The organism is Luteimicrobium sp. DT211, assembly GCF_049844995.1.
GTDB lineage: Bacteria > Actinomycetota > Actinomycetes > Actinomycetales > Cellulomonadaceae > Luteimicrobium.
The window spans coordinates 166,200-220,891 of sequence record NZ_JBNCMC010000003.1 but is presented as its reverse complement, the minus strand read 5'-3'; the positions used below and the strand labels follow the sequence as shown (position 1 = coordinate 220,891).

Annotated in this window: 53 protein-coding genes, 1 tRNA gene and 2 pseudogenes (1 of these 56 only partly in view); 26 read left to right on the top strand and 30 right to left on the bottom strand. The window is 73.3% G+C overall.

The genetic code is table 11. From position 1 onward, the window contains the following. On the bottom strand, positions 1 to 371 hold the 5' end (the start) of the coding sequence (locus ACLQ14_RS08845) for a LysR family substrate-binding domain-containing protein (protein ID WP_425812036.1). The gene continues 472 nt to the left of window position 1, outside the view; only the first 371 of its 843 coding nucleotides appear in the window; the start codon lies at positions 369 to 371; its stop codon lies off the left edge, out of view. Between the two features lie 102 nt (positions 372 to 473). Here ACLQ14_RS08845 and ACLQ14_RS08840 point away from each other — a divergent pair, with 102 nt between their 5' ends. Continuing rightward, entirely contained in the window at positions 474 to 866 is a 393-nt protein-coding gene (locus ACLQ14_RS08840; protein WP_425812034.1) for a DUF5997 family protein, read from the top strand. A gap of 115 nt (positions 867 to 981) precedes the next feature. Here the strand turns inward: ACLQ14_RS08840 and ACLQ14_RS08835 are convergent. Then, a pseudogene (locus ACLQ14_RS08835) lies at positions 982 to 1,221 on the bottom strand (SelT/SelW/SelH family protein); the annotation flags it as partial. A 77-nt stretch (positions 1,222 to 1,298) separates the two neighbouring features. Continuing rightward, complete coding sequence (locus ACLQ14_RS08830) at positions 1,299 to 2,555, bottom strand: aminotransferase class I/II-fold pyridoxal phosphate-dependent enzyme (RefSeq protein ID WP_425812032.1); 1,257 nt, start codon at positions 2,553 to 2,555, stop codon at positions 1,299 to 1,301. Between the two features lie 95 nt (positions 2,556 to 2,650). Between ACLQ14_RS08830 and ACLQ14_RS08825 the strand changes: the two genes are divergently transcribed. Further along, positions 2,651 to 3,385 carry a hypothetical protein gene (locus ACLQ14_RS08825; protein ID WP_425812030.1) on the top strand — a complete coding sequence of 245 codons (735 nt, stop codon included), beginning with the start codon at positions 2,651 to 2,653 and terminating at the stop codon, positions 3,383 to 3,385. Here ACLQ14_RS08825 and ACLQ14_RS08820 read toward each other — a convergent pair. Then, positions 3,348 to 4,754 (bottom strand): cystathionine beta-synthase, encoded by a 1,407-nt coding sequence (locus ACLQ14_RS08820; RefSeq protein WP_425812028.1) that lies wholly within the window; start codon positions 4,752 to 4,754, stop codon positions 3,348 to 3,350. The two genes, ACLQ14_RS08825 and ACLQ14_RS08820, sit on opposite strands and share 38 nt — an antisense overlap. Positions 4,755 to 4,941: 187 nt before the next feature. Between ACLQ14_RS08820 and ACLQ14_RS08815 the strand changes: the two genes are divergently transcribed. The 5 genes from ACLQ14_RS08815 to ACLQ14_RS08795 all read left to right on the top strand — a co-directional run bounded on the left by ACLQ14_RS08815 (position 4,942) and on the right by ACLQ14_RS08795 (position 10,471). Next, positions 4,942 to 6,990: a glycoside hydrolase family 15 protein gene (locus ACLQ14_RS08815; protein ID WP_425812026.1), complete on the top strand. Its 2,049-nt coding sequence runs from the start codon at positions 4,942 to 4,944 to the stop codon at positions 6,988 to 6,990. Between the two features lie 130 nt (positions 6,991 to 7,120). After that, a complete protein-coding gene (locus tag ACLQ14_RS08810; protein WP_425812024.1) occupies positions 7,121 to 7,765 on the top strand; it encodes a TetR/AcrR family transcriptional regulator in 645 nt (214 codons plus the stop codon). A 9-nt stretch (positions 7,766 to 7,774) separates the two neighbouring features. Then, positions 7,775 to 8,218 carry a VOC family protein gene (locus tag ACLQ14_RS08805; RefSeq protein ID WP_425812022.1) on the top strand — a complete coding sequence of 148 codons (444 nt, stop codon included), beginning with the start codon at positions 7,775 to 7,777 and terminating at the stop codon, positions 8,216 to 8,218. 31 nt (positions 8,219 to 8,249) lie between these two features. Continuing rightward, complete coding sequence (locus ACLQ14_RS08800; protein WP_425812020.1) at positions 8,250 to 9,536, top strand: class I SAM-dependent methyltransferase; 1,287 nt, start codon at positions 8,250 to 8,252, stop codon at positions 9,534 to 9,536. Continuing rightward, entirely contained in the window at positions 9,533 to 10,471 is a 939-nt protein-coding gene (locus ACLQ14_RS08795) for an MBL fold metallo-hydrolase (RefSeq protein ID WP_425812018.1), read from the top strand. The genes ACLQ14_RS08800 and ACLQ14_RS08795 overlap by 4 nt, the downstream gene beginning before the upstream one ends. A 75-nt stretch (positions 10,472 to 10,546) precedes the next feature. Here ACLQ14_RS08795 and ACLQ14_RS08790 read toward each other — a convergent pair whose 3' ends face one another. Next, positions 10,547 to 10,966: an FKBP-type peptidyl-prolyl cis-trans isomerase gene (locus ACLQ14_RS08790; RefSeq protein ID WP_425812016.1), complete on the bottom strand. Its 420-nt coding sequence runs from the start codon at positions 10,964 to 10,966 to the stop codon at positions 10,547 to 10,549. Positions 10,967 to 11,103: 137 nt separating this feature from the next. Here ACLQ14_RS08790 and ACLQ14_RS08785 point away from each other — a divergent pair, with 137 nt between their 5' ends. The 5 genes from ACLQ14_RS08785 (at position 11,104) to ACLQ14_RS08765 (ending at position 15,008) form a co-directional block, all read left to right on the top strand. Beyond that, a complete protein-coding gene (locus ACLQ14_RS08785; RefSeq protein ID WP_425812014.1) occupies positions 11,104 to 11,397 on the top strand; it encodes a DUF1330 domain-containing protein in 294 nt (97 codons plus the stop codon). A 116-nt stretch (positions 11,398 to 11,513) separates the two neighbouring features. Then, positions 11,514 to 12,962 (top strand): ferredoxin reductase family protein, encoded by a 1,449-nt coding sequence (locus ACLQ14_RS08780; RefSeq protein WP_425812012.1) that lies wholly within the window; start codon positions 11,514 to 11,516, stop codon positions 12,960 to 12,962. Positions 12,963 to 12,990: 28 nt separating this feature from the next. Then, entirely contained in the window at positions 12,991 to 13,488 is a 498-nt protein-coding gene (locus ACLQ14_RS08775) for an FMN-binding protein (RefSeq protein WP_425812010.1), read from the top strand. A 2-nt stretch (positions 13,489 to 13,490) separates the two neighbouring features. Continuing rightward, positions 13,491 to 14,288 (top strand): FAD:protein FMN transferase, encoded by a 798-nt coding sequence (locus ACLQ14_RS08770; RefSeq protein WP_425812008.1) that lies wholly within the window; start codon positions 13,491 to 13,493, stop codon positions 14,286 to 14,288. Between the two features lie 81 nt (positions 14,289 to 14,369). Beyond that, positions 14,370 to 15,008 carry a dihydrofolate reductase family protein gene (locus ACLQ14_RS08765; RefSeq protein WP_425812006.1) on the top strand — a complete coding sequence of 213 codons (639 nt, stop codon included), beginning with the start codon at positions 14,370 to 14,372 and terminating at the stop codon, positions 15,006 to 15,008. A gap of 66 nt (positions 15,009 to 15,074) precedes the next feature. Here ACLQ14_RS08765 and ACLQ14_RS08760 read toward each other — a convergent pair whose 3' ends face one another. Further along, on the bottom strand, positions 15,075 to 15,887 hold the full coding sequence (locus tag ACLQ14_RS08760; RefSeq protein WP_425812004.1) for a Bax inhibitor-1/YccA family protein: 813 nt from the start codon (positions 15,885 to 15,887) through the stop codon (positions 15,075 to 15,077). 245 nt (positions 15,888 to 16,132) lie between these two features. Between ACLQ14_RS08760 and ACLQ14_RS08755 the strand changes: the two genes are divergently transcribed. Further along, positions 16,133 to 17,113 (top strand): ABC transporter ATP-binding protein, encoded by a 981-nt coding sequence (locus ACLQ14_RS08755; protein ID WP_425812002.1) that lies wholly within the window; start codon positions 16,133 to 16,135, stop codon positions 17,111 to 17,113. Further along, on the top strand, positions 17,110 to 17,937 hold the full coding sequence (locus ACLQ14_RS08750; protein WP_425812000.1) for an ABC transporter permease subunit: 828 nt from the start codon (positions 17,110 to 17,112) through the stop codon (positions 17,935 to 17,937). Before ACLQ14_RS08755 ends, ACLQ14_RS08750 begins: the two co-directional genes overlap by 4 nt. A 460-nt stretch (positions 17,938 to 18,397) precedes the next feature. Here ACLQ14_RS08750 and ACLQ14_RS08745 read toward each other — a convergent pair whose 3' ends face one another. Beyond that, positions 18,398 to 19,630, bottom strand: coding sequence for an MFS transporter (locus ACLQ14_RS08745; RefSeq protein ID WP_425811998.1), 1,233 nt, complete (start codon positions 19,628 to 19,630; stop codon positions 18,398 to 18,400). 60 nt (positions 19,631 to 19,690) lie between these two features. On the opposite strand from ACLQ14_RS08745, the gene ACLQ14_RS08740 reads away from it, so the two are divergent. Further along, positions 19,691 to 20,221, top strand: coding sequence for a MarR family winged helix-turn-helix transcriptional regulator (locus ACLQ14_RS08740; protein ID WP_425811996.1), 531 nt, complete (start codon positions 19,691 to 19,693; stop codon positions 20,219 to 20,221). Positions 20,222 to 20,224: 3 nt separating this feature from the next. On the opposite strand, the pseudogene ACLQ14_RS08735 reads toward ACLQ14_RS08740, so the two are convergent. From ACLQ14_RS08735 to ACLQ14_RS08725, 3 genes and pseudogenes are all read right to left on the bottom strand, one after another. After that, positions 20,225 to 21,007: pseudogene (locus ACLQ14_RS08735) on the bottom strand (alpha/beta hydrolase); the annotation flags it as partial. A 27-nt stretch (positions 21,008 to 21,034) separates the two neighbouring features. After that, the gene (locus tag ACLQ14_RS08730; protein WP_425811994.1) at positions 21,035 to 21,265 is read right to left on the bottom strand and encodes a hypothetical protein; all 231 of its coding nucleotides are present in this window, start codon (positions 21,263 to 21,265) and stop codon (positions 21,035 to 21,037) included. A gap of 40 nt (positions 21,266 to 21,305) precedes the next feature. Further along, positions 21,306 to 22,187, bottom strand: coding sequence for an SDR family oxidoreductase (locus ACLQ14_RS08725; protein WP_425811992.1), 882 nt, complete (start codon positions 22,185 to 22,187; stop codon positions 21,306 to 21,308). Positions 22,188 to 22,306: 119 nt separating this feature from the next. On the opposite strand from ACLQ14_RS08725, the gene ACLQ14_RS08720 reads away from it, so the two are divergent. Both ACLQ14_RS08720 and ACLQ14_RS08715 read left to right on the top strand, forming a co-directional pair. Beyond that, on the top strand, positions 22,307 to 22,879 hold the full coding sequence (locus ACLQ14_RS08720) for a TetR/AcrR family transcriptional regulator (RefSeq protein ID WP_425811990.1): 573 nt from the start codon (positions 22,307 to 22,309) through the stop codon (positions 22,877 to 22,879). Between the two features lie 45 nt (positions 22,880 to 22,924). Then, entirely contained in the window at positions 22,925 to 23,374 is a 450-nt protein-coding gene (locus ACLQ14_RS08715; protein WP_425811988.1) for a YdeI/OmpD-associated family protein, read from the top strand. A 79-nt stretch (positions 23,375 to 23,453) separates the two neighbouring features. On the opposite strand, the gene msrA is transcribed toward ACLQ14_RS08715, so the two are convergent. The 3 genes from msrA to ACLQ14_RS08700 all read right to left on the bottom strand — a co-directional run bounded on the left by msrA (position 23,454) and on the right by ACLQ14_RS08700 (position 25,540). Next, positions 23,454 to 24,008, bottom strand: coding sequence for a peptide-methionine (S)-S-oxide reductase MsrA (gene msrA / locus ACLQ14_RS08710; protein WP_425811986.1), 555 nt, complete (start codon positions 24,006 to 24,008; stop codon positions 23,454 to 23,456). Next, positions 24,005 to 24,484, bottom strand: coding sequence for a peptide-methionine (R)-S-oxide reductase MsrB (gene msrB / locus ACLQ14_RS08705; RefSeq protein ID WP_425811984.1), 480 nt, complete (start codon positions 24,482 to 24,484; stop codon positions 24,005 to 24,007). The genes msrA and msrB overlap by 4 nt, the downstream gene beginning before the upstream one ends. A 111-nt stretch (positions 24,485 to 24,595) precedes the next feature. Then, positions 24,596 to 25,540 (bottom strand): NAD-dependent epimerase/dehydratase family protein, encoded by a 945-nt coding sequence (locus ACLQ14_RS08700; protein WP_425811982.1) that lies wholly within the window; start codon positions 25,538 to 25,540, stop codon positions 24,596 to 24,598. Positions 25,541 to 25,610: 70 nt separating this feature from the next. On the opposite strand from ACLQ14_RS08700, the gene ACLQ14_RS08695 reads away from it, so the two are divergent. Further along, the gene (locus ACLQ14_RS08695) at positions 25,611 to 26,048 is read left to right on the top strand and encodes a MarR family winged helix-turn-helix transcriptional regulator (protein ID WP_425811980.1); all 438 of its coding nucleotides are present in this window, start codon (positions 25,611 to 25,613) and stop codon (positions 26,046 to 26,048) included. Positions 26,049 to 26,103: 55 nt separating this feature from the next. Here ACLQ14_RS08695 and ACLQ14_RS08690 read toward each other — a convergent pair whose 3' ends face one another. Continuing rightward, a complete protein-coding gene (locus tag ACLQ14_RS08690) occupies positions 26,104 to 27,018 on the bottom strand; it encodes a TetR family transcriptional regulator (protein ID WP_425811978.1) in 915 nt (304 codons plus the stop codon). A gap of 90 nt (positions 27,019 to 27,108) precedes the next feature. Between ACLQ14_RS08690 and ACLQ14_RS08685 the strand changes: the two genes are divergently transcribed. The 4 genes from ACLQ14_RS08685 (at position 27,109) to ACLQ14_RS08670 (ending at position 30,323) form a co-directional block, all read left to right on the top strand. Then, positions 27,109 to 28,017, top strand: coding sequence for an SDR family oxidoreductase (locus ACLQ14_RS08685; RefSeq protein WP_425811976.1), 909 nt, complete (start codon positions 27,109 to 27,111; stop codon positions 28,015 to 28,017). A 96-nt stretch (positions 28,018 to 28,113) separates the two neighbouring features. Then, the gene (locus ACLQ14_RS08680; RefSeq protein WP_425811974.1) at positions 28,114 to 28,722 is read left to right on the top strand and encodes a dihydrofolate reductase family protein; all 609 of its coding nucleotides are present in this window, start codon (positions 28,114 to 28,116) and stop codon (positions 28,720 to 28,722) included. Between the two features lie 51 nt (positions 28,723 to 28,773). Beyond that, a complete protein-coding gene (locus ACLQ14_RS08675; RefSeq protein WP_425811972.1) occupies positions 28,774 to 29,097 on the top strand; it encodes a YciI family protein in 324 nt (107 codons plus the stop codon). Beyond that, positions 29,094 to 30,323: an RNA polymerase sigma factor gene (locus ACLQ14_RS08670; protein ID WP_425811970.1), complete on the top strand. Its 1,230-nt coding sequence runs from the start codon at positions 29,094 to 29,096 to the stop codon at positions 30,321 to 30,323. Before ACLQ14_RS08675 ends, ACLQ14_RS08670 begins: the two co-directional genes overlap by 4 nt. Positions 30,324 to 30,328: 5 nt before the next feature. On the opposite strand, the gene ACLQ14_RS08665 is transcribed toward ACLQ14_RS08670, so the two are convergent. Together ACLQ14_RS08665 and ACLQ14_RS08660 are read right to left on the bottom strand one after the other, a co-directional pair. Further along, positions 30,329 to 30,886: a helix-turn-helix domain-containing protein gene (locus ACLQ14_RS08665; protein ID WP_425811968.1), complete on the bottom strand. Its 558-nt coding sequence runs from the start codon at positions 30,884 to 30,886 to the stop codon at positions 30,329 to 30,331. A 49-nt stretch (positions 30,887 to 30,935) separates the two neighbouring features. After that, positions 30,936 to 31,844, bottom strand: coding sequence for a LysR family transcriptional regulator (locus ACLQ14_RS08660; protein ID WP_425811966.1), 909 nt, complete (start codon positions 31,842 to 31,844; stop codon positions 30,936 to 30,938). 161 nt (positions 31,845 to 32,005) lie between these two features. On the opposite strand from ACLQ14_RS08660, the gene ACLQ14_RS08655 reads away from it, so the two are divergent. The 3 genes from ACLQ14_RS08655 (at position 32,006) to ACLQ14_RS08645 (ending at position 34,389) form a co-directional block, all read left to right on the top strand. Next, positions 32,006 to 32,740 carry an SDR family NAD(P)-dependent oxidoreductase gene (locus tag ACLQ14_RS08655; RefSeq protein WP_425811964.1) on the top strand — a complete coding sequence of 245 codons (735 nt, stop codon included), beginning with the start codon at positions 32,006 to 32,008 and terminating at the stop codon, positions 32,738 to 32,740. Positions 32,741 to 32,789: 49 nt separating this feature from the next. Next, entirely contained in the window at positions 32,790 to 33,413 is a 624-nt protein-coding gene (locus ACLQ14_RS08650) for an NADPH-dependent F420 reductase (RefSeq protein WP_425811962.1), read from the top strand. A gap of 142 nt (positions 33,414 to 33,555) precedes the next feature. Next, entirely contained in the window at positions 33,556 to 34,389 is an 834-nt protein-coding gene (locus ACLQ14_RS08645) for a CPBP family intramembrane glutamic endopeptidase (protein ID WP_425811960.1), read from the top strand. Positions 34,390 to 34,394: 5 nt separating this feature from the next. Here the strand turns inward: ACLQ14_RS08645 and ACLQ14_RS08640 are convergent. The 11 genes from ACLQ14_RS08640 to ACLQ14_RS08590 all read right to left on the bottom strand — a co-directional run bounded on the left by ACLQ14_RS08640 (position 34,395) and on the right by ACLQ14_RS08590 (position 48,333). After that, a tRNA-Leu gene (locus ACLQ14_RS08640) sits at positions 34,395 to 34,468 on the bottom strand. Positions 34,469 to 34,610: 142 nt separating this feature from the next. Then, positions 34,611 to 36,044: an NAD(P)/FAD-dependent oxidoreductase gene (locus tag ACLQ14_RS08635; protein WP_425811958.1), complete on the bottom strand. Its 1,434-nt coding sequence runs from the start codon at positions 36,042 to 36,044 to the stop codon at positions 34,611 to 34,613. Between the two features lie 126 nt (positions 36,045 to 36,170). Beyond that, the gene (locus ACLQ14_RS08630) at positions 36,171 to 37,532 is read right to left on the bottom strand and encodes a hypothetical protein (protein ID WP_425811956.1); all 1,362 of its coding nucleotides are present in this window, start codon (positions 37,530 to 37,532) and stop codon (positions 36,171 to 36,173) included. Continuing rightward, complete coding sequence (locus ACLQ14_RS08625) at positions 37,529 to 37,864, bottom strand: PadR family transcriptional regulator (RefSeq protein WP_425811954.1); 336 nt, start codon at positions 37,862 to 37,864, stop codon at positions 37,529 to 37,531. The genes ACLQ14_RS08630 and ACLQ14_RS08625 overlap by 4 nt, the downstream gene beginning before the upstream one ends. A 105-nt stretch (positions 37,865 to 37,969) precedes the next feature. Further along, entirely contained in the window at positions 37,970 to 39,043 is a 1,074-nt protein-coding gene (locus tag ACLQ14_RS08620) for a fatty acid desaturase family protein (RefSeq protein WP_425811952.1), read from the bottom strand. 76 nt (positions 39,044 to 39,119) lie between these two features. Next, positions 39,120 to 40,073, bottom strand: coding sequence for an exopolyphosphatase (locus tag ACLQ14_RS08615; protein WP_425811950.1), 954 nt, complete (start codon positions 40,071 to 40,073; stop codon positions 39,120 to 39,122). A 49-nt stretch (positions 40,074 to 40,122) separates the two neighbouring features. Then, positions 40,123 to 40,641: a DUF501 domain-containing protein gene (locus ACLQ14_RS08610; RefSeq protein ID WP_425811948.1), complete on the bottom strand. Its 519-nt coding sequence runs from the start codon at positions 40,639 to 40,641 to the stop codon at positions 40,123 to 40,125. Between the two features lie 39 nt (positions 40,642 to 40,680). Beyond that, positions 40,681 to 41,367: an FtsB family cell division protein gene (locus ACLQ14_RS08605; protein WP_425811946.1), complete on the bottom strand. Its 687-nt coding sequence runs from the start codon at positions 41,365 to 41,367 to the stop codon at positions 40,681 to 40,683. A 279-nt stretch (positions 41,368 to 41,646) separates the two neighbouring features. Continuing rightward, on the bottom strand, positions 41,647 to 42,930 hold the full coding sequence (gene eno, locus ACLQ14_RS08600; RefSeq protein ID WP_425811944.1) for a phosphopyruvate hydratase: 1,284 nt from the start codon (positions 42,928 to 42,930) through the stop codon (positions 41,647 to 41,649). A gap of 107 nt (positions 42,931 to 43,037) precedes the next feature. Then, a complete protein-coding gene (locus tag ACLQ14_RS08595) occupies positions 43,038 to 44,636 on the bottom strand; it encodes a hypothetical protein (RefSeq protein WP_425811941.1) in 1,599 nt (532 codons plus the stop codon). Between the two features lie 211 nt (positions 44,637 to 44,847). Then, positions 44,848 to 48,333 carry a glycoside hydrolase family 3 C-terminal domain-containing protein gene (locus ACLQ14_RS08590; protein ID WP_425811939.1) on the bottom strand — a complete coding sequence of 1,162 codons (3,486 nt, stop codon included), beginning with the start codon at positions 48,331 to 48,333 and terminating at the stop codon, positions 44,848 to 44,850. A gap of 241 nt (positions 48,334 to 48,574) precedes the next feature. Between ACLQ14_RS08590 and ACLQ14_RS08585 the strand changes: the two genes are divergently transcribed. Then, positions 48,575 to 49,102, top strand: coding sequence for a hypothetical protein (locus tag ACLQ14_RS08585; RefSeq protein WP_425811937.1), 528 nt, complete (start codon positions 48,575 to 48,577; stop codon positions 49,100 to 49,102). A 7-nt stretch (positions 49,103 to 49,109) separates the two neighbouring features. Here the strand turns inward: ACLQ14_RS08585 and ACLQ14_RS08580 are convergent, their stop codons facing one another. The 3 genes from ACLQ14_RS08580 to ACLQ14_RS08570 form a co-directional block, all read right to left on the bottom strand. Beyond that, complete coding sequence (locus ACLQ14_RS08580; protein WP_425811935.1) at positions 49,110 to 49,790, bottom strand: phosphatase PAP2 family protein; 681 nt, start codon at positions 49,788 to 49,790, stop codon at positions 49,110 to 49,112. A gap of 71 nt (positions 49,791 to 49,861) precedes the next feature. Continuing rightward, positions 49,862 to 53,533 carry a transcription-repair coupling factor gene (mfd, locus tag ACLQ14_RS08575; RefSeq protein ID WP_425811933.1) on the bottom strand — a complete coding sequence of 1,224 codons (3,672 nt, stop codon included), beginning with the start codon at positions 53,531 to 53,533 and terminating at the stop codon, positions 49,862 to 49,864. 142 nt (positions 53,534 to 53,675) lie between these two features. Beyond that, positions 53,676 to 54,566: a glycosyltransferase family 2 protein gene (locus ACLQ14_RS08570; RefSeq protein WP_425811931.1), complete on the bottom strand. Its 891-nt coding sequence runs from the start codon at positions 54,564 to 54,566 to the stop codon at positions 53,676 to 53,678. Positions 54,567 to 54,692: the final 126 nt, after the last annotated feature.

Sequence of the window (54,692 nt, the reverse complement as noted above, 5' to 3'; positions counted from 1 at the left end):
TCGGCGAGCGCGACGTGCTCGGACTCCTCGAGCGCCGCGAGCAGGTGCTCCTTCGGCACGACGACGACCGCCGCCTCCTCGTACAGCGCGATCACGTGGAGGCCGTCGCGCTCCGCGGGCAGGCGGATCAGGGCGGCGTCGACGGCGCCGCCGCGCAGCAGGTCGGCGGCGTCCCCCGCGGGGACGGGGACGAGGTCGAGGGGAAGGTCGGGCCGGCGCTCGGCCCAGGTCCGCGCCCACTTGCCGGGCGTCGCGCCCGGGACGTAGCCGAGGCGGAACGTCAGTCCCGGCCCGTCGGCGGGGCCGGCTTTCTCGGGGCCGTCGTCGGCGGGGCTGCCGTCCTGCGCCGTCACGTCGTCCGTCTCGTCCACGTGACCAGGCTAGCGACCGGCGCGACGCGAACCGCATGCTCGGCGCACCGAGACCTCCGGCACACCACCACCCGACGCGCCCGGACCGCCTACGCTGAGCCCATGAGCTCCAGCCCCGCCGCGCGCCCGTCGCCCCACCGCATGAAGCCCGCGACCGCGGCCAAGAAGCTGGGGATCTACCTGCCCGCGGCGCCCGAGGAGTTCCGGGACGGCGCGGTCACCCGCGACGAGCTCGCCGAGCTCGAGAAGAACCCGCCCGCGTGGCTCGAGGCGCTGCGCCGCGAGGGCCCGCACCCGCGGCCCGTCGTCGCCGGCCGGCTCGGGGTGTCGATCGCCGGCCTCACGCGCGCCGGGATCACCGAGCCGCTCACCACGGCCGAGATCGACGAGCTGCGCGCCGACCCGCCGCTCTGGCTCGAGGCCGAGCGGGAGACCCACCGCAAGGTCCTCGAGGAGGAGGAGCGGATCGCGGCGCGCCAGCGCGGCGAGAGCTGACCTTTCCCGCCCGACGACGTCCCACCGGCCAGGCGTCCGGCCCGCCCTCCGCTCGGCGAGCCGCGCGGTCGGTGTGACCCAGCGCGAGATCGGGTGCCACGACGTCGCGCAGCCTGGCCTTGAGCTGCGGCAGCTCGGGGAACGCGCCCTCCACCGCCCGGTCCCAGAGCACGCGCTCGGCCGCGCCGTCGTGGGGCGCCGGACCGGACCCGCCGGGGCGCACGGTGACGCGAAAGACCCCGCCCGTCCCCGGGACGAGCGCGACCTCGCCGAGCCGCGTGCCGAACGTCGTGAGCAGCTCCTGCGCGACCCACGACGCGCGCAGCATCCACCGGCACTGCGTGCAGTACTCCACGGCGACGCTCGGCAACGTGTCAGAACCTCGTGAGCCTCGAGCCGCACCAGGTTCTGACACGTCCGGGGACGGGCCGGTCACGCGAGAGCCTGGTCGAGGTCGGCCAGGAGGTCGGCGGCGTCCTCGATGCCGACCGACACGCGCACCAGGTCGGCGGGGACCTCGAGCGCGGACCCCGCGACGGACGCGTGGGTCATGCGGCCGGGATGCTCGATGAGGGACTCGACGCCGCCCAGGGACTCGGCGAGCGTGAACACGCGGGTCCGGTCGACGACGTCGAGCGCCGCGGTCTCGGAGCCCACCCGGAACGACAGCATCCCGCCGAACCCGCGCATCTGCTGCGCGGCGAGCGCGTGGCCGGGGTGCGACGCGAGGCCCGGGTAGAGGACCTCGGTGACGCGCGGGTGCTCGTCGAGGAACGCAGCGACCGCGGCGGCGTTCGCGCAGTGCCGGTCCATCCGCACGGCGAGCGTCTTGAGGCCGCGGAGCGTGAGCCACGCGTCGAACGGCCCCGCGACGGCGCCCGACGCGTTCTGGTGGAACCGGACGGCGTCGGCGAGGGAGGTGCCACCGTCGGGGGCGGGGCGGCCGCCGGGGAGCGCGACCGGCTCCGGCGTGCCGTCCGCGCCGGCGAGGGAGACCCGCGGACCCACGACGAGCGCTCCCCCGACGACGTCGCTGTGCCCGCCCACGTACTTGGTCGTCGAGTGCACGACGACGTCCGCACCCAGCGCCAGCGGCGTCTGCAGGTAGGGCGTGGCGAACGTGTTGTCGACGACGAGCAGCGCGTCGGCGGCGTGCGCGATCTCCGCGAGAGCTGCGATGTCGCTGATCCCGAGGAGCGGGTTGGTCGGGGTCTCGACCCAGATCGCCCGCGTCCGGCCGGGCACGACGGCGGCGCGGACCGCGTCGAGGTCGGCGAGGTCGGCGGCCGTGTGCTCGACCCCCCACGCGCCGAACACCCGCGCGACCAGGCGGTACGTGCCGCCGTAGGCGTCGTCGGGGATGACGACGTGGTCGCCGGGGCGCAGCGCCGCACGCAGCAGCGCGTCCTCGGCCGCGAGGCCCGACGCGAAGGCGAAGCCCGCGGTGCCGCCCTCCGCGGCCGCGAGCGCCGTCTCGAGCGCGGTGCGGGTCGGGTTCGCGGAGCGCGAGTACTCGTAGCCGCCGCGCAGCCCGCCGACGCCGTCCTGCTTGAAGGTCGACGTCGCGTAGATGGGCGGGACGACCGCGCCCGTCGCGGCGTCGGGGTCCTGGCCCGCATGGATGGCGCGGGTCGCGAAGCCCGCACCGGACCAGTCGTGGTGTGCGCCGGGGCTCGTCTCGGGGGTCATCCGTCCAGGCTATCGACGCCGGGACCGCCGTGGGCGGTCCACGTCGCCCCGGTCTGCTCTTGCCAATCTCGGCTATGCCCATTAGCTTTTTGGCTATGAGCACTCACCAGACCACCCCCGTCACCGCGGCCGGCGACCTTCCGGCACCCTCCGGGCCTGCGCCCGCCACGACCCGCGCCGCCCGTCCCCGCCGCCGCGCCGCGGCCGCCGCGCTCGGCACGCTCGGGGCGCTCGTCCTCCTGTTCCCCGCGCTCCGGCCGTGGCCCGACGAGTCCGTCGCGACCCCGGAGCTGGCCCGGGCGATGGCCTCGGACCGGTGGATCGTCGCGCACCTGTGCGGCGCCGCCGCGATCGCGCTCTGGCCGTTCGCCGCGGCCCTCGTCGCCCGTCTGCTGCCCGACCGCCGGGCCACCCGTGCCGCGGTCGTCACCGGCGGTGCCGGTGCCGCGCTCGTCCTGCCCTACTTCGGCGCCGAGATCTTCGCGATCCACGAGCTCGCCGGACGCGCCGCGACCACCTGGGACCCCACGTTCCTCGACACGATCGAGGACATCCGGCTCCAGCCGGTCGCCGCGACGATGTTCGGTTCGGGGCTGGTCCTGCTCGCGACGTCCGGCGTGCTGCTCGCGGTCGCGTGGTGGCGCGCCGCGACCGGCGGCCGCCGGTGGGCCGCCGTCCCGCTCGCGGCGGCCCTCGTCCTCTTCCTCCCCCAGTTCTTCGCCGGCGAGCCGGCCCGGGTCGCGCACGGCGTCGTCGCCGCGCTGGCGGCCTGGCTGCTCGCGGCGGCCGTCGTCAGGAGCCCAGGAACCCCAGCAGGTCGTGGCGCGTGAGGACCCCGGCGGGCTTGCCGTCGTCGACGACCATCACCGCGTCGTCGTGCTCGAGCGCGGCCCGCAGCGACTCGACGCTCTCGCCGCTGCCCACGATCGGGAGCGGGGGGCCCATGTGGGTCTCGACGCGCTCCGCGAGCGAGGCGTGGCCGGCGAAGACGACGTCCAGCAGGTCCCGCTCGGTCACCGCGCCGGCGACCTCGCCGAGCACGACCGGCGGCTCCACGGAGACGACGGGCATCTGCGAGACGCCGTACTCGCGCAGGATGTCGATGGCGTCGCGGACGGTCTCGTGCGGGTGCGTGTGGACGAGCGCGGGGAGCTCGCCGCTCTTGCCCCGCAGCACGTCCGCGACGGTCACGCCCGTCGCGGCGGGCAGGAACCCGTACGACCGCATCCACGCGTCGTCGAACACCTTGGACAGGTAGCCGCGGCCGCCGTCGGGCAGGAGCACGACGATCACGGCGCGCCTCGCCGCCTCGGGGTCCTCGCGCTGGAGCCGCTCGGCCACGCGCAGCGCCGCGACCACCGCCATGCCCGACGACCCGCCGACCAGCAGCGCCTCCTCGTGCGCGAGGCGCCGCGTCATCTCGAACGACTCGGCGTCCGTCACCGCGACCACCTCGTGCGGCACGTCCGGGTCGTAGGCGGACGGCCAGAAGTCCTCCCCCACGCCCTCGACCAGGTACGGGCGCCCCGTCCCGCCGGAGTAGACCGAGCCCTCCGGGTCGGCGCCGACGATCCGCACGACCCCGCCGTCGGCCTCGGGACGCGGGACCGAGACCTCACGCAGGTACCGGCCGGTGCCCGTGATGGTGCCGCCCGTGCCCACGCCGGCCACGAAGTGCGTGACCCGGCCGTCCGTGTCGGCCCAGATCTCCGGGCCGGTCGACGCGAAGTGCGACGCCGGGCCGTTCGGGTTCGAGTACTGGTCGGGCTTCCATGCGCCGGGGATCTCCCGCACCAGCCGGTCCGACACGGAGTAGTAGGAGTCCGGGGAGTCGGGGGCGACCGACGTCGGCGTCACGACGACCTCCGCGCCGTACGCGCGCAGCACGTCGCGCTTGTCCTGCGAGACCTTGTCCGGGCAGACGAACACGCAGCGGTACCCCTTGCGCTGCGCGACCAGCGCCAGCCCGACGCCCGTGTTCCCGCTGGTCGGCTCCACGATCGTGCCGCCGGGCCGCAGCTCGCCCGACGCCTCCGCCGCCTCGATCATCCGCAGCGCGATCCGGTCCTTGACCGATCCGCCGGGGTTCACGTACTCGACCTTCGCGAGGATCGTCGCGTCGAGCCCCTCCGCCAGGCGCGTCAGCCGGACGAGGGGGGTGTTCCCGACCAGCTCGGACACGTGCTCCACGTAGCGCATGGTGCCCACGCTAGGCCCAGCCTCCCCGTGCGGGCATGCGTTCTGTCGTTTCGACACCGCCGCGCCCGGCAGAACGGATGCCCACAGCGGCGAGCGGGCGGCCCACGACGTGACGGCCCTGTCACGGTGAGGTGAACACGCCGCCCGGAACTGGCGCCGGGGACCCACGAAGGCGCAGGCTGGCGACATGAGCTCCACGTCCGACGCCGCGCCCACGACCCACCTGGACTCCCTGGGCACGACGACCACCGCCCCCGACGACGGCGCCCCGCACCTGCCCGCCAACGTCCCGTCCCACGGCCTGCACCTCGAGGCCAGCGACGAGCCGTACCGCCCCGTGCGCGACGGGCGCAGCCCGTTCCCGTCGATCGCCGACTACGCGTTCCTGTCCGACTGCGAGTCCAACGCCCTCGTCGCGCCGAGCGGCGCCGTCGAGTGGATGTGCGTGCCCCGTCCCGACGCGCCGAGCATCTTCTCCTCGATCCTCGACCGCGGCACCGGGTCCTTCCGCGTCGGACCGTACGGGGTCAGCGTCCCCGTCGCGCGGCGCTACCTGCCCGGCACCCTCGTCCTCGAGACCACCTGGCAGACGACGACCGGCTGGCTCGTCGTCCGCGACGCCATGGTCATGGGGCCGTGGCACAACGTCGACGAACGGTCGCAGACGCACCGGCGCACCCCCACCGACCACGACGCGGAGCACATGCTGCTCCGCACCGTCATCTGCGTCAACGGCACGGTCGAGCTCGACGTCGTGTGCGAGCCCATGCCCGACTACGGGCGGCGTGCTTGCCAGTGGGAGTACGAGGGCGACGGCTACAACCGGCTCGTGGCCCGCCGCGGCGACGGACCCAACCCCGACCTGCGGGTCACGAGCAGCCTCCGCCTCGGCGTCGAGGACCGCCGCGTCCAGGCGCGCACCCGCCTGCGCGCGGGCGAGCACGCGTACGTCGCGCTGTCGTGGTCGCCGCTCCCGGCGCCGTCGGACTGGGAGGAGGCGCTGCGCGCCATGCAGCGGACCGAGCGCTACTGGCGCGAGTGGCTCACCCAGGGCGTCTTCCCCGACCACCCGTGGCGCTCCTACCTGCAGCAGTCCGCCCTCACCCTCAAGGGACTCACCTACGCCCCGACGGGCGCGCTGCTGGCCGCCGCGACGACGTCGCTGCCCGAGACGCCCGGCGGGGAACGCAACTGGGACTACCGGTACGCGTGGATCCGCGACTCCACGTTCGCGCTCTGGGGCCTGTACACCCTGGGGTTCGACCGGGAGGCGAACGACTTCTTCGCGTTCGTGCACGACGTGTGCCGCGACGACAAGCCGCTGCAGGTGATGTACGGCGTCGGGGGCGAGCACCGGCTCGACGAGCGCGAGCTCGACCACCTGCACGGCTACGAGGGCGCGCGCCCCGTGCGCGTCGGGAACGACGCCTACCTGCAGACCCAGCACGACGTCTGGGGCGCCGTCCTCGACTCCGTGTACCTGCACGCGAAGTCGCGCGAGCAGCTGCCCGAGTCCCTCTGGCCCGTCCTCAAGCAGCAGGTCGAGGAGGCCGCGAAGCACTGGCACGAGAAGGACCGCGGCATCTGGGAGGTGCGTGGAGCGCCCCAGCACTTCACGTCGTCGAAGCTGTTCTGCTGGGTCGCGATGGACCGCGGCGCACGCCTCGCCGAGCTGTACGACGAGCACGACTTCGCGTCGCAGTGGTCGAAGATCGCCGACGAGATCCACGCCGACATCTGCGCCCACGGCATCGACGAGCGCGGCGTCTTCACGCAGCACTACGGGACGACGGCGCTCGACGCGTCCCTCCTCCTCATGCCGCTCCTGCGGTTCCTGCCCGCCGACGACGAGCGCGTCCGCAACACCGTCCTCGCGATCGCCGACGAGCTCACCGAGGACGGACTCGTCCTGCGGTACCGCACCGACGAGACCGACGACGGCCTCGCCGGCGAGGAGGGCACGTTCACCATCTGCTCGTTCTGGCTGGTGTCGGCGCTCGTCGAGATCGGCGAGGTCGACCGCGCGCGGGCGCTGTGCGAGCGGCTCCTGTCGTTCGCGAGCCCCCTCGGCCTGTACGCCGAGGAGATCGACACCCGCAACGGCCGGCACCTCGGCAACTTCCCGCAGGCGTTCACGCACCTCGCGCTGATCAACGCGGTCATGCACGTCGTCCGCGTGGAGGAGGCCGCCACCTCGCCGTCCGGGTTCGCCGCGGCGCACCGCTCCGCGAGCTGACCCGAGCCTCCTCGCCCGCGGCGACGCTGCCGAGCGACCGGGTTGCGCACCATGGCTAAGCGGCATAGCTTATTGGCTATGTTCTTCACCGTGCGCCGTACCGCCGCCACCGACCCCGACGGGAGCGCCCGTGCCTAGGGCCGGGCTCTCCCGGGACGCCGTCGTCGGGCACGCCCTCGCGCTCGTCGACGACGCCGGCCCGACCGGGTTCGCCGACCTGACCCTCGCCCGCGTGGCCGCGCGGGCGGGCGTCGCGACCCCCAGCCTGTACAAGCACGTCGGGTCGCTCGAGGACCTGCGCCGCGGGGTCGCGCTCGTCGCCGTGCGGGAGCTCGGGCGGGCGGCCGCGGCTGCGACGGTCGGCCGGAGCGGGCCCGACGCGCTCCGGTCCCTCGCGCGGGCCATCCGGGGGTACGCGCTCGAGCACCCGGGACGCTACGCCGCGACACAGGTCGCGCCGGACCCGTCGTCCGCGGACGACCTCGAGCTCTCCGCCGCGGGCGCGGACGTCGTCGGGATCGTCGCCGCGACGCTGCGCGGGTTCGACCTCGAGGAGGCTCGCACCGTCGACGTCGTGCGCGCGGTCCGCTCCGCGGTGCACGGGTTCGTGGCGCTCGAGCTGGGCGGCGGCTTCGGCCTGCCCGATGACGTCGGCGGGAGCTACGACGTGCTCGTCGAGCTGCTGGTCGACGGGGTGACCGGGCTGGTCGGGGGCGACGACCGGTCCGCAGCAGCGGACGGCCCGGGGGCGACGGCCGGGCGACCGGGAGCCTAGGCTCGACGGATGGACCAACCCGCCGCCTGGGGCGTCACGGTCGACTGCGCCGACCCCCGCGCCCTCGCCGCCTTCTGGGCGCTCGCGCTCGGCTACCGGGAGCCGCCCGTGCCGGCCGGCTCCGCGACCTGGGACGCGTGGTTCGAGGCCCAGGGCGTCCCGGAGGACGAGCGGGACGGCGCGGCGTACCTCACCGACCCCTCGGGCCGTCTGCCGAGCCTGTCGCTACTCCGGGTCCCCGAGCCGAAGACCACGAAGAACCGTCTCCACCTCGATCTCAAGGTCTCGGGCGGACGCGACGCGCCGCAGGAGCGGCGCGAGGACGCGATCCGCTCGAAGGTCGCCGAGCTGTGCGGCGCCGGCGCGCGCGTCCTCGAAGAGCACGACGGCCCGCGTGGGCTCGACCACGTCGTGCTCGCGGACCCGGAGGGCAACGAGCTCTGCGTGGTCTGACGGGGGCGCCGAGACGGGAGAGACTGGCCGGGTGCCCCCGTCCGATCCCCCGCCCCTGCCCGACACCCTGACCGACGCGCTCGCGCGCCTGCGCCGCTGGCCCGACGTGGAGGGTCCCGATCTGCTCGCCGCCGACGGCGCCGACCGCCTGGTGCTCGAGGAGCTCGCCGCCCTCCTCTCCGGTCCCGACGGCGCGGCACTCGCCGCGCCGGGAGCGGTGACCGTCCTGGACGATCCCTACGGCGCCCTGACGCTCGGGGCCCTCAGCCTCGGCGTGCGCGCCCCGCGGGTCTGGCAGGACTCCGTCGTGGCAGAGCGGGCGCTCGACGCCAACGCCGAGCGCCTGGGCGTCGCGGGCGCGTACGACCGGCACGCGGCCGGCCCGCCCGGCGAGTCCCTCGTCCCGGGTACTGCGCTCGACGGCGCGCGGCTCGTCCTCGTCCGGCTCCCCCGCTCGCTCGCGGCGCTCACGGACCTCGCCGAGGCCGTCGCGCGGCACGCCGCACGCGACGTCGTCGTGCTGGCGGGCGGGATGGTCAAGCACATGACGCCCACCATGAACGAGGTGCTCGGCCGGTGCTTCACCGACGTCCGGGCCACGCGCGGACGCCACAAGGCCAGGGCGCTCGTCGCGTCCGGGCCGCGCGACATCGAGCGGACGTCTCCCGTCTCGGAGCAACCGCTCGACGGCCTGGTCGTCTGGGCGTACGGCGCAGCGTTCGCCGGACCCCGGCTCGACCGCGGCACCCGCGCGCTGCTGGAGGCTCTCGGCCTCCTGCCGGGCCTTCCCGGTCCCGGGCCGGCGCACGGCTCGCCCGTCGTCCCGGAGGGCGGCAGCGTGCTGGACCTCGGCTGCGGGACAGGCGTCCTCGCCGTACGCGTCGCGCAGGCGTACCCGACCGCTCGGGTCGTCGCGACGGACGTGTCCGCGGCCGCCGTCGCCTCGACGACGCTCACGGCGGCCGCCGCGGGCGTGGGCGACCGGGTCGAGGCGCTCCGCGACGACACCGGTCGCGCCCTCCCCGACGCGGCGTTCGACGTCGTCGTGTGCAACCCGCCGTTCCACGTCGGCGCCGCCCTCCACACCGGGACCGCGTCCCGGATGTTCCGCACCGCGGCGCGCGTCCTGCGCCCCGGCGGCGCCCTGTGGACCGTCTACAACTCGCACCTGCAGCACCGGGCCGAGCTCGCGCGCGTCGTCGGTGCGACGACCCAGGTCACCCGCGACCGCACGTTCACCGTCACACGGTCGGTCGCACGTCCTGACGCGACCCACGGGCCGGGCGCCGCCCGGCCGCGCGACGAGGAGCAGTCGTGACCGAGCCCCCGGCTCTGCCCGGCGACCCGCCGGTCCGGGTCACATTCCCGGACCGTTGGGCGGTCGCCGCACCGGCCCGCGGCGACACCACCCCGATCGAGGTGCACGCCCTCGAGGAGCACACGGTGCTCCTGCGGCAGTCGAAGCGCTCGAGCCACGAGGCGCCGGTGCTGGCCCTGCTCTTCGGGTCGCGACGCGCGCTGCTCCTCGACACCGGCGCGACCGCGGACGCGTCGGCGTTCCCGCTGCGCTCGACCGTCGACGCGCTCGTGGCCGCGTGGCTGGAACGGAACCCGCGCGAGGGCTACGAGCTCGTCGTCGCGCACTCGCACGCGCACGGCGACCACGTCGCCGCGGACACCCAGCTCGCCGACCGGCCGGGGACGGTCGTCGTCGGGAAGGAGCTCGCGGACGTCCGGGCCTTCTTCGGGCTCGGCGAGCCCGGGCCCGACGAGGTCACGTTCGACCTCGGGAGCCGCGATCTCACGATCCTGGCGACGCCCGGGCACCACCCGACGGCGATCACCCTGCTGGACCCGCGGACCGGGATCCTGTTCACGGGCGACAGCGTCTACCCGGGTCGCCTCTACGTGGACGACCGGCGCGCCTTCGCGACGAGCACCGCCCGGCTCGCAGCCTTCGCTCCCGAGCACGGGGTCACGTGGGTGGTCGGGGCGCACGTCGAGGCGGCGCGCGCCCCCCGCAGCGAGTACCCGCTCGGCGCGCGCTCGCAGCCCGACGAGGCACCCCTCCCCCTCGCCCCGGACGTGCTGGCGGAAGTCGCCGACGCCGCCGCCGAGCTCTCCCTGACCCGACCGGGACGGGTCGCGCGCGACCGGTTCACGGTCGTCGACGTGACGAGCAAGCGCACGGTCCTGCGGCTGCTCGCCCAGAGCTGGGCGCACCGGCTCCGCGGGCGCAACCGCCTCCCCTGAGTCCGTCGCGAGCTGTCAGAAGCTCGTGAGGCTCGAGCCTCACGAGCTTCTGACAGCTCGGTGCTGCGGAGAGTCTCAGGCGATGTCGACGAGGTCGACGACGAACACGAGCGTGTCCGTGCCGCCGATGCCGGCCTGCGGGACGCCGCGCTGGCCGTAGCCGTGCTCCGGCGGGACCGACAGCAGGACGCGCGAGCCGAGGCTCTGCCCGACGAGGCCCTGGTCCCAGCCACCGATGACCATGCCGACGCCGATCGGGAAGTCGATCGTCGCGCCGCGGTCGTAGGAGTTGTCGAAGACGTGCCCGTCCCAGGTCTGGCCGAGGTAGTGCACGACGATGGTGTCGCCCTTGCTGATCTCGGGGCCGTCACCCTGCTCGAGGACCTGGACCTGGAGCCCCTCGGGCGCACCGCCGTCCGGGAAGGCCAGGGTCGGCTTGTCGCCGAACGAGCCGGACGCGGTAGGCAGCGCGGGCGACTGCGAGGACTCGGACATCGGGGGTTCCCCTCTCGATCGGAAAAGACACCCCACACTAAAGGGTGTCGACCGACCTCGCTGAGCCGTGCCCGCCGCGGCACGGCCCGCGAGCGGCCGACGATCGTGGAGTCGGCTCTCACCCCACTGGAGGTTCCGTGCCCAAGGGCTACTGGGTCAGCGTCTACCGCAGCGTCTCGGACCCGGACAAGCTGGCCGCCTACAACGCGCTCGCAGGAGCGGCCGTCCGGCTCGGCGGCGGGCGGACGGTCGTGCGGGGAGGTCGGGTCGCCGCGTACGACGCCGGCATCGCCGAGCGCACCGTGCTCGTCGAGTTCGACAGCTTCGAGCAGGCCGTCGCCGCACGCGAGAGCGAGGCGTACCAGGAGGCGCTGGCCGCCCTCTCCGACGGCGTCGAGCGCGACTTCCGCATCGTCGAGGGCATCGACTGAGGCCGGCCTACCTGCCGGTGGCCTGACCGGGGTCCCAGCCAGCTCATAGCCGGGGCGGATCCCCCTCCGAGGTCCGCGCCGCACGCTGGAGTCCTCGCACCGCGCAGGAGGACCCCATGACCAGCACCGCAGCCCGCGTGCCCCACGCCGACGGCGCGGCGCCGCACCCCGCACCGGGCGCTGCCGTTCTGCCCCCGGCACCCCCGGTCCTCGGCCGCGCCGCCCGGGCGGACGCCGCCGTCCGACTCGGCGCGGGCGCCCTGCTCTGGCTCGCGCTGCTCCTCGTCACCGCCTGGTGGGTCGAGGACGGCGGCGTCCAGGACCTCGGCGGGTGGGTGAGCGGGCTGACCTCGGCCGGGCGCCTCGCCGGGCTCGGCGCGTCCGTCCTCCTGCTCGCGCAGGTCGTCGCCATGGCCCGGCTGCCGATCCTCGAGCGCGCCTACGGCCAGGACCGCCTCACGCGGGTCCACCGCGTCCTCGGGCTCACGTCGTTCAACCTGATGCTGGCGCACGTCGTCATCGTCACCTGGGGGTACGCGGCCGGGTCGGCGCTGCGCTGGCCCGGGGAGCTGTGGGACCTCTCCGTCCACGAGCCCGGCATGCTCCTCGCCGTCGCTGGGTTCGCGTGCCTGGTGATGGTCGTCGTGACCAGCCTGCGGGCCGCGCGTCGGCGGCTGCGGTACGAGTCCTGGCACCTCCTGCACCTGTACGCGTACCTGGGCGTCGCGCTCGCGCTCCCCCACCAGCTCTGGACCGGCGAGGACCTCACGGCGTCCACCGCGCGGACCGTGTTCTGGTGGACCGTCTGGGGCGTCGCGATCGGCGCGGTCCTGGTGTGGCGGGTCGGCCGGCCCGTCGCGCTCAACCTGCGGACCCGGCTGCACGTGACGGCCGTCGTCCCCGAGGCGGCCGGCACCTGGTCGGTGCACCTGGGCGGCGAGCGCCTCGACCTCCTCCGCGCCGACGCCGGCCAGTTCTTCACCTTCCGCTTCCTCGCCGGGAAGGGCTGGACGCGCGGCAACCCGTACTCGCTGTCAGCCGCGCCCGACGGAGCAGGCCTGCGGATCACGGTCGCCGCCTCGGGCGACGGGAGCGCCGCCGTCGGGGCGCTGACGCCCGGGACCCGGGTCCTCGTCGAGGGCCCGTACGGGCGGCTCACGCACCGGGCCCGGTCGCGGCGCGGGGTGCTGCTGATCGGGGCGGGCGTCGGCGTGACGCCGTTGCGCGCCCTCGCCGAGGGCCTCGACTACGCGCCCGGCGAGGCCGTCTACCTCGAGCGGTACACCCGCGAGCCCCTGTTCACCGCTGAGCTGCAGGACCTCCACGCGCGGCGCGGGCTCACCGTCCTCCGGCTCCCCGGCCGGCGCCGCGCCGCCGGCTCGTGGCTCGGCGACGGCGTCGGGCCGGCGGACGACCTCGCCGCCCTCACCTACTGGGTGCCCGACGTCGCCGAGCGCGACGTGTACGTCTGCGGGCCGCCCGGGTGGACCGCCCTCGTGACCCGCACCCTCGCCGACGCCGGGCTCCCGGCCGACCGGCTCCACCTCGAGACCTTTGAGTGGTGACACCGTGAAGCGCATCCTCTTGTGGAGCATGTCGACGCTGACCGTCCTCGTGCTGCTCCTCAGCTACCACACCTCCACCAGCAGCCGCGTGCCGCTGGGGAGCGAGTCGTCCGTCGTCGCGCAGGCCGGGACCGCCGACTCGGGGTCCGGCTCCGGGTCGTCGAGCTCAGGCTCGTCGGGGTCGGCGTCGTCCGGGTCGGACTCGGGCTCGGGCAGCGGCTCGTCCGGCTCGTCGGGCTCGTCGAGCTCCGCGAAGACCGTCGACGGCGACACCGCCCAGACGCAGTGGGGTCCCGTCCAGGTGTCGGTCACCGTCGCGGGCGGGAAGGTCACCGAGGTCACGGTGCTCCAGCAGCCGAACGGCAACGGCCGCGACCAGCAGATCAACGCGTACGCGCTGCCGATCCTGCGTCAGGAGGCGCTGTCGGCGCAGAGCGCGAACATCGACATGGTCTCGGGCGCGACGGTGACGAGCCAGGGCTACGTGAGCTCCCTGCAGAGCGCCCTCGACAAGGCGGGGATCTGACGGTGAGCGCCACGCCCGCGGGCCCCGCCGTCCCGACGGCCCGGCGCGTCGAGCACGTCATGGGGATGCCGGTCAGCCTCGCGCTGCGCGGCCGCCACGCGGTCGGCCCGCGCGCGGACGCCGCCTGGGAGTCCGCGCTGGCCGAGCTGCGCCGGGTGGACGCCGTCTTCAGCACGTACCGGGCCGGCTCCTGGGTGAGCCGGCTGGGTCGGGACGAGGTCGGGCCCGACGACTGCCCGCCGGAGGTCCGCGAGGTCCTGGCCCTCGGCGAGGCCGCCCGGGTCGGTTCGGGCGGGGCGTTCGACGTGCACCGCCCCGGACCCGACGGTGCCGTCGTCCTCGACCCGAGCGGCGTCGTCAAGGGCTGGGCGGTGGAGCGCGCACTCCGGGCGTTCGACGACCTCGACGGCACTGACGTGTGCCTGTCCGCGGGCGGCGACCTCGCGTGCCGCACGCGCGCCGACGGCTCGCCGGGCTGGCGGATCGGCGTCGAGGACCCGCACGACCCTGCCCGCGTCGTCGCGGTGGTGCCCGTCCGCGACGGCGCCGTCGCGACGTCCGGCCTCGCACACCGCGGCGCGCACATCGTCGACCCGCGCACGGGCGAGGTCCCGACCGTGCTCGCGTCGGTCACCGTCGTCGGACCCGACCTGACCTGGGCGGACATCGACGCGACGACGGCGTTCGTGCTCGGCGACGACGCCCTGCCGTGGCTCGCCGGACGCCCCGGCCGGGTGGGCGTCGTCGTGCGCGCGGACGGGGTGGCCACGACGTTCGGCGGGGCCGCGAGCGCGGTCTGAGGTTCCGGACGGCGGGCGGCCGATGAGTCCGCCCTCGGCCGCGGGTCTTCCCGGTGACGACGACATCACACGGAGGACACCATGGGCCTGATCCACATCGAGCTGTTCACGACCCTCGACCTCGTCGCGCAGGCGCCCGGCGGCCCCGAGGAGGACCCCGAGGGGTTCCCCTTCGGCGGCTGGCAGGCCCCGCTGCTCGACGAGACCTCGGGCGCCCAGATCGCCGAGGCCTACGACGGCACGGACGCGCTGCTCCTCGGGCGCCGGACGTACGACATCTTCGCTGCCTACTGGCCGCACGTCGGCGAGGAGGAGGGCGGCGGGTTCGCCCCGCTGTTCAACAGCATCCCCAAGTACGTCGCGTCGCGGGGCGCACCCGAGCTCCCCTGGGAGGGCTCGGTCCTGCTCGGGCCCGACCTGCCTGCCGCCGTGCGGGAGGTGCGCGAACGGCACGAGCACGTCCACGTCGTGGGGAGCCTCGACCTGGTGCAGACCCTGCTCCGCGAGCGGCTCTACGACCGCATCGACCTCCTGGTGCACCCGATCGTGCTCGGCGTCGGGAAGAAGGTGTTCGAGGGAGGCGCCGTGCCGACGAACCTCACGCTCCTCGAGCCTCCCGCGGCGGGCGAGAAGGGTGGGGTGATGCTGCGGTACGGGCTCGCCGACGGTGTGCCCCGCACCGGCGACATGACCGCCCCCGACCTGGGCCTCGAGAGCTGAGGCATGGACCGGGGACGCCTGCGGGACGCGCCGTTCATGCGGCACGCCCCGACGCCGTCAGCGCGGTCAGTTGCGCAGGATCGACAGGAGCCGCAGGAACTCGACGTAGAGCCAGACGAGCGTGACGGTGAGCCCGAACGCGGCCGACCACGCGAAGCGCGCCGGCACGCCGCGCTCGACCCCGCGCTTGATGGAGTCGAAGTCGATCAGCAGGGAGGCGGCCGCCATCGCGACCGCGGCGATGCCGATGACGACGCCGAGCGGGCCACCGCGCAGACCCCAGCCACCGAGCACGCCCGTCCAGACGAGCACCAGGTTGACCAGCGAGAAGATCAGGTAGCCGCCCATCGCGACGAGCAGCCAGCGCGTGAACTTGGGGGTGACGCGGACCTTGCCCGAGCGGAACAGGATGAGGGTGGCCGCGAACGTCGCGATGGTCGCGAGGACGGCCTGGAGGACGACGCCGTCGTAGAAGTCCTCGTACATGCGGCTGATCCCGCCGAGGAACGCGCCCTCCGCCACGCCGTAGGCGAGGATCAGCGCGGGGCTGGGAACGCGCTTGAACGCGTTGGCCAGGCCGAGCCCGAGGCCCACGAACATCCCGACGACCCACACCCACGGCGCCTGCGGCGTGATCGCGTACGTCACGGCGCCCACGGCCACGAGCACGGCGAGCAGCGAACCCGTCCGCACGATGACGTCGTCGTACGTCATCCGGCCGGTCTGCGTGGCCGTCGCCGACGGCGCCTGGTACATCGCCTGCAGGGTCGCCGCGTCCACGGTGCCGGGCGCCGTCGTCGTCTGCTGTCCCGGAACGGACGGCACCGCTCCTCCGCGCGCGTTGAAGGCGGGGTTCTTGTCGAAGTACGGGTTGGCCACGTGTCCTCCTGGGTCGTTCCGGATGCCCTCCGGAGCGGTACCGCCCATCCTATTCGGACGGGACGACACCACGACAGGGCCGGGCGGCCCCCGGCCGTCAGGACCAGGGACTACCCCGATCGGACCCTGGACATGACAGATGGCACCCCCCGAGCGGGTGCCGAGTGTCTAGGCTCGGACCCGGGCCGCGGCGCTCTGCCCGCCACCCGAACCACACAGACTCGAACGACACAGACAGGACACCCATGATCGAAGCTCATGGCCTGACCAAGCGGTACGGGCCGAAGACCGCTGTGGACGGCATCTCGTTCACCGTACGACCGGGAACCGTGACGGGCTTCCTCGGCCCGAACGGCGCCGGGAAGTCGACCACCATGCGCATGATCATGGGCCTCGACCGTCCGACCGCCGGGACCGTGACCGTCAACGGCAAGCCCTACGCGCAGCACCGCTCCCCCCTCACCGAGGTGGGCGCACTGCTCGAGGCGAAGGCCGTGCACACCGGCCGGTCCGCCTACAACCACCTGCGCGCGCTCGCCGCGACGCACGGCATCCCCACCTCGCGGGTCGGCGAGGTCGTCGAGATGACGGGCCTGCAGTCCGTCGCCAAGAAGCGCGTCGGCGGGTTCTCGCTCGGCATGGGGCAGCGGCTCGGCATCGCCGTGGCCCTCCTCGGCGACCCGAAGACCCTCATCCTCGACGAGCCCGTCAACGGCCTCGACCCCGAGGGCGTCCTGTGGGTCCGCAACCTCGCGCGGTTCCTCGCGTCCGAGGGCCGGACGGTGTTCCTGTCGAGCCACCTCATGTCCGAGGTCGCGCAGACCGCGGACCGCGTCCTCGTCATCGGCCGCGGCAAGATCCTCGCCGACGCGTCCGTGCAGGAGTTCGTCGACGGCTCGTCGACGAAGTCCGTGAAGGTGCGCTCCCCGCAGGCCGCGCAGCTCGCCGAGCTCGTGACCCGCGACGGCGTCACGGTCACCAGCAGCGAGCCCGGGCTCCTCGACGTGTCGGGCTCGGACGCGGTCAGCATCGGCGAGGCCGCCGCCGCCAACGGGATCGTCCTGCACGAGCTCACGCCCGTGACCTCGACCCTCGAGCAGGCGTACATGGAGCTCACCGCGGAGTCGGTCGAGTACCACGCCACCACCGGTCACGAGGGCGCTCCCGACGGCGCCGCCCAGGCCGCCGGCCAGCCTGCCCCGACCACGGAAGGAGCCACGCGATGACCGCCACCGCCCTGCCCACGAGCCCCGCCGCGGGCACGCTCTCGCCCTCGACCTACCACGTGACGTTCGGACGCGTCGTCCAGTCCGAGTGGATCAAGTTCCGGACCGTGCGCTCGACCGTCTGGACGCTCGGTGCGACGTTCGTGGTCCTCGTCGGGCTGGCCCTGCTCGTCGCCGGCACGACCGGGACACCCGACGCGGGCCCCGGCTTCGAGAACGCCGACATCGCGACCACCCCGCTCGTGGCCGGGACCGGCTTCGGCCAGCTCGTCCTCGCGGTCCTCGGTGCGCTCACGATCACCGGCGAGTACTCCACCGGCATGATCCGCTCGACGTTCTCGGCCGTGCCGACCCGCACGCCCGCCCTGATCGCGAAGGCCGTCGTCGTGATCGTCGCGAGCTTCGTCGTCGCCGCTGTCTCGACGCTCGTCGCCGTGGCCGTCGTGACGCCGTTCTTCTCGGGCAAGCCGTGGGCCCTCGACCTCGGCAACGACGACATCCTGCGCGTCGTCATCGGCGTGCCGCTCTACCTCGCCGCGACGGCGCTGCTCGCGCTCGCGTTCGGCATCCTGATCCGGAGCTCGGCGGGAGCGATCTTCGCCGTCATCGGCCTGGTGCTCGTGGTGGGTCCGATCCTGGCCAACATCCCGGTGCACTGGCTCAACAACATCGCGGACTACCTGCCGTCGCAGGCCGGCCAGAACCTCCTGACGATCGACCCGTCCCAGGGCCCGGCCCCGTGGCCCGGCTTCCTCGTGATGGTGGCCTGGGGCGTGGTGCTGTTCGGCATCGGCGTCTTCCTCGCCAAGAAGCGCGACGCCTGACACGTGCTCCACGGAAGGGCCCCGCGGTCGTCGGACCGCGGGGCCCTTCCGTGTTCGCCGACGGTGACGCTGCGTTCGGCGACACGGGGGTGGTAGCCCGAACCGGGCGCGGGCTCTCGGTGGGTCGTACGCCGAGCAAGCGGGGCCGGCGTCGAGCAAGCAGCGGTTCGGTGCTTGCTCGGCGGCGAAGGCTCTTGCTCGACGACGGCGCGGAGAGGCCGCGAGGCGAGGCGACGGCGGGAGCGGGTGGGTGCGGGCAGGTGGTGAAGGACGTCAAGGGGCCGGAAGGCCCCCAGGGGCCTGAAGGCGACGCAGTCCGAACCGCCTGTCCGAGCCCGCCCGCGGACCCGACCACGCGCGCACGACGTCACCATGGGCGAACCGAACGTCGCCGCGGCGAGGTGGTTCGGCTCGTCCGGCGCGTCCCCGTCGACGCCCCGGACGAACCGGTCCGGGGGGGTCAGACCTCGCCGAGGATCTCCTCGGGCGTGCCCTCCTCGACGCGGGCGGCCGCGTTCCACCTGGCCCAGAGGAACCGCTCGCTCATGCCGCGCGCCATGACGTGCCCGGCGGCGAGGAACACGACGATCCCGACGGCGAGCACCGCGGCGCCGACCCAGAACGGGGCGGAGGCGTGGTTCTTCGAGATGAGCCCGGCGATGACGGGCGCGGGGGCGGCGAAGCCCCAGCGGACCAGGTTGAACGCGCCGGTGGTGACGCGGCGGTCCTGCGAGCCGAGGGCGAGCGACATGTCGGTGAGGTTGGCGTTCATGATGCCCATGCAGATGCCCGCGAAGACGAGGACGACGACCATCCACGGCGTCGACGGGTGCAGCGCGAAGATGATCACGGAGACCAGCACGCCGAGGATCGCGACGAAGATCGTCTGCACGGCGCCGATCTTGTGGGCCAGCTTGTGCCCGACGACGAGGATGCCGAACGCGAGGCCGATGCCCCAGCCCGTGAAGACGAAGCCGAGCGCGACGACGCCGAGGTCGAGGAAGACCGGCGTGTAGCCGAGGACGACGAAGAACACGTAGTTGTACGCCGCGGTGATGACGCACAGCACGAGGAACGCGGGCTTGCCGTAGAGCTTGAAGATCGAGCCGAGGCGCAGCGGTGCGGGCTTCTCGGCCGGGTCCTTGAGGCGCGACGCGGACACGACGAGCGCGATGATCATGAAGAGGCCGCACGCGAGGAACGGCACGCGCCACTTGATCTGGCCGAGCAGGCCGCCGAGCAGCGGGCCGACGGCGAAGCCGAGGCCCACGCAGGTCTCGAACAGCTCGACGACCCAGTTGCGGTCCTTCGCGAGCGAGACGAGCAGCACCATCGCGGTCGCGAAGAACATCGCGTTGCCGAGGCCCCAGAAGGCGCGGAGCACGGCGAGCTGGGCGATGTTCTGGCTGAACCCGGCGAGGATCGCCGCCACGCCGACGGTGCTGACGCCGGTGATGAGGATCTTCTTGTAGCCGAACCTCCCCGTCGCCATGACGGCGGGGATCATGCCGATCGCCATGAGGGCGATGTACGCGGTGAACAGCAGCTCGATCTGCCAGGTCGACGCGCCGAGGTCGGCGCCGATGACGGGGAGGATCGGGTCGACGATCGCGATGCCGGCGATCGCGAAGAACGCCGTGAGCGCGGTCGCGTAGATCGCTGTCTTGTTGGGTTCGTTGCGTGTGGACGCCACGGGAACGGGACTCCTTGCGAGTAGCTGTATCTACCAGGTAATTGCCTGTATCATACACCTATGAAGATCGAGGACACTACGGGCCCCGCCACCGCCCCACCCGAGGACCCAGGCGAGTCGCTCGACGACGCCGCGGCGACCGCCGTCCTCTCCCGCATCGAGTTCCAGGTCGCGCAGCTCATGCGCCGGGCCGACCGGTCGGTCAGCCGCGGCTCCAAGCGTCCCGGCACCGGCGTGATGGACCGCGCCGCCTACCTGCTCCTGCACCACCTGGTCACCGAGGGCGCCGAGAACGTCAACGTGCTGGCCGACCGGCTGGGCCTCGACGCCTCGACCGTGACGCGCCAGGTGGCGGCGCTCGAGAAGGCCGGCCACGTCCGCCGCACGCGCGATCCCCACGACGGCCGCGCCGTCCTCGTCGAGCCCACGGACGGCGGCGTCGACGCGCTCGACGCCAACCGGACCGAGCGCCGCGCGCTCTACGGGGACGTGCTCGGCTCGTGGTCCCGGCTGGACCGGGCCCTGCTCGCCGAGCTGCTCGGCCGCCTCAACTCGTCGCTCACCGAGTACCGCCGGCGCGCCGACGACTGACGGTCACCGGCCCGCGTACGCGTCCGCCCACCGCCCGAGCACCTCGTACGCGCGGGCGCGCACGTCGGGAGCCGAGAGGACGACGTCGTGCAGGGCGCCGTCGATCCGCGCGAGCGTCACGTGGGACCCGAGCTGGACGACGCGCGCGGCGACCTGCCCGACGTCGAGCGCCGTGTCGGAGGACCGCATCGCGTCCGACCACACCGGCAGCAGGGTGGACCGCGCCGACAGCAGGACCAGCACGGGCAGCGACAGGCCCAGCCCGCGCGCGACGTCGGCCTGCGCGCGGAAGACGGCGTCCAGCCATGCAGGGTGGAGCGCGAACCCGTGCTCGGGGCGCCACGCGAGGTCGTAGTCCCACTCCCCCTCGAACCGGCTCGACACCGAGCGCGTGTAGAAGCCCAGGTCGACCGTGACCATGCGCCCGCGCGGCTGCAGCCGGGAGCGCAGGCCGAGCGCGGGCGCGACCACCGCGCGCCCGGCCGCGCCCGCCTGGAACTCGAGCCACGGGCTGTTGAGCACGAGCGCCGCCGCCCGGCCCGGGAACGCCGCGGCCCACAGACTCAGCGTGAGACCGCCCGTCGAGTGCCCGACCAGGACGAGCGGGCGATCGGTGCGCGAGCGCTCGCGGGGCAGGATCCCGTGACCCATGACGGCGAGCGCCGCCTCGACGTCGCGGAAGTAGTGCCGCAGGTCGGTGGTGAAGCCGGGGGTCTGGCCGGGTCGGAGGCTCCGCCCGTACTTGTGCAGGTCGAGCGCGTGGAACCGGGCGCCGCGTTCGTGCCAGAACCGCGCGTGCTCGGCCTGGAAGAACTAGTCCGACCACCCGTGCACGTACAGCACGTCGGCACCGAGCACGCGCGAACTGTCAGAACGTGGCGGCGCGATACCCTCCCCAGGTTCTGACACGTCCGGAGAGGAAGGCGCATAGCGGACGAGCGTCGCGACGAGCTCGCCCTCGTCGTCCTCGCCGAGCGGCAGCGTGCGCCGCTCGAACCCGGCGCCGAGGACGTCGGGACGCCAGCCCGCACGCTCCTCGCCCATCCCGTCACGGTAGGTGGGCTCGGCCGACGACGCGCGGCGGTCAGGCCGGGTAGTCCCCCGCCGCCAGGTCCTCCAGCAGGCTCGGGTGGGTGGGCTGCCAGCCGAACCGCTCACGGGTGAGCGCGCTCGACGACGGCTGGTCCACGCCGAAGATCGTCCCGAGGAAGCCGAAGCTCTCGGCGGGCACGGGTTCGGCCGGAAGGCCCAGGGCCCGCCCGATCGTCTCGGCGATCGACCGCATGGTGTCGCCCTCGTCGGCGACGGCGTGGGCCTGCTCGCCGGGCTGGGCCTGCTCGAGGACGAGGCGGAACAGGCGGGCGGCGTCGAGCCGGTGCACGGCCGGCCAGCGCTGGGTCCCGTCGCCGACGTACCCGGAGACGCCGGTGCGGCGAGCGGCCTCGATGAGCATCGAGGCGAAGCCGTAGCGGTCGCCGCCCTGGTGGACCGAGCGGGGCAGGCGGACGGCCGCCGGGCGGACGCCGCGGTCCGCGAGGCCGAGCGCGAAGGCCGCCGTGAGCCCGCGGGCGCCCATCGGGCCGTCGGTCGGCGTCGGGTCGAGCTCCGTCGAGGCCCGACCGGGGACCGCGGGCGTGCCGGAGGCGAAGACGAACGGCTTGCCGGTGCCCTCCAGGGCTGCGCCGAGGGCCTCGACGGCGGCCCGCTCCTCCGCCGTGCCCTCCGCCACCCGCGTGAAGTCGTTGCTGAAGGCGAGGTGCACGACGCCGTCGGCGTCGTCCGCGGCGGCGCGCAGGGTGTCGACGGTGGTGAGGTCGCCCAGCAGGGGCTCGGCCCCGAGGGCGGCGACCCGGGACGCCGCGGCGTCCGAGCGGGCGAGGCCGACGACCTCGTGCCCGGCGGCGAAGAGCTCGGGAAGGACGGCGGAACCGATCCCGCCGCTGGCTCCGGTGACGAAGACGCGCATGACTGCTCCTTGCGATGGGACCTGTGTCTCATCACCGTAGCAACTGATGGGACCTTTGTCTCGTCGTCGTTCGCCGGCACCGGCCGACGGGACCGAAGTCCCGTCCGTAGGATGAGGCCATGCCACGCTGGGAGCCCGACGCACGCGAGCGCCTCGTCATCGCCGCGCTCCACCTGTTCTCCGAGCAGGGCTACGACGAGACCACGGTCGCGCAGATCGTCGAGCGCGCCGGGCTCACCCGGAGCACCTTCTTCCGTCACTTCCCCGACAAGCGCGACGTCCTTGCGGCGGGGCAGGAGACCCTCTCACGCCTGCTCGCGGACGGGATCGCGGGCGCGCCGACCGACGCGGGCCCGCTCGACGCCATGGCCGCGGGCCTCGTGGGCGCCGCCGGGGCGATGACGCCGGTCAGCCGCGAGTTCGGGCCCCGGCTCCAGGCCGTCATCGCGGCGAGCGCCGAGCTCCAGCAGCGCGACCAGCTCAAGCGGGTGGGCCTCGCGGCCACGGCCGCCGGCGCGCTTCGCGCCCGTGGCATCGACGACCGCACGGCCGACCTCGTGGCCGAGCTCGGCATGCTCGCGTTCAAGGAGGCGTACGCGACCTGGGTCGCCGCGGACGACGAGCAGGACTTCGGCGCCCTCGCGACCCAGGCGCTCGAGCAGCTCCGCGCGGCCGCGGTCAGACTGGGCTGAGCTCGCGGCGCCAGGAGCGGCCGCCGTCGACGAGAGGACACGAGCATGGAGTTCCGCAGCACCGTCGAACCGCCCGAGCCGATGCACGGCCTGGAGATCCCGCCGGGCGCCGTCGAGTCCCTCGGCGGCGGGAGGCGCCCGCGGGTCGTCGTGACGCTGGGCGGGCACACGTGGCGGACGCGCGTCGCGATCCTGCGGGGTCGCGACCTCATCGGCCTGAGCAACGCGAACCGCGCGGCTGCGGGCGTCGCCGTGGGCGACGAGGTCACGGTCGGCCTCGAGCTCGACGACGAGCCCGAGACGGTCACCGAGCCCGACGACGTCGCGGCCGCCCTCGACGCAGCGCCGGCCGCCCGCGCGGCGTTCGACCGGCTCACGGTGAGCCGGCGGAAGCAGCATGTGCGCGTCGTCGAGCAGGCCAAGAGGGCCGAGACCCGCGCGAAACGGGTCGCGGCGCTCGTCGAAAGCCTCGGTGGGACGACAGCCGCGGACTGACCGCCGCCGTGCGTGGAGATGACGGACCGCCGGCCGGCGGAGGACTCGGACGAGCCACCAGCCGGCCGGCGGCCGCCCGTCAGGCCGAGGCCTGCTCGCGCTTCGGCAGCACCCAGCCCGGCCGCACGAAGTGGCACGTGTACCCGTTCGGGTACTTGAGCAGGTAGTCCTGGTGCTCCGGCTCGGCCTCCCAGAACGGCCCGGCGGGCTCGATCGTCGTCACGGCCTTGCCCGGCCACAGGCCGGAGGCGTCGACGTCGGCGATCGTGTCCCGTGCGACGCGCTCCTGCTCGGGCGTGAGCGGGAAGATCGCCGAGCGGTAGCTCGTCCCGATGTCGTTGCCCTGCCGGTCCAGCGTGGACGGGTCGTGGACCTGGAAGAAGAACGCCAGGATGTCGCGGTACGTCGTCCGGGCCGGGTCGAAGACGATCTCGACGGCCTCCGCGTGACCCGGATGGTTGCGGTACGTGGCGTGGTCGTTCTGCCCGCCCGTGTAGCCGACGCGGACCTGCTCGACGCCGGGCTGGCGCCGGATGAGGTCCTCGAGGCCCCAGAAGCAACCGCCCGCCAGGACGGCCGTCTCGGTGCCGGGCTCACGGGTGATCTCACCGGTGTCGTTGATCCCGCTGGTCATGACGCGCTCTCCTCTGCGTTCGTGATCTCGGAAGTCTCGAACAGCGCCCGGAACCGACCGTAGCCCTGCTCCTCCAGCTCGGCCGCGGGGACGAACCTCAACGCGGCCGAGTTCATGCAGTACCGCTGGCCCCCGGCAGCGACCGGGCCGTCGTCGAACAGGTGCCCGAGATGGCTGCCGGCGCCTGCCGAGCGCACCTCCGTCCGGATCATCCCGTAGGACGAGTCCGTCGCGGTGTCCACCGCGTCCGCGGCGATGGGCCGGGTGAAGCTGGGCCAGCCGGAGCCGCTGTCGTACTTGTCGGTGGACGAGAAGAGGGGCTGACCCGACACCACGTCCACGTAGATCCCGGGCTCGTGGTTGTCCCAGTACTCGTTCCGGAACGCCGGCTCGGTGCCGCCGTCCTGGGTGACCTGACGCTGCCTCTTCGTGAGGTGGCTCAGCGCCTCGGGGGTCTTGCCGTAGTCGTTCGACACGTTCTTTCTCCTTCTTTCCGACGTCGCTGGCTGCGGCGTCGATGGTTCCAACACCGGGGGGTCCGGGTTTGGTCCCGGGCACCACCGGGCCGGCGACGTGGCGCCCCGTCGCTACGCGTCGTGACCGGCGCGGAGCCACGCGATGTAGTCGGCGGCGGCCGCGCCGGTGTCGTACGCGGGCTCGAACCCGGTGTCCTCGCGCAGGCGCGCGATGTCGAGCCAGCTCACCGGGAGCGGGCCCGCCGACGGCAGCTCGAACCGGAACCCGGGCTCGACGCTCGCGATCGCCGCGAGCACGTCGGCGTTGCTCGTCGGACGGCCGGACCCGACGTTGTACGTCCGGTGGCGCAGCTCGGGGGCGGTCTGCAGGAGGGCGAGCGCGCGCCCGGTGTCCTTGACGTAGCAGAGGTCGAGCGCGTCCTCGGCGCGCGGCGGTGCGAGCAGCCCGCCGAGGTCCGGCTCGGCACCGTGCGCGGCCGCGTGCGCGAGCATCGACGCCGGGAAGAACGGGTCGGGCAGGTGTCCCCCCGGACCCCACGTGCCCGAGATCCGCGCATCGACCAGCTCGACGCCCGTCGCGTCGCCGAGGTAGCCCGCCAGGAGCTCGGTGATCTTCTTGAAGGTCGGGATGACGTGCAGGTGGCGCATCGACAGGGGCAGGTCCTCGGTCAGCCCGCCCTCCGCAGGGAGCCCACCGTAGACGCCGATGGTGCTCGCGGTGACGACGCGCCGGACGCCCCACGCCCGCGCTGCCCGGACGATGTTGAGGAACGCGTCGACCGCGCGTGCCGTGTCCTCGGTCGGGTCGTCAGTGGCCGGCCACGGCAGCGCGACGGCGAGGTGGACGATGCCGGTGACCGGGTAGCGGCGTCCGACCTCGAGGAGCCGGTCGAGGTCCGCGACGTCGCCCTGGACGACGCGCACGGGCAGGTCGGCGAGCCGCTCGGGGACCTCCGGGGCGCGCCGCTGGAAGATCACGACCTCCTCCCCCAGGTCGTGCAGCGCGCGGACGGTGTGCGAGCCGATGAAGCCGGCTCCTCCGGTGACGAGGATCATGAGGCGGAACCTTTCGTTGAGCGACTGATCGTCAGCATGACTGACAATCAGCCTACGTTAGGCTTTCGCCATGTCAAGAGACACGTTCGCCCGCCGCGAGCCGGAGGACTCGCTCGTCTACCTCCTCAAGCACGCGACCGCGGGGCTGCACGCGGTCGCCGACGAGGCGCTCGCACCGCTGGGGATCGACGGCAAGGAGCTCGGGGCGCTGCGCGTCCTCGTCGGGCGCGAGCCGGCGTCGCAGCTCGAGGTCGCGCAGACCCTCGGCGTCGACCGGACGACGATGGTCGCACTGCTCGACGGGCTTGAGAAGAAGGGCGTCGTGACGCGTCGGCAGGACCCGGCGGACCGGCGCCGGAACGTCGTCGAGCTCACGCAGGCGGGCCTGGACCTCTACGCGAAGGCCGTCGTCGCGTACGCCGCCGCGGAGGACGAGTTCCTCTCCCCCGCGAGCGCCGCGGAGGTCCGCACGCTCCGGAAGGTGCTGCGCGCCGTCGTCGTGCGCTGAGCCGCCGGGGAACCGGCACCCGGCGGCGCGCGACGGCGACCGCCGGCGCGAGCGCTCAGCCGGGCTGGATGTACTCGACCACGTTCCCGTCGGGGTGGCGCGCGACCAGACGTGGCCCGTTGGGCCCGGGCGCCGGCCCGTCGAGCAGCTCGCCGCCCCGCGACGCGACGACGCGCGCCACCGCGTCGACGTCGTCCACCAGCACCGTGGCGATGCGCGACCGGATCTCCTCGTCCGCGCCCTCGACGAGCAGGAAGAGGCCGACCCGGGCCAGTCGCACCCCTCGGAAGCCGAACCGGTGCGGCTCCGCACCCCCGGACAGCTCGCGGTAGAGGGGCAGCGCGGCGTCGAGGTCGTCGACGTAGGCGCGGGCGAGGACCGTGCGGACGCCCTCGCGGGCCGAGGGCAGCGTCGCGCTCGCGCCGACACCCAGCACGTCGAAAGCCTCGACGAGCAGGGCGTCGAGGTCGCTCGACGGCTCGGCCGTCCAGGCGTGGATCGCGTGCCCGACCGCGGCGGTGCCGACCTCGGCCAGCAGCGAGGCCCGCGCGTCGGGCACACCCCGCGCCCGGAGCCCCTCGGCGACGACGACGCTCATGGCCGCGGCCTTCGCCAGCTCCCTCTCTCGCAGGGCCGGGTTCTGGGCGATGACGCGGTGTCGAGCCTCGGCGATCCGGCGGCCCTCCTCCAGCCCCGGCGCCATGGAGCGGAACGCCTGGAGCACCGCGGCGAGCGGCGGCTCGCTGTCCGGCACGACGGCCATGGCCTCTGCCAGCTCGTCACGCAGGCCCGACTCGACGTTGAAGAGGACCTCGCGCTTGTCGGCGAAGTGCCGGAAGAAGGTGCGCGCCGTCAGGCCCGCGCGCGCGGCGATGTCGGCGGCGGTGGTCTGGTCGTAGCCGCGCTCGCCGTAGAGCTCGAGCGCGGCCCGTTCCAGGCGATCGCGCGCGTCGGCGCCGCTTCGGGGCATGACGCGAGCATAGCGGTGATGTCACTCAGTGACGATACGCTGTAGTGTCACTAAGTGACACAACGATCACCGGCCCTCGAGGAGCACACCATGCACGTCTTCGTCACCGGCGGCACCGGACAGACCGGCCCCGCCATCGTCGCCGAGCTCGTCCGGGCCGGTCACCGCGTCACCGGGCTGGCGCGGTCCGACGCCGCCGCCGGCCGCCTGGAGGAGCTCGGGGCCGCGGCGCTCCGAGGCACCCTCGACGACGTGGAGGCCCTGAGCGCCGGCGCCGCCCGGTCCGACGGCGTGGTGCACCTGGCCTTCGGCGGCGCCGACTTCAGCGACCCGCCCGCCATGACCCGACGCGACGTCGCCGCGATCCGGGCGCTCGGCGCTCCGCTCGTCGGCACCGACCGACCGCTCGTCGTCACGTCGGGGACGCTGGTGATGCCCGCGGGACGGGTGAGCACCGAGGCCGACGCCGCGAGCCCCGACTCGATCGGCGGCCTGCGCTACGAGGGCGAGCAGGCGTGCCTCGGGCTCGCCTCGCGGGGCGTGCGCTCGGTCGTGATCCGCCTCGCCCCCACCGTCCACGGCCCGCGTGACCACGGCTTCGTCCCGATGCTGATCGCGACCGCACGCCGGACCGGGTTCTCCGCGTACGTGGGCGACGGCTCCAACCGGTGGCCCGCCGTCCATCGCCTCGACGCCGCCGTCCTCTACCGGCTCGCCCTCGAGACCGCGCCGGCGGGGAGCGCGCTCCACGGCGTCGGCGAGGAGGGCGTCCCGTTCCGGGACATCGCCGGGAAGATCGGCGAGAGGCTCGGCATCCCGGTGCGGTCGGTCGACGCCGCCGACGCCGCCGAGCACTTCGGCAACCCCTTCATGGCGATCGTCTACGCCGCGGACGCGCCGGTCTCCAGCGCGCAGACGCAGCGGCTGCTCGGCTGGGCCCCGCGCCACGAGACGCTGCTCGACGACCTCGACCGCGGGGACTACTTCGCCGCACCGTGATCCTGGGTCCGCTCGAGGTGTCGGATCGGGGCCGTCGTGTTCGTCGAAGGGGTGAGGCCACCCGACCGAGGCGGCCGGAGCCGGAGGACCACGACCATGAAGCTGACAACCATGACCCAGGTGACCCTCGACGGGGTGATGCAGGGCAACGGCGCCACGTCCGACGACCGCAGGAACGGGTTCGAGCGTGGCGGCTGGGCCCTGGGAGCGGGCGACGACGAGACCCGCGACCTCATCACCCGGACGTACGAGCGCGCCGACGCCTTCCTGTTCGGCAGGCGGACCTACGAGCTCTTCGCCGGCTCGTGGGGATCGGTCGACGCGATGCGCGCGCACCCCATCGGCCTGGCCCTGGAGCGCGCGCCCAAGTACGTCGCCTCGACGACGCTCGAGACCCCGACCTGGCCGCGGACCACGGTGCTCCGCGGCGACCTCGCCGACGCCGTCAGCGAGCTCAAGGCCGCGCCCGGCGGCGAGCTGCAGGTGCACGGCAGCGGCGCCCTGGTCCGGTGGCTGCTGGAGCACGACCTGGTCGACGAGCTCACGCTGATCGTCGTCCCGGTGATCCTGGGCCAGGGCACGCGGCTGTTCCCCGACGACGGCCCCGACCGCGCGCTCGTCCCCGTCGGGTCGCGGGCCGACTCGAAGGGCGTGACGATCCAGGTCTACCGCCCCGCCGGGCGCCCGCACTACGCCACGGCCTGATCCCCGACCACCCCACCCGCGCAGGTCTCGACACCCGAGGAGACGAGTTCGATGCAGTACCTGGTTTCCGTGATCGACGACAGGATCGACCCGGGCCGCGACGACCGCGAGCCCCTCATCAGCGCGTTCAACGAACGGCTCATGGCCGCCGGCCACTGGGTCTTCGCGGGCGGCCTCGCCGCCACCGACGCCGCGACCGTCGTCGACAACCGCGGCGAGCAGCCGATGCTCACCGACGGGCCGTTCGTGGAGTCGAAGGAGTTCCTCGCCGGCGTGTGGATCTGGGAGGCCCCGGACCTCGACGTGGCGCTCGAGCTCGCGACCGAGGCGTCGAAGGTCTGCGACCGGAAGATCGAGGTGCGGCCGTTCCTGTGAACGACGCCGCAGCAGCCGTCGCCCGGGCCCACCGCGACGAGTGGGCCCGGCTGGTCGGCTCGCTGACGCGCCGGTTCGGCGACCTCGACGTCGCCGAGGAGGCCGCGGCCGAGGCGTTCGCCGCCGCCGTCGCGCGGTGGCCCGTCGACGGGACGCCCCGCAACCCGGCCGCGTGGCTCACGACGACGGCGCAGCGCAAGGCCGTCGACCGGATCCGGCGCGAGAGCACGCGCGACGCGAGGCACCGGGAGGCACGGATGCTGCACGACAGCCCGCCCGAGCCCCGTGGCGCCGTCGACGACGACCGGCTGCGGCTCCTCTTCGTCTGCTGCCACCCGGCTCTGGCGATGCCGAGCCGGGTGGCGCTCACGCTGCGCCTGGTCGGCGGCCTCACCGTCCCCGAGATCGCCCGTGCGTTCCTCGCGCAGGAGGCCGCGATCGGGCAGCGCATCACGCGCGCCAAGGCCAAGATCCGGGCCGCGAGCATCCCGTACCGGGTACCGTCCGACGACGACCTCCCCGCCCGGGTGACCGGCGTCCTCGCCGTGCTCTACCTCGTGTTCAACGAGGGCTACCTGGCCGGCGGCCCCGACACCGACCCGGTGCGGCAGGACCTCACCGCCGAGGCGATCCGGCTCGTCCGGCTGCTCCGCGACCTCCTGCCCGACGACGGCGAGGTGGCCGGCCTCCTGGCCCTGATGCTGCTGACGGAGGCACGCCGCGCGGCCCGGGTCGAGGGCGGGGAGCTCGTCACGCTCGACGCGCAGGACCGCGCCTCCTGGGACCCGGACCTGATCGCCGAGGGACACCGGCTGGTGCGCGAGCGTCTCGCCGCCGCCGCAGCCGGGACCGCGCCCGGCCGCTACCAGATCCTCGCGGCGATCAACGCGGTGCACACGTCCGCCCGCGACGCGCGCGACACGGACTGGTCGCAGGTCGTCGCTCTCTACGACCAGCTCGCCCGGCTGGACCCCTCGCCCGTCGTCGCCCTCAACCGGGCGATCGCAGTGGCCGAGCTCGAGGGGCCTGACGTCGCCCTGGCACTCGTCGAGCCGCTCGCGCCCGACCTCGACGGGTACCACCCGTACCACGCGACCCGGGCGGACCTGCTGCGCCGGCTCGGTCTCGACACCGAGGCCCGCGCCGCCTACGACCGCGCCATCGTCCTGACCGGCAACACCGCCGAGGTCGCCGCCCTGTCCCGGCGTCGGGACGGGCTGCCGTGACCCTGTCACCAGGTCGCGGGGTGGATGAAGTCGGCAGCCGGCCTACCGAGCCACTGCGTGATGCGCATGACGAGCGCCAGGTCCGCCTGCCGGGCGGAGCGGAGGTTGGTCAGTCGCGCGGGCGTGCAGCCCAGCACATCCGCCAGCCCGGACCACGTCAGGCCGAGCTCGCGCCGTCGCTCGTCGAGAGCCACGTGCAGCTGGGGCAGGTCCCAGCGAAGCCGCCGATCGGGTCCGGCCTCAGGCAGACGCGTGTCTCCCACGTCGCGCGCGTCCCGGACGAAGTCCTCGGGCGGGCGACCGAGCCACCGCAGCATGAAGAGCGCGTACTGGCACGACGTGTCCTCGCGTGCCGGCAAGCGGGAGACCGCTCCCCCGCACAGGCAGTGGTCCTCGGGGCGCTGCGCGTTCAGGTCGGCCGACTGGTCCCACAGCTCGTCGGTGAGGGTGTACCAGGTCAGCCCACGCGACCTGCGCTCGGCGTCGAAGGCGCGGGTGAACGCACCGAAGTCGAACTCCGGGCGCGGCACGACCTCCGGCTCGCGTACCGATCCACTCGTCATCATCGGTCTCCCCCACGACACACGCGAACGTCAGGTCGGAACGAGCCGCTCAACCACCGGCCGCGACGCTGCTCGCGAGCCGCCACATCTCGTAGCTCCCGCACTCTGCGGTGACGTCCGCCGTCGCCTGAGCCGCAGCGAAGAAGTCGTCCGCCAACCGCGAGGGTCGCGAGGCCGCCATCGCGACGCCGACCTGGTCCGGCGCCAGCTCCCGGACGGGCACGTAGCTGATGTCGGGACGGGAGTAGAACAGGCTCTCCGAGCTCGCGACGAACGTGATGCCGCGGCCGGCGGCGACGTGCTCGAGCTTCTCGTCCACCCCGTGCGCCCGGAGCCCCGAGTCGGGGTATGGGAGCCGGGTGGGGCGCGTGCTCGCGTCGCCGTGCCAGATCAGCCGCTCGCCGGCCAGGTCGGACTCCGAGATCTCCTCCTTGCCAGCCAACGGATGGCTCGTGGGCAGCGCGACCAGGAGCGGCTCGGTGAAGAGCGGGACCAGACGCAGCCCGGTCTCGTCGACGGGCAGGCGCACGAAGCCGACGTCGACCCGGCCGTCGAGCACCGTCTGCGCCTGGTCGTCCCATTCCGTGCGCTGCACGTCCACGACGACGTCGGGATGCCGCGCTCCGAACGCCCGTGCGGCCGGGATCACCGGGATACCGGCGCGGAATCCCACGACCAGCCGCCGCCCGCCTCGTGCCGCCACGGACACCCGGCGCCGGACCGCACGGGCGGACGCGAGCAACGGACCGGCGTCGTCCAGCAGCTGGCGGCCTGCATCGGTCAGCACCACGCCGTGGCTGTCCCTGATGAACAGGGGCGCGCCGAGGTCGTCCTCGAGCGCGCGGATCTGCCGGCTGAGCGCCGGCTGCGCGATGTGCAGCTCCTCGGCGGCCCGCCCGAAGTGCAGCGCGTCGGCGACCGTGACGAAGTAGCGCAGCTTGCGCAGGTCCAGATCCATGGGGCCTCCCGGTCCGGCAATGCCTTCAAGGTATCACCGCGGTCGAAATGGGTCTTGGACACCGCCTCACGCCGGTGACATCGTCGTGACAGGCCGAGCGAGTTCGAAGCAAAGAATTCGACGTCGGACCCGACCCATCACGTCAATTCAACGGAGTGATCGTGGGAAAGCTCGAAGGCAAGGTAGCGGTGATCACCGGCGGATCCACCGGGATGGCATTGGCCGGCGCGAAGCTGTTCGTCGAAGAAGGCGCGCACGTCTTCATCCAGGCCCGACGGAAGGACGCCCTGGACGAGGCCGTCGAGCTGATCGGCCGCAACGTCACCGCCGTCCAGGGCGACGCGTCCGACCTGGACGACCTGGACCGCCTGTACGACACCGTCAAGCGGGAGAAGGGCTCGATCGACGTGCTGTGGGCCAGCGCCGGGATGGGCGAGCCCGCCCCCCTCGGCGAGATCACCGAGGAGCAGTTCGACCGCGCGTTCGAGCTCAACGCGCGCGGCACGCTGTTCACCGTCCAGAAGGCCCTGCCACTGATGAACGACCACGGCTCGATCCTCATGACCGGGTCCAACGCGTCCCTCGGCGCCTTCCACGGCTGGAGCCTCTACGCGGGCAGCAAGGCCGTCCAGCAGGCCTGGGCCCGGGTCTGGCTCAACGAGCTGCGCGACCGGAACATCCGGGTCAACGTGCTGACCCCCGGCCAGGTCGCCACCGCCAAGCAGGAGGAGCTCTTCGACGAGGAGACCAAGGCGGCGTTCGAGTCCCTCATCCCCCGCGGAGCGATGGGCCGCCCCGACGAGATCGCCTCCGTCGCCCTGTTCCTCGCCTCCGACGACTCCAGCTACGTCAACGGCCTGGAGCTGGTCGCCGACGGCGGAACCACAGCCGTCTGACAGACAGACAGACAGACAGACAGACAGACAGAGAGAGAGAAGGACCGTCATGAGCAGCATCACCATCATCGGTACGGGAAACATGGCCCGCGCCATCGGCGCACGCGCCGTGGCCGGCGGCAACACCGTCGAGGTCATGGGCCGCGACCAGGCCAAGGCCGACGCCCTGGCCAAGACGCTGGGCGGCGGCGCGACCGCAGGCACCTGGGGCGCCGTCCCCTCCGGGGACATCGTCATCACGGCCCTGCTCTACGCCGGCGTCGTCCCTGTGGTCGCCGAGTACGGAGACGCCCTCGCGGGCAAGATCATCGTCGACATCAGCAACCCCTTCAACGCCACCTTCGACGGGCTGGCCTACGACGGCGTGACGTCGGTGGCACTGGAAGCCGCCAAGGTGGCTCCTGCCGACGCCAGCGTGGTGAAAGCGTTCAACACCATCTTCCGCAGCGTCCTGGAGAGCGGCCGGCCGGCCGTCTTCCTCGCCGGGGACGACGCGTCCGCGAAAGCGAGCGTCGAGGCGTTCGTCGAGAGCCTCGGCCTGCGCCCGCTCGACGTCGGCGACCTGAGGATGGCGCACTGGCTGGAAGGAATGGGCCTCGTCACGATGGGCCTCGCCGGTAACGGGGTGGGCCACTGGGAGTTCGCCGTCGGCGTCGACGAATTCACCGGCTGAGCAGCACCGAAGCTCGGTCGTGCCATTCCCGCCACGGAGCCTTCCTCAGCGACAATCCTGACCGCATTCTGCCGCGGACCCGAGGACTTCGCCCACAACACCCCGCGGCGCTCCCGCCGCGAATTCTCGCAAAGGAGTCATCATGCGTCTGTTATGGCAGTTCTTGGCAGTTGCGGCGGTCTGGATCGTCGGCAACCTCGGCATGGCGGCGGTGAAGGACAGCCCCTGGCTGGCGCTCGTCGCCGGCCTGTCGACGGCGGTCGTCGCGGTAGCGGTCTATCGCTGGGTCGTACGGCGCACCGAGCACCGGAATCCCGACGAGGTCTCGGCGAAGGGAGCGGGCGCCGGCGTCGGATGGGGCACGCTGCTCGGTGTCGCGCTCTTCGGGGCGGTCATCGCGACCATCGCGCTCCTCGGCGACTACACGATCAACGGCCTCGGCACGCCGGAGAACGCCGTCGCCCTGCTCGGCATCATGGCCGGTGCCGCGGTGACCGAGGAGCTCCTGTTCCGCGGTGTCCTGTTCCGCAACGTCGAGCGCTGGACCGGGACCTGGATCGCGCTCGTGCTGACCGGGGCGCTGTTCGGTCTGATCCACCTGCTGAACGCGAACGCCACCCTGGTGGGCGCCGTCGCGATCGCCATCTCTGCGGGCGGGATGCTGACTGCCGCGTACGTCGCCACCCGCAAGCTCTGGTTGCCGATCGGCCTGCACTTTGGCTGGAACATCGCCGTCAGCGCGATCTTCAGCACCGAGGTGTCGGGCACCAAGACCCGGCAGGGCCTGCTGGACACGACGATCTCGGGTCCCACGCTCGTCACGGGCGGCGCCTTCGGACCGGAGGCCAGTGTGTTCACCGTGGTGCTCGGTGTGGTGGCCACCGGCGTGCTCATGTGGCTGGCTCACCGGCGTGGTCGCGTGGTGCCCGTCCGTCGCTCGACCCGGGTGGACGTGCCCGCTGAGCTTGCTGCGTGATCGCGTGCCCCCGGTGGGATTCGAACCCACACTGGGTCGGGTTTAAGCCGACTGCCTCTGCCGGTTGGGCTACGGGGGCGTGCGCTCGCGCGCACGGCGAGCGTACGTCGTCGGGCCTGGGCACGACGACGCAGCCCGGGTACGACGACGCAGCCCGGGTACGACGACGGGGACGGACCCCGGAAGGCCCGTCCCCGTCGTGAGCGCTCAGGAGCGCGAGATCACTTCGCGTCGCCGGCAGCCGACGTCGCGACCTGCTTCAGCGGCTCGTCCGTCTTCTTCGGGGCCGGGGCGGCGGCGCGGAACGCGGCGCGCGGGTCCTGGACCGCGTTGAGGGCGACGGTCTCGCGGCCGTACACGGCCTGCCCGACCCAGCCGTTGAAGATGTGGAACTTGCGGTTCCAGGTGGGCATCGCGAGCACGTGGTAGCCGCGGTGCATGGCCCACGCGAGCGGGCCGCGGAGCTTGAACTTGCCGAACAGCTCCGCGACGCCCTTGTAGAGGCCGAGGGACGCGACGGTGCCGATGTTCTTGTGCGCGTACTCCTTGGTGGGCTCGCCCTTGAGGCTCGAGACCAGGTTCTCCGCGAGCTGGACGCCCTCGCGGATCGCGTGCTGGGCGTTCGGCGGGCAGAACTTGCCCGGGTTCAGCACGTCCGGCACGGCCGCGCAGTCGCCCGCGCCCCACGCGCCGGGGACGATCGTGCCGTCCTCGGTCGCGACCTGGAGCGTCGCAAGCACCTGCAGGCGGCCCATCTTGTCGAGCGGCAGGTCGGAGTCGTTCAGGACCGGGTTGGACTTGATGCCCGCGGTCCACACGATCGTGTCGGTGTCGAACTCGACGCCCGTCGACGTGACGACGTGGCCGTCCGTGCAGGAGCTGAGGAACGTGCTGAGGTGGAACTCGATGCCGCGGTCCTTGAGCTGGTCGAGCGCGTAGAGCGCCATCGGCTCGGACAGCTCGGGGAGGATGCGGCCCGTGCCCTCGATCATCACGAAGCGCAGGTCCGACTGCGTGAGCGTCGGGTGCTTCTTGACGGCGGCGCGCGCCATGTCCTCGATCTCGGCGATCGCCTCGATGCCCGCGAAGCCGCCGCCGATGAACGTGAAGGTGAGCAGACGGCGGCGCAGCGCCTCGTCGGTCACCGTGCTCGCGACGTCGATCTTGTCGAGGACCTGGTCGCGGACCGCGATGGCCTCTTCGACGGTCTTGAGGCCGATGCCCTGCTCCGCGAGACCCGGGATCGGGAGCAGGCGGGCGACCGAGCCGAACGCGACGACGACCTCGTCGTACGTGAGGACGAACTCGTCGCCCTCCTTCGGCACCACCGTCACGCGGCGGTCCGCGTGGGCGATCGACGTGACCTTGCCCTCGACGATCTCGACGCCCGGGAGCGCCTTGCGCAGCGGCGCGACGACGTAGCGCGACTCGATCGAGCCGGCCGCCGCCTCGGGGAGGAAGGGCGCGTACGTGAGGTACGGGTTCGGGTCGACGACCGTGATCCGCGCCTGGTCCTTGCCCAGCCGCTTACGGAGTCGACGTGCGGTGTACAGGCCGACCGACCCGCCGCCGATGACGAGGATGCGCGGCACCGTGACGCCCGCGGGGCTGCCGTTGTGGGCAGGGCTGACCGAGGTCAGATCGTTCTGAGGCATGGGCAACAGACTATTACCGCACGTGTCCAGCGAGAAATCACGCGACCACCTGGTGATATGCACCTCACCACGACACCGCCGGAGGCGCGCCCCGCCCCTTCTCCGCGACGCACCCCGCCGGGAGGCCTACTTCGCGGTGCCGGTCCTCGACGGCGTCGGGCGCGCGTCCGACGACGGCACGGGGCCCACCGCGCCGCTCGGCGTCGGGGAAGCGGGGGCACCGTCGCTCGGCAGCGGGGCACCGCTCGGGAGGGCGCCGCGCGACGCGAGCGGCGACACCTCGTCGAACGGCGCGACGGGCGCCTTGGGCGACGCCCCGGCCTGCGTGACGGGAGCGACCTCGTCGCCGTGCTGGGCGTTGCCGTACTCGTCTTTCGCCAGCGGGACCCGCTCGAGCGGGTACGCGTTCCAGGCCGTGCGCCCTGCCCGGTCGAGCGACGGGAGCGCGAGCCACAGCTCGGTCCCGTCGCCGTCCGGGACCACCGCACTACCCCGACCGGTGTCGTCGGACGGGTCCAGCACCAGCACGGGATTGCCTGCCTCGTCGAAGACGCGCGCCCCGTCGACCAGCTTGCCGTCCGCGCCGTAGACGAACAGGTTCGTCGCCTGCTGCCCGTCGACCCACACGCCGTCGCTCGGGGTCGCGTCGCGCACACCCTGCTCGTACGCGGACCCGTCGCCCCAGCCGGTGTCGGGCGTCGACCACGCGAGGGCGGTCGCCGTCGTCGGGAGGAGCAGGACGACGGCCGCGGCCGCGAGCAGCTGCCCCACCCACCGGAACCGCACCGGGAAGTCCCACGCACCCCTGCCCCACTGGACCGAGCAGATGACGGCGGCCAGCAGCAGGATCCACCCCCACCCGTTCGTCGGGGCGAGCCCGACCGGCGACGCCTGGCTCCACAGGATCGCCGTGACCAGCACCCACGCGCGCCCGACCCACCACACCGGCCGGAGCACCTCGAGGAAGTCGAAGACCGGCTTCCAGCGCGCCGACGCGCGCAGCTCGCGCCACCGCTCCGCCCAGGCCGCGCGCGTCTCGGCCCATGCACCACCCATCCCCCGGCGAGTCGCCGCCGCCGGTGCGGCGACGCGCGGCGCGAGGCCGGCCGACGACCGCAGCTCCGCGGCGTAGTCCTCCGGCGCCCCGAACCGCGCGGTCAGCACCTCGGCCGTGAGCGGCGCGTCCGACGACGGCGCGGTGCCGGCGCCCCGTGCGCCCCCGGCAGCCGCACCACCCACGGGCGGCGCGACCACGGTGTCGGTGAGGCCCGTGCCCGGGCGAGTGCCGTCGTCGGGCAGGGAGAACCCGGCGGGGGTGTCGGCGAGGGCGTCGAGCAGGTCGGCCTCGAGCCCGTCGGTGAGGTCGTCGACGGTGTCGGGGGGCAGGTCGTCGAGCTCACGGCGGACGGCGCCGGCGTAGCCGGCGACGAGGGCCCGGAGGGCGGCGGACGCGTGCGAGGGCGAGGGCAGCGGGGCGGTGGTGCTCATCGGGCAGCTCCTTCGGTGGAGTCGAGGAGGGTCGTGACGGCGCGGGCGAACGTCGCCCACTCCTTGCGCTGGGCGTCGAGCATCGCCCGTCCCTGCGCGTTGATCCCGTAGTACTTGCGGTGCGGACCCTCGTCCGAGGGGACGACGTAGCTGGTCAGCGCCCCGCCCGCGTACAGGCGGCGCAGCGTGCCGTAGACGGACGCGTCCGCGACCTCCTCGAGGCCGGCGGAGCGCAGGCGTCGGACGACGTCGTAGCCGTAGCCGTCGGCGTCGGCGACCACGGCGAGGACGGCGACGTCGAGAACTCCCTTGAGCAGCTGGCTGGTATCCATACGGTCCTCCGTGGCGGGCTGGTGCGACACCACGCACGGTACTACGCGAACCGCAGTACCGCCTAGAGCGTTGTACCGCGTGTCGTCGAGCCGGCCCCCGAGGGCTCAGGTGCGGCCCAGCGCGCCCGCGACCGGGCAGGCGAACGGCTCGCGCGCGCTGTGCTCGACGTCGTTCAGGTACGCCACCACGATCCCGTACGACCGGAAGAACCCGACCTCCGTGTACGGCACGCCGCGCTCCGCGCAGTAGTCGCGCACCACCGGCTGCACGCGGCGGAGGTTGGGCCGCGGCATGGCCGGGAACAGGTGGTGCTCGATCTGCCGGTTCAGGCCGCCCATGAGGAAGTCGACCGCCACGCCGCCGCGGATGTTGCGCGACATGAGCACCTGCCGGCGGAGGAAGTCGACCTCGAGCGTCGGCGGGACGACGGGCATCCCCTTGTGGTTGGGCGCGAACGACCCGCCGAGCATCAGCCCGAAGACCACGAGCTGCACCCCGAGGAACGCCGCGGCGATGCCCGGCGGCAGCAGGACGAACAGCACCACCACCGGCACGACCAGCCGGGCCATCAGCACGGGCGCCTCGAACGCGCGGTGGTGGACCGGTGCCCTGCCCAGGACCGTCCGTGCGCTCGCGACGTGGAGGTTGAGGCCCTCGAGGGTCAGGAGCGGGAAGAAGAACCAGCCCTGTCGCCGGGCGAACCACTGCGACACCCCGCCGCGGCGCGACCGCACCGCGTCCGGCGTGAAGGCGATCACCCCGGGGCCGATGTCCGGGTCCTTGCCCTCGCGGTTGGGGTCGGCGTGGTGGGCGTCGTGCTTCTGGGTCCACCACCCGTAGCTGATGCCGACGAGCACGTTCGCGAGGACCCGCGCCGCCCAGTCGTTCCACGCGCGCGAGCGGAACACCTGGCGGTGCGCGCAGTCGTGCCCGAGGAACGCGAGCTGCGTCAGGACCACCGCCATCGCGCCCGCGACGACGAGCTGCCACCACGACCGCCCGACGACGACGACGGCGCACCACGCTCCCCCGAGCGCCAGCACCGCGAGGCCCAGCCGCGTCCAGTAGTACCCGTACCGGCGGCGCAGCAGCCCTGACCTGCGCACCGCGTGCGCGAGTACCGAGTAGTCCTGTGTCAGCCGCCCCTGCGGGGTGCCGGCGTCGTTGCCGTTCGTCACGTTTCGACGGTACACCTGACGGATCCCGCCCTGACCGGCCGGAGCGGGCGGTTTCAGCCCAGGGAAGCGGGCGGTTTCAGCCCAGGGACAGGGCGATCCCGTCGAGGATGTCGTGCTCGCTCGTGACGACGCGCGCCAGCTCGCCGCCCGCCGCCGCGACCTCGTCGCGCACGCGCGCCACGACCTCGGACCACACGAGCGCCCCCGCGCCGATCACGTCGACGCGGCCGGGGTGCATGAAGCCCAGTGCCGCACGCTCGGCGCGCGTCATCGTGAGGAGCTCGTCGCACGCGCGCAGCACCGCGTCCGTCGCCAGGACCGAGCCGTTGATGCGGTCGCGGTCGTAGTGGTCGAGGCCGAGGGCGTGCGCCGTCACGGTCGTGACCGTCCCGGCGAGCCCGACCAGCGTCGCGGTCTTCGCGACCGGGACGACGGCGAGCGCCTCGTCGAGCGCCGCCCGCACGTCCGCGCGCGCCGCCGCGACCTCGGCCGCCGTGGGCGGGTCGGTGGCGAGGTGACGCTCCGTCATCCGGACGCAGCCCACGTCCATCGAGTAGGCGGCCTCGGGCTCGCGGGAACCGAGCACGAGCTCCGTGGAACCGCCGCCCAGGTCGACCACGAGGTACGGGGCGTCGAACCGGCCGCCGACCACGCTCGTCGCGCCACGGAACGACAGCGCCGCCTCCTCCTCGCCCGACACGACCTCCGGGTAGACGCCGAGCCGCGCGTGCACGCCCTCGAAGAAGTCGTCCTTGTTGCTCGCGTCGCGCGACGCGCTCGTCGCGACGAAGCGCACGCGCTCCGCGCCGAGCTCGCGGGCGACGTCGGCCGCGCGGGCCGTCGCGTCGAGCGTCCGCTGGAGCGCCTCCGGGGCGATCATGCCCGTCCGGTCCACGCCCTGGCCGAGCCGGACGACCTCCATGCTGCGGTGCAGGTCCGTGAGGGTGCCCGAGTCACGGTCGAGGTCGGCGACGAGAAGGCGGAGAGAGTTGGTGCCGCAGTCGACGGCCGCAACGCGGGTGGAGCTCATGGCGACCAGCCTGCCACAGCGCGCCCACCCTCCGGCGAGCGACCTCGGGTCAGCAGGTACAGCGGTCCGCGCTCCAGAGACCCTCGTCCGCGGCCTGCCGCAGCGCGAGGTCGCCGACCACGTCGACGCCCGGCCCGGCGACGAGCGCGTGCCCCGCCAGCGCGTGCAGGCATTTGACGCGGGTCGGCAGCCCGCCCGCCGAGATGCCCTCGATCTCCGCCACCGGACCGGTGCCGGATCGCTCGGCGACCTCAGCCCGACGCGCGAGGTAGTCGTCGTGGGCGCGGGCGTGGCCGGCCGCGAGCTCCTCGTCCTCCGCGAGCCGGTCGTTCAGCTCCCGCATGACGCCGCGCGCCTCGAGCGTGCTCATCGCCGCCACGACGCCCGGGTGCGTGAGGTAGAACGTCGTCGGGAAGGGTGTGCCGTCGTCGAGCCGGGGAGCGGTCACCGCGACCAGCGGCCGGCCGCACACGCAGCGCGCGCCGATCGCGACCACGCCGCGCGGGCTGCGCCCGAGCTGCTCGGCGAGCACGGTGAGGTCGTCGGCGGTCACGTCGGTGAGGGGCATGCCCCCATTCTCCCCGACCCGCGGGAGGGGGCGGCTCCGCTACTTCGAGTCGGTCGTCACACCCGCGCCGGCGACCTGCACCGACGTCCACATCGTCCGGTACCAGGGCGAGGCGTCGCCGTCCGCGGTCGTGTCGACGACGCCCGCCGCGACCGGCTTGCCCGTGATCGGGCTGACACCCGCGTCGGCCGCGCCCGGATCGATCACCCGGTACGCCTTGTCGCCCGGCATCGCGTAGCCGAGGCGGGCCCTCGCCTGCGCCTTGAGGAACGCCGGATCCGACCAGCGGTCCAGCGCCGCCTGGGCGTCCGCCTTCTCCTGCTGGGTCTGCGCGACGTCCGCGTGCAGCGCGCGGAGGTCGGCCGACTGGGTCACGTACTCGCGCGCCGTCGGGAGCAGGATCACGAACGCCAGCAGGATCGCGCCCGCCAGGACGAGCGTCCGCGTCGTGATCGTCTCCGGGACCATCCCCGCGACACGGCCCGCGGCGCGGCGGCTCGCGCTCGTCCGGCGGACCCGAGGCGTCGCGCCCGTCGCGGGGCGCGACGCACCGCGGCCCGACCCGCCGGGCGTCGTCGTGCCGCGCTTGGTCGACGCCCGCGGGGCCGAGGCTCGGGTGCCCGACGCGGGGGTGGAGCGGGGCGTCACGCGGTTGGACGCGCCGGAGCCCGAGGCGGCCGGCCGGGTGGACCGGCCCTGCGGTGCGGACGGTCGACGCGGAGCCATGTCGCGATTCTCCCCGTTCGCCGGCCGCCGCCGAGGGAGCACACGCCGACCACCGACCTGTCAGAAGCTCATGAGTCTCGAGCCTCGCCAGGTTCTGACGGGTCCGGGCGCGCGGGTGCGTGTCAGAAGCTCGTGAGCCTCGGGGCTCGCCAGGTTCTGACAGGTCGCGGCGCGGGCCCCGCCGACGACGACGCGCCGCCACCCCCGCAGGGATGACGGCGCGTCGGGCGTGGGTCGCGTCAGGACCCGATGGCCGGTCGGACCGGCCGGCTGATGCGATCAGCCGCGCTTCCAGCGCGGGAAAGCCGAGCGGCCCGCGAAGGTGGCGGCGTCGTCGAGGGACTCCTCGATGCGCAGCAGCTGGTTGTACTTGTTGATGCGCTCGCCGCGGGCGGTCGCACCGGTCTTGATCTGGCCCGCGTTCACGGCGACCGACAGGTCGGCGATCGTGGTGTCCTCGGTCTCGCCCGAACGGTGCGACACCATCGCGGTGTAGCCGTTGCGCTGCGCGAGCTCGACGGCCTCGAGGGTCTCGGTGAGCGTGCCGATCTGGTTGAGCTTCACGAGCAGCGAGTTCGCCGCCTTGAGCTCGATGCCCTTGGCGAGGCGCTCCGGGTTGGTGACGAACAGGTCGTCGCCGACGATCTGGACCTTGTCGCCGAGGCGCTCGACGAGCGCGACCCAGCCGTCCCAGTCCTCCTCGTTCAGCGGGTCCTCGATCGAGACCAGGGGGTAGTCGGCGACGAGGCCCTCGTAGTACTCGATGAGCTCGGCGGCCTGCAGCGACTTGCCCTCGAACGCGTACTTGTCGTCCGAGAAGAACTCGCTCGACGCGACGTCGAGCGCGAGCGCGACGTCCGTGCCGGGCGTGAAGCCGGCCTTCTCGATCGCGACGACGATGAGGTCGAGCGCGTCGCGGTTGCTCGGGAGGTTCGGCGCGAAGCCGCCCTCGTCGCCGAGGCCGGTCGACAGCCCGCGCTCCTTCAGCACGCCCTTGAGCGCGTGGTAGACCTCGGTGCCGGTGCGCAGCGCCTCACGGAACGTGGGGGCGCCGATCGGCGCGATCATGAACTCCTGGATGTCGACGTTCGAGTCCGCGTGCGACCCGCCGTTGAGGATGTTCATCATCGGGACCGGGAGGACGTGCGCGTTCGGGCCGCCGACGTAGCGGTACAGCTCGAGGCCGGCGCTCTTCGCGGCGGCCTTGGCCACGGCGAGGGAGACGCCGAGGATCGCGTTCGCGCCGATGCGGCCCTTGTTCGGGGTGCCGTCGAGGTCGATGAGCGCCTGGTCGACGAGGCGCTGGTCCTCGGCGTCGAAGCCGATGAGCTCGGGGGCGATCTCGTCGATCACGGCGTCCACCGCGCCCTGGACGCCCTTGCCGCCGTAGCGGGCCTTGTCGCCGTCACGACGCTCGACGGCCTCGAACGCGCCGGTCGACGCGCCCGAGGGGACGCCCGCGCGGGCGAAGGTGCCGTCGTCGAGCACGACCTCGACCTCGACGGTGGGGTTGCCGCGTGAGTCGAGGATCTCGCGGGCGCCTACGGCTTCGATGCTGGCCACAGTGGCTCCTTACGAAGTGGGGGAGGGAGATACGACCTCAGCGTAGTGCCCGCCGCGGCGGGCAGCAGTCCTGGTCGGCTGGCGAGACCGTCCGACGCCGCGCGGCGTCACGACCCGCGGCGCTCCCACAGCTCGAACGAACCGGACGTCGCCACGTGCACGAACTGCTCCTCGAACACGCGCTCCGACTCGCCGCGCAGCCAGCGCCCGTCCTCGGGCAGGGGCAGGAACGCGGCGTCGGCCGTCGAGAGCTGACGCAGCATCTCGACCGTCCAGGCCGGGTTGTCGTCGAGGACGGTCCCGGTCACGGTCGCCCCGGAGCGCGTCGCGGCCAGCACGCCCTCGCCGTAGACGTCGGGCGGGACGTCGCAGCCCCGCTCGGCGTTCGGCGTCGCAGAGTCCGCCCGCACCACCGCGGACGCCAGCCCCCACACGCACCGGTGCCCGGCTGCCCACGCGGCCACGGTCGCGTTCGAGGGCTGCGCCGGCTTGGTCGGCAGGCACGCGCTCACCGCGCACACCGCCAGCACGGCGACGCCCGCGCCGACCGCGACAACGACCGGCCACCGGGTGGTCGCCCGTTCCCCCGCCCGACGACGCACGCGCGCCCCGACCCGCCGCCACGCCGCCCCGCCCGCGGCCCCCGCGAGGAGGGCGAGCGCCGGCGCGGGGAAGGCCGCGTAGTGGTAGAAGAACGACGGCGCGACCAGCACCGTCGCCGCCTGCGCGAGGGCCAGCAGCGCCCACGTCGTCGTCTCGGCGGAGCGCGCGTCCGGCCGGTCCCGGCCGCGCCACCAACGCACGATCCCGACGACCACCGTTGCGACCAGCGCCGCCCCCACCAGCGCCGCCCCGACCCTGAGCGCCGCGTCCGACCAGCCGCTCGAACCGAAGCCGTCGAACGGCGAGAACCGCCGGAGCCGGTACGCGAACCCGTCGACGGTCACGGGCCGCCCTGCCTGGGCCGTCACGGTGTCGTGCCACACCGCGCCGCCAGCGAGCGCAACGAACGGCCCGACGACGACCGCCACCACCGCGGCGAGCCCACCGGCGAACCACCCCGACGCCCGCAGGCCGCGGGTCGCCAGCACGACGACCCCCAGGACGACCGCCGTCACGCCGGCCCACAGCTTGAAGGTGAGCGCCACCCCGGTGAGAGCACCCGCGACCAGGGGTGCCGTCGTCGTCGGGGCGAGGCGGGAGAGGACACCGACGCGGGCCGAGACCGGCGAGCCGTCGGTGCGCTGGAGCACGAGCAGCGCGAGGAGGAGGCACACGGTGAGCACGGGCTCCAGGAGCGCGACGCGCTCCGTGCGGACCACCGGCACCCACACCGCGTACAGGCCGGCGCCCACCAGGACCGCCGCGGTCCCCCGGCGGCGCAGCAGCAGCCCCACGAGCACGGTGCACACCACCCCCAGCAGCACCGTCCCTACACGGCCGACCGCGAGCGCCCACGCGTCGCCCGTCCAGTGCGCGAGCCACGCGAGCGGCGTCATCGCGAGCGGCATGCCCGGCGGGTGCAGGTACAGGACGTCGCGGTACGGGGCGTGGCCGTGCACCAGCTGGACGGACACCGAGTACATCGTGGCGTCGTCGAGCTCGCGGGCCGCGACGAGCTGGCGGGGGTCGAGGTACGCCCAGCCGCGCGTGAGGAGCGCGAGCGCCGCGACCGCGAACAGCGGCCAACGCGGGGGGCGGGTCACCGCGCCATCGTACGGGGGTGCGTCCGTCGGGCGGCCGTGGTCGGGGCGGGCGGGGAGGGGAGGGTTGCGCGCGGTCTTCCATCCGCCTCGCTCGTCCCTCGCTCGGCTTCCCGCCCACCCGACCACGACCGCGCGCACCCTCCCCTCCCCGCCCTTCGTGGTCACGTCGCCTCTCCCCTGCCGTGTCACGCCGTCCGCCGACGGCGGCGCGTCAGCCGGTCACGTTCGCCGCGAAGACGTGCAACCTCCCGTTCTGCGGAAGGGTCACGTACGCGACGGTCTTGCCCGCGGTGAGCGGGACGGTCGTGGCGTAGAGGCTGACCTTCTGGTTCTTCTGGTTGGTCGAGCCGGCGGGGCGGTTCCAGTACGGCGTGGTGGCGACGAGCACGGAGCCCGGCACCGCCGTGTTGCTGTACCAGTCGTTGACGTCGACCGTGCCCGACGACGTCGAGCCGTCGGTGTAGGTGACGGTCACGTCGCCCTTCTGCTCCCCGTTGGTGCCGACGGCCAGCAGCGCGAGGCCGGTGCCGGAGCCCGACAGGGCGACCGTCTGGCCGGCCGTCGTGACGGCGTCGGGCCTGTCGGCGGCGACGTCCGGGAACACCAGGGCGCCGTACCCGCCCGGGATCGCCTGGCCGGGGACGACCCCGACGCCCGCGAGCGCCTGCAGCGAGAACGAGTACCCGGAGCCGTCGAGGTTGCCGGCGGTCTCGTCGGCGTCGTCGCTCACCCCGACCGTGTCGTACGCGGCTGCGAGGGACGCGTAGGGCACCTGCGTCGTCGTCGTGCCGGACGACCGCCCGCCGGTGTACGCCGACGTGGCGGTGACGGTCGCGTCACCGGGCGCGGCGTCCGCGGGGACCGCGACCTTCCACGTCGCGCTGACCGACGTCCCGGGCGCGACGGCGCGCACGGTGCTCGGCCGCGACGTCGTCCACCCGACCGGGAGGGACAGGCTGGTCCGGACCTGACGGGCCGTCGTCGTCGACCTGTTGGTGAACGTGGTGCGGACCGTCACCGTCGTGCCGGCCTTCGTCAGGCTGGGCGCGGTGACCGTGACCCAGCGAGGCTGGGTCGTCTTCGTGACCGAGAAGTAGTCCCTGGTCGTCAGCCGCGACGACGAGTCCCCCGCCCGGACGGTGTACGTGCCGGGAGTGAGCGCCCACGTCTGGGCCCTGGTGTTCCACACCGACGCCTGCTGGGCGTCGACGGTCACGTGGACCTTCGTGGACTTGCCCGGCTTGAGCATGACCTTCTGGAAGCCGACGAGCGACTTCGGCGGCTCACCGGAGCTCTTCGGCTGGGACAGGTAGACCTGCACCACGTCGGAGCCCGCGACCTTGCCGGTGTTCGTCACCGTCGCGGTCGCCTTGACCGTGCCGTTCTCGGTCAGGTGCGCCCGGTTCACGTGCAGCCCAGAGACGCGGAACGTCGTGTACGACAGCCCGTACCCGAACGGGAACAGCGGGGCGACGTCCTTCGCGTCGTACCACCGGTACCCCACGTCGAGGCCCTCGGAGTACTGGACCTTGCCGTCCACCCCCGGCCACTGGGCGTCGGTCGACGCCGGCACGTCCGCGAGGGACCTCGGGAACGTCACCGGCAGCTTGCCGGACGGGTTCGTGTCGCCGAAGAGGATCGACGCGATCGCGTTCCCGGACTCCTGGCCGGGGTACCAGGCCTCGACCACGCCGGCGACGTCGTCGATCCACGGCATCGTGACCGCCGAGCCGGTGTTGAGCACGACGACGGTGCGCGGGTTGGCCTTCGCGACCGCCGCGATGAGGTCGTTCTGCTGGCCGGGGAGGTCGATGTTCTCGAGGTCGCTGCCCTCGGACTCGAAGTCGTTGGCGTACACGACGGCGACGTCGGCCTTCTTCGCGGCGGCGACGGCGTCGGCGAGCGGGTCGGTGCCGGGGACGGTCCAGCCGAGGCTGACCTCGTCGCCGCCACCGCCCTGGTAGTAGTCGACCTCGACCTTCACCGGCGTGCCCTTGGTGAGGTCGAGCGTCGCCGTTTTGGTCTGGGCGCCGTGGTCGCCCCAGTTGTCGATGACCGTCTTGCCGTCCACGATCAGGCGCGAGCCGTCGTCGCTGGTGAGGCTCACCGTGTAGCTGCCCGACGACGGCGCCGCGAGCGTCCCCGTCCAGCGCGCCGAGAAGTTCGTCCCGGGGACGCCGGTGGCCGGTGCCGCGCCGTTCCACGAGAACGCGACCTGCGGGTCGGTCCGCGTGACCACGGGGCTGCCGGAGAGGTCGGTGTTCGCGAAGTACTCGCCGGTCAGACCGGGACCCGTGCCGGAGGCCGGGGTCAGGTACTGCGAGTCGATCGGCGGGAGCGCGCCGGTGCTCGCGGGACCCTGCGTGTACGTCACGTCGACGCCGGCCTTCTTGGCCCGCGCGGTGATCCCGTCGAGCGGGGTGACCGTCCCGGTGCCCGCGACCGCGGCGCTGCCGCCGCCCGCGCTCATGGTGTTGGAGCCGGCCCCGTCCCCGATGACGGCGAGCGAGTGCGTGCTCTTCGTCAGCGGCAGGACGTTGCCGTTGTTCTTCAGCAGCACCGTGCCGTCCTCCGCGACCTGGCGCGCCGTGGCGACGTGCGCGTCCGTGGAGGCGACGGCGTCGGGCGTGTCGGGGCTCGGGTTCGTCACGAGGCCGAACCGGAACTCCTCGCGCAGGATCCGGGTCACCATGTCGTCGACCCGGCTCTGCGGCACCTGGCCGTTCTGGACGGCCGTCTTGAGGGCCGTGCCGAAGTACGTCGAGCCCGGCATCTCCATGTCCATGCCGGCGTTGGCCGACCCGACCGTCGAGTGGGTGCCGCCCCAGTCGGAGGTGATGAACCCGTCGAACCCGAACTGGTTCTTCAGGATGGTGTTCAGGTACGCGTTCTCGCACGCGAACGGCCCGTTGACCTCGCTGTACGAGCACATCACCGACGACGGCTTCGCCTGGTCGACGATCGTCGCGAACGCGGCGGTGTAGATCTCGTGGACCGTGCGGTCGTCGACGATCGCGTCGTCCGCGGTGCTGTTGCGGTTGGTCTCCTGGTTGTAGACGGCCCAGTGCTTGACCTGCGCCATGACGCCGGTGGACTGGATGCCCTCGATGTCCCGCGCGCCGATCTGGCCGGTGAGGTACGGGTCCTCCGAGTAGGACTCGAACGCCCGGCCCCAGCGCGGGTCGCGGACGATGTTGACCGTCGGCCCGAGGTCGACGTCGACGCCCTTGGCCTTGTCCTCCTGGCCGATGACCGTGCCGTAGGCCTTCGCCGCGTCGGTGTCCCACGTGGCCGCGAGCGCCGCGGCGGACGGCAGCTGCGTCGTGTCGCTCATCCGAACGCCGACCGGGCCGTCCTGGAGCTTGAGCTGCGGGACGCACAGCCGCGGGATCCCCGCGACCAGTCCGGTGTACGAGCCCGCGGCCGTGCCGTGGACCATGGTGATCTTCTCGTCGAGCGTCATCTGCGCGACGACCTGCTGGGCGCGCGCCGTGTCCGACGCGTGCGACGTGACCCAGGGGCACGCCGCGCCGGCGGCGGGCTTCGCCGCAGTCTGTTGCTGCGTCGTCGTGCCCGCGCCGACGGCGGCCTGGGCGACCGCGGGAGCGGCCGCCAGTGCGAGCGCCGCCGCGGCGGCGATGCCGACCGTGCGCCCGCGTCGGCGCTCCGGTCGTGGTGATTGCGATGTGCCGAACACCTGTCCTCCTGAGGAACCTCGTCGTGCTCAGGGCCGTGCCCGGCGACGTCGTCATCCCCGGCACGCACGGCAGGACGCGCACGCGTCCCCCCGCTATGGCACTCCGGTGCTTGACCATCGGCAACTTGAGACAGCGTTGTCGGAACAACCGTCGGCGGGCGCCGGGGACAGCCCCGCTCCGGCATACTGGGACGCCGGTGCACGCCGACGTGCCGCCCCGCCCCGCGACCGATGAGGACCCATGACCGACCCGACCGACTTCTCGCTGCCCGACCCGCTCGAGGAGGCGCACGACGCCGTCCGCCAGCTCGCGGAAGCCATGAAGGCCGCCGAGCTCAACGTCGCCCAGCTGCCCGACACCGGCGTGTCGAGCAACCTGCTCCTCGGGTTCGGCGACGACGGCTACGTGCTCGTCACCGTCATCGGCGGCAACGAGGTCACCACCTACCTCACGACGGGCGCCGCCGCGGACGTCGAGCACGACCGGCTCGCGGCCCTCGAGTTCGCCAACGCGCGCACGCGCGAGAACCCCGCGCTCCCCGTGTTCCTGCACGACGGCGGCGACGAGCACTGGGACCTGCTCGTCCAGCAGAGCCACCCCACCGCGATCCTCACGCAGAACCCCGGGTTCCTGCGCGGCATGATCACCGCGAACATCGCGCGGACCGTCGCCGTGCGCGAATCGCTCGGCACCAGCTCGCTCGGCGGGCGCGCCTACGAGGCCACGCCCGACGACCTGCAGCGACTGGCGCAGCGCGCCGTGGTCTGAGACCCGCTCACGTCGGTGGCGACGGCGCGAGCCTCCTCGCGCCCAGGCCGAACGCTGCGAGCGTGAAGCCCTCGAGCACCGTCGCCACGAGCACTCCCCCGACCACGTCGGAGGGGCGGTGCGCGAATCCCGTCACGTTGTAGATCCCCGCGACCAGCATCAGCAGGACGACGACGAACGCGACCTCCGGGCGCCACCGCGCCGTTCCCCAGAGGACGAGGACCGCGCAGGCGAGCGCCGTCGTCGTCGCCATGTGGGACGACGGGAACGTGTTCTCGACGTACGCGAACGTGCCGTGGAACGGGCGGGGCAGGGTCGCCTTGAGGAGCTCGGACCCCACGGCCGCGAGCGCCACCACCAGGGCCTGAGCGACGACGGGCCGCGCGGCGCGCCGGGCCACCGCGCGCACGCCCAGGACGAGGGCCACGGCCCCGAGAGCGATCGGCACACCGTCTCGGATGAGGCCTGCATGCTCACCGAGCGGCAGCGCCTGGAACCGCGCGAACACGACGACGTCCTGCCGTTGGCCCGCTCTCGTGCACACCTCGACGAGGTAGACGAGCGCGAAGCCCACGACCGACACCGCCGCGGCCGCGAGCAGCTGCGTGCGGCTCAGCGGCACCGCGTACGCCGACCGACTGAGGGCACGGTCGGCGCGCGGCGCGGCCGGGCGGGCGGTCGCGTCCATACGCGCACGCTATGCGAGAGCCCGTCCGCACCGGCCTCCGCGAGGCGAACTTCACCCCGAACCCGAGCGGCTCAGCGGGCCCCGGTCCCGACGGCCGCCGCGGCCGACACGTCGCCGACGACCACCGCGTCGATCAGCTGCTTGGCCCAGGCGAGCACCTCGGCGCCGTGCAGGGGCTTGCCGCCGATGCGGGCCGTCGTCGGGAACGGGACGAGGACGGCCCGCACCGCGGGCTTGATGATCGAGCCCGGGTAGAGCCGCTTGAGCCGCAGTGCCGCCGACTCCGCGAGCTCGACGGGCGCGAACCGCACGAATTTGCCCTGCGCGGTGACATCCGTGAGGCCCGCGCGGCGCGCGTGGTTGCGGAACGCGGCGACGTCGAACAGGGCGGACGCCACCTCGGGGAGGGCGCCGTACCGGTCGACGAGCTCGGCTCGGACCTCGGCCAGCTGGGCGTCGTCCTGGGCACCGGCGATCTTCTTGTACGCCTCGAGGCGTAGGCGCTCGTGGGCGATGTACTCGACGGGCAGGTGGGCGTCGACGGGCAGCTCGATCGTCACGTCGGCCTGCTCCTCCTCCACGTCCCCCTTGAAGGACGCGACAGCCTCCCCGACCATCCGGACGTACAGGTCGAACCCGACACCCTCGATGTGGCCCGACTGCTCGCCGCCGAGCAGGTTGCCGGCGCCGCGGATCTCCAGGTCCTTCATCGCGACCTGCATGCCCGCGCCGAGGTCGGTGTGGGCGGCGATGGTCGCGAGCCGGTCGTGCGCGGTCTCGGTCAGCGGGCGCTCCGGCGGGTACAGGAAGTACGAGTAGGCGCGCTCGCGGCCGCGGCCCACGCGCCCGCGCAGCTGGTGGAGCTGGGACAGGCCGAGCTGGTCGGCGCGCTCGAGGATCAGGGTGTTCGCGTTCGAGATGTCGAGCCCGGTCTCGATGATCGTCGTGCAGACGAGGACGTCGAGGTCCTTCTCCCAGAACCCGCGGATGACCCGGTCGAGCTGGCCCTCGCTCATCTTGCCGTGCGCGACGTCGACCCTCGCCTCGGGCACGAGCTCGCGGATCCGGGCGGCCGCCTTGTCGATCGACTCGACCCGGTTGTGGACGTAGAACACCTGGCCTTCGCGGAGCAGCTCGCGCCGGACCGCGGCGGTGATCTGCTTGTCGTCGTACGCGCCCACGTAGGTGAGGACCGGATGGCGCTCCTCGGGCGGCGTCGCGAGCGTCGACATCTCCCGGATGCCCGTGACGGCCATCTCGAGCGTGCGCGGGATCGGGGTCGCGCTCATCGCGAGGACGTCGACGTTGGTGCGCAGGGCCTTGAGCGTCTCCTTGTGCTCGACGCCGAACCGCTGCTCCTCGTCGATGACGACGAGCCCGAGGTCCTTGAACCGGATGCTGCCCGTGATGAGGCGGTGCGTGCCGATGACGACGTCCACCGACCCGTCGGCGAGCCCTGCGATCGTCTCGTTCGACTCCTTGTCGGTCTGGAACCGCGACAGCGCCCGCACGGTGACCGGGAACTGGGCGTACCGCTCGGAGAACGTCTCGAAGTGCTGCTGGACGAGCAGCGTCGTCGGAACGAGGATCGCGACCTGCTTGCCGTCCTGGACCGCCTTGAACGCCGCCCGGATCGCGATCTCGGTCTTGCCGTAGCCGACGTCGCCGCAGACGAGCCGGTCCATCGGGACCGACTTCTCCATGTCGGCCTTGACCTCGTCGATCGTGGAGAGCTGGTCGGGGGTCTCGATGTACGCGAACGCGTCCTCGAGCTCGCGCTGCCACGGGGTGTCGGGCCCGAACGCGTGGCCCTCGGTCGCCATCCGCGCCGAGTAGAGGCGGATGAGCGCGCTCGCGATCTCCTTGACGTGCTTCTTGGCGCGGCTCTTGGTCTTCGCCCAGTCGGAGCCGCCCATCTTCGACAGGCTGGGCGACTCGCCGCCCACGTACTTGGTGACCTGGTCGAGCTGGTCCATCGGGACGAACAGCCGGTCCCCCGGCTGCCCCCGCTTGCTGCTCGCGTACTCGAGGACGAGGTACTCGCGCGTCGCGGCGTTCGCGCCGACCCCGAGGGTGCGCTGCACCATCTCGACGAACCGCCCGACGCCGTGCTGCTCGTGCACCACGAAGTCGCCCGCGCGCAGCTGCAGCGGGTCGACGACGTTGCGCCGGCGGCTCGGCATGCGGCGCATGTCCTTGGTGCCCTGGCCGGCGCGCCCCGTCAGGTCGGACTCGCTGAACACCGCCAGCTTGAGGTCGGGCAGCACGAAGCCCGGGACGCCCGGCGCCACGGTGACGAGGACGATGCCCGGCTCGGGGCCGTCCGGGACCTCGGCCGCCTCGAGCGACGGCACCAGCCGCGCCGCCGTGTCCGACGCGCGGAGCTGCTCCGTCATGCGCTGGGCCGGGCCGTGGCCCTCCGTGGTGAGGACCAGACGCCACTCGGCGTGCTGCAGGCCCCGGACGTCGTCGACGGCGCGGGCCACGTCGCCCGCGTAGCGCTCGACGTCGCGGGCGGGGACCGTGAGGGTCTCGACGCCCTCTTCTCCGATTAGCTCCGCAGTGTCCTCGGCGCCGAGGCCGAACGAGGAGAACGTCCACCACCCCAGCGCCCGGCGGGCCGCCTCGTCGCGGAGGTCGGTGAGCGTGAGGAACGACGCCGCGGAGAGGTCGAGCGGCGTGTTCCCGCCGCCCGCCGCGCCCGTCCACGCGGCGGCCAGGAACTCCTCGGTGGTCGCCACCAGGTCGTGCGCCCGGCGCCGCACCCGCTCGGGCTCGACGGCGACCAGGAGCGCCTCGTCGGGCACGAGCGACAGCACCGGGACCATCCGGTCCACGAGGACCGGGGCGAGGGACTCCATGCCCTCCGTCGCGATGCCGTTGGCGATGCGCTCGAGCATGTCGACGGCGCCGGGCAGGTGCTCCTGCAGGCTCAGCGCGCGCGCCCGGACCTCCGGCGTGAGGAGGAGCTCGCGGCACGGCGGCGCCCACACGCCGCGCTCCGCGACTTCGAGGCTGCGCTGGTCGGCGACGGAGAACCACCGGATCTCCTCGACCTCGTCGCCCCACAGCTCCACGCGCAGCGGGTGGTCCTCGGTCGGCGGGAAGACGTCGAGGATGCCGCCGCGCACCGCGAACTCGCCGCGCCGCTCGACCATGTCCACGCGGGCGTACGCGGCGTCCGAGAGTCGCTGGGCGACGTCCTCGAGGTCCACCTGCGTGCCCGCGTGCAGCTCGACGGGCGCCAGCTCGCCCAGGTTCTCCACGACCGGCTGGACCAGGGCACGCACCGGGACCACGAGGATCCTGATCGGTCCCGTGTGGCTCGTGCCCGACGGCGCGAGCCCGCTCCCCGGGGTGGGCGCACCCGCGTCGGTTGCTGCCGGGGCGTCGGTGGCCGAGGGGTGGGCGAGGCGCCGGAACACCGCGAGCCGCCGCGCGACCGTGTCTGCGCGAGGCGACAGGCGCTCGTGCGGCAGCGTCTCCCAGCTCGGGAGAACGGCCACGGACTCGTGCTCCTCGTCCGGGAGGTACGCACGGACGGCGGTCACGAGCTCGTCGGCCTCGCGTCCCGTGGCCGTCACCACGACCAGCGGGCGCTTGGCGCTCGCCGCCGCCAGCAGCGCGGGCCGGACGCCGACGGGTGCGACGACGTCGAGCTCGCCCCGTGCGCGGACGCGCTCGACGACGGTCGTCGACGTCGGGTCGGCCAGGACGGCGGGCAGGAGGCCGGTGAGGTTCATGCGGTTCCTTGGAAGGTCAGGCCAGGGCGCAGGAATGGTCCGGGCAAGCACGAGCGGCCCGATCCTGGTGGCTCACGACGTCGCGGGACGTACGTGGGCCGATGGATCGGGCTGGGATGAGAACAGCCTACGCGTGAACCCCTTAATCGCGAGGGCCGCGCAGCCGGTGGCGAAGCGATGATGCGATGAGACGCGGGTTGCGCCAAAGCGCTCGAGTCAGATGGACCGTGATCCTTGTTCCCCGCGTGGCACGTGCCACATCGAAGGCCTGCGCACCCGCAATCTCGCGCCCCCGCCTGAGCCCTGCCCGCGCTGCCGCGATGACCTCCGGGTCGTGCGCACGCCGACCGGAACGCAGATGTCGCCGCAGCAGCTCACGCCTCCGCAGGTAGGTGTCCTGGTAGTCGGAGGAGGCGCCTCGATCATGCGTGCGGTACGTCACCAGCGGTTCATCGACCACGTCGAAAACGGCGTGAGACTGGAGGAGCCGGAGCCAGAGATCGAGATCCTCCGCATGCGACATCGAAACGTCGAAGCCACCCACAGCGTGAAAAGCGTCGCGCGACATGACGACGCTGGACGTGCAGATGTGGTCGCCGCGAAGGAGGTCGAGGTACGTGACCGGCCCCGGATAGCGCCGGGGCATCGACGAGACATCGAGCGAGCCATCACCTCTAGGGCGCAGCTGTTCCCATTCAAAGGCAGTGTGCGAAAGCGCGGCACCGGACCGCTCGAGCGAATCGATTTGACGCGACAACTTGGTCGGAGCCCAGATGTCGTCGTGATCGAGAAAGGCAATCCAGCGAGTCGTGGCGACGGTGACTCCGGCGTTGCGCGCGGCCGACACGCCCTCGTGCCCACGCTTCACCAACCGAACACGTTCGTCGACATCGTCGATCCATTTCAGATCGACATCTGAACCGTCATCGACGACGAAGGCGGCCCAGTCGCCCGCGGTCTGGCCAATGAGCGAACGCATCGCACGCTCGAGTTCCTCGCGCGGCGGGTCGAGTACCGGGATGATGACCGTCACCCGCGCACCGCTCCGACTCGCTGCGGAAGCGCCCTTCGGATCAGGCGCCACCGAACACCTGGAACTCGGACAAGCCCACGTTCAACGTCGATGGCGACACACCCGTCACCGTGAACCGAACACTCG

What these genes read in the sequence shown, in the direction of transcription:
- ACLQ14_RS08605 (WP_425811946.1), bottom strand. Translation starts at nt 41,367, where the DNA reads ATGGCTCCGCGTCGACCGTCCGCACCGCAGGGCCGGTCCACCCGGCCG.
- ACLQ14_RS08625 (WP_425811954.1), bottom strand. Translation starts at nt 37,864, where the DNA reads ATGGATACCAGCCAGCTGCTCAAGGGAGTTCTCGACGTCGCCGTCCTC.
- ACLQ14_RS08790 (WP_425812016.1), bottom strand. Translation starts at nt 10,966, where the DNA reads ATGTCCGAGTCCTCGCAGTCGCCCGCGCTGCCTACCGCGTCCGGCTCG.
- ACLQ14_RS08685 (WP_425811976.1), top strand. Translation starts at nt 27,109, where the DNA reads ATGCACGTCTTCGTCACCGGCGGCACCGGACAGACCGGCCCCGCCATC.
- mfd (WP_425811933.1), bottom strand. Translation starts at nt 53,533, where the DNA reads ATGAACCTCACCGGCCTCCTGCCCGCCGTCCTGGCCGACCCGACGTCG.
- ACLQ14_RS08635 (WP_425811958.1), bottom strand. Translation starts at nt 36,044, where the DNA reads ATGCCTCAGAACGATCTGACCTCGGTCAGCCCTGCCCACAACGGCAGC.
- ACLQ14_RS08650 (WP_425811962.1), top strand. Translation starts at nt 32,790, where the DNA reads ATGAGCAGCATCACCATCATCGGTACGGGAAACATGGCCCGCGCCATC.
- ACLQ14_RS08715 (WP_425811988.1), top strand. Translation starts at nt 22,925, where the DNA reads ATGGAGTTCCGCAGCACCGTCGAACCGCCCGAGCCGATGCACGGCCTG.
- ACLQ14_RS08820 (WP_425812028.1), bottom strand. Translation starts at nt 4,754, where the DNA reads ATGCGCTACGTGGAGCACGTGTCCGAGCTGGTCGGGAACACCCCCCTC.
- ACLQ14_RS08780 (WP_425812012.1), top strand. Translation starts at nt 11,514, where the DNA reads ATGACCAGCACCGCAGCCCGCGTGCCCCACGCCGACGGCGCGGCGCCG.
- ACLQ14_RS08805 (WP_425812022.1), top strand. Translation starts at nt 7,775, where the DNA reads ATGGACCAACCCGCCGCCTGGGGCGTCACGGTCGACTGCGCCGACCCC.
- ACLQ14_RS08615 (WP_425811950.1), bottom strand. Translation starts at nt 40,073, where the DNA reads ATGAGCTCCACCCGCGTTGCGGCCGTCGACTGCGGCACCAACTCTCTC.
- ACLQ14_RS08610 (WP_425811948.1), bottom strand. Translation starts at nt 40,641, where the DNA reads ATGCCCCTCACCGACGTGACCGCCGACGACCTCACCGTGCTCGCCGAG.
- ACLQ14_RS08830 (WP_425812032.1), bottom strand. Translation starts at nt 2,555, where the DNA reads ATGACCCCCGAGACGAGCCCCGGCGCACACCACGACTGGTCCGGTGCG.
- ACLQ14_RS08660 (WP_425811966.1), bottom strand. Translation starts at nt 31,844, where the DNA reads ATGGATCTGGACCTGCGCAAGCTGCGCTACTTCGTCACGGTCGCCGAC.
- ACLQ14_RS08700 (WP_425811982.1), bottom strand. Translation starts at nt 25,540, where the DNA reads ATGATCCTCGTCACCGGAGGAGCCGGCTTCATCGGCTCGCACACCGTC.
- ACLQ14_RS08580 (WP_425811935.1), bottom strand. Translation starts at nt 49,790, where the DNA reads ATGGACGCGACCGCCCGCCCGGCCGCGCCGCGCGCCGACCGTGCCCTC.
- ACLQ14_RS08690 (WP_425811978.1), bottom strand. Translation starts at nt 27,018, where the DNA reads ATGCCCCGAAGCGGCGCCGACGCGCGCGATCGCCTGGAACGGGCCGCG.
- ACLQ14_RS08840 (WP_425812034.1), top strand. Translation starts at nt 474, where the DNA reads ATGAGCTCCAGCCCCGCCGCGCGCCCGTCGCCCCACCGCATGAAGCCC.
- ACLQ14_RS08815 (WP_425812026.1), top strand. Translation starts at nt 4,942, where the DNA reads ATGAGCTCCACGTCCGACGCCGCGCCCACGACCCACCTGGACTCCCTG.
- ACLQ14_RS08730 (WP_425811994.1), bottom strand. Translation starts at nt 21,265, where the DNA reads ATGGGCGAGGAGCGTGCGGGCTGGCGTCCCGACGTCCTCGGCGCCGGG.
- ACLQ14_RS08630 (WP_425811956.1), bottom strand. Translation starts at nt 37,532, where the DNA reads ATGAGCACCACCGCCCCGCTGCCCTCGCCCTCGCACGCGTCCGCCGCC.
- ACLQ14_RS08680 (WP_425811974.1), top strand. Translation starts at nt 28,114, where the DNA reads ATGAAGCTGACAACCATGACCCAGGTGACCCTCGACGGGGTGATGCAG.
- msrA (WP_425811986.1), bottom strand. Translation starts at nt 24,008, where the DNA reads ATGACCAGCGGGATCAACGACACCGGTGAGATCACCCGTGAGCCCGGC.
- ACLQ14_RS08740 (WP_425811996.1), top strand. Translation starts at nt 19,691, where the DNA reads ATGAAGATCGAGGACACTACGGGCCCCGCCACCGCCCCACCCGAGGAC.
- ACLQ14_RS08695 (WP_425811980.1), top strand. Translation starts at nt 25,611, where the DNA reads ATGTCAAGAGACACGTTCGCCCGCCGCGAGCCGGAGGACTCGCTCGTC.
- ACLQ14_RS08585 (WP_425811937.1), top strand. Translation starts at nt 48,575, where the DNA reads ATGACCGACCCGACCGACTTCTCGCTGCCCGACCCGCTCGAGGAGGCG.
- ACLQ14_RS08750 (WP_425812000.1), top strand. Translation starts at nt 17,110, where the DNA reads ATGACCGCCACCGCCCTGCCCACGAGCCCCGCCGCGGGCACGCTCTCG.
- ACLQ14_RS08825 (WP_425812030.1), top strand. Translation starts at nt 2,651, where the DNA reads ATGAGCACTCACCAGACCACCCCCGTCACCGCGGCCGGCGACCTTCCG.
- ACLQ14_RS08775 (WP_425812010.1), top strand. Translation starts at nt 12,991, where the DNA reads ATGTCGACGCTGACCGTCCTCGTGCTGCTCCTCAGCTACCACACCTCC.
- ACLQ14_RS08645 (WP_425811960.1), top strand. Translation starts at nt 33,556, where the DNA reads ATGCGTCTGTTATGGCAGTTCTTGGCAGTTGCGGCGGTCTGGATCGTC.
- ACLQ14_RS08765 (WP_425812006.1), top strand. Translation starts at nt 14,370, where the DNA reads ATGGGCCTGATCCACATCGAGCTGTTCACGACCCTCGACCTCGTCGCG.
- ACLQ14_RS08725 (WP_425811992.1), bottom strand. Translation starts at nt 22,187, where the DNA reads ATGCGCGTCTTCGTCACCGGAGCCAGCGGCGGGATCGGTTCCGCCGTC.
- ACLQ14_RS08675 (WP_425811972.1), top strand. Translation starts at nt 28,774, where the DNA reads ATGCAGTACCTGGTTTCCGTGATCGACGACAGGATCGACCCGGGCCGC.
- ACLQ14_RS08755 (WP_425812002.1), top strand. Translation starts at nt 16,133, where the DNA reads ATGATCGAAGCTCATGGCCTGACCAAGCGGTACGGGCCGAAGACCGCT.
- ACLQ14_RS08720 (WP_425811990.1), top strand. Translation starts at nt 22,307, where the DNA reads ATGCCACGCTGGGAGCCCGACGCACGCGAGCGCCTCGTCATCGCCGCG.
- ACLQ14_RS08665 (WP_425811968.1), bottom strand. Translation starts at nt 30,886, where the DNA reads ATGACGAGTGGATCGGTACGCGAGCCGGAGGTCGTGCCGCGCCCGGAG.